Genomic DNA, 56,189 nt, shown 5'->3' on the forward strand with positions numbered 1-56,189 from the left:
CGGCGAGTCCGACGCTGTGCCGGGTGGCCGCGACGATCACCTCCGGGGCCGCACCGAGGCGGCCCCGGGCGTAGGACACCAACCTGCTCGCCTGCTCGCCGGTGGCGAACAGCGGCAGGTAGGTGCCCCCGACAAAGCAGTCGGGGCGTTCCCTACGCAGCCACAGCGCGTACGCGACGATCCACATCTTCGCTGCGCCGGTGGTGTCCAAAGCGGGTGTGCCGGTGAGTGATTGCAGCATGCCCGCGCGCACCGCGAAGTCCACCGGGCGGCGGTTGTCGGGATCGACAAGGGTGTCTTCCCACAGCTCGCAGCCCTGGTAGATGTCCGGGATGCCGGGTCCGCAGAGCTGGAGCAGCTTCTGCGACAACGCGTCCGACCACGCGTGCGGGGCCAGCTCGTGCACCAGGTCGCCGAGTTCGGAGCCGACCGGGCCGTCGATCACCGCGTCGATCCAGCTGTGCACGGCGGACTCGAAGTCGGCATCCGGTTCCTCCCAAGAGGTTTTGGTGCCTGCCTCGCGAATCGACTTCTCGGCGAACAGATGCAGCCGTTCCCGCAAGCCGGGGACCGAGGCGGCGGGGCGGCCGTCGGCGGGCCACACCCCGAACATGTTCTGCAACAAGAACAATGTGGTGGCGCCGTCCGGTCCCGGGGTGGTCTCCTCCCACGATTCGACATTCTGCGCCCAGGTGTCGGCCGCCTGGGAGAGCACGCCGATCCGGGCGCGCACGTCCTCGCCGCGCTTGGTGTCGTGGGTGGACAGCGTGGTCATGGTCGCGGGCCAGCGCTGCGCGCGTTCGCTGTTGGACAGGTGGAACTCGTTGAGCGAGTGGCCGAACCGGGCCGGGTTGCCGCCGACCTCCTGCAAGGAGACCAGCCGGGCGGCCTGATAGAACATGGTGTCCTCGACCGCCTTCGCGGTGACCGCGCCGCAGACCTGGCTGAACCGGACCGCGGCCTCGCCGTCCGAGGCGAGCGCGGTGACCAGCACCGCGAGCGGGGCGGTGAGTTCGCTGTTGCGCTTCTCCACCTCGGCGATGACGGCGCCGATCATGCCGGCCAGCGGCGCGTAGTCGGCCCGGTACACCGGCATGAAGGCGAGCACCTCGATGGTGGCGTTGGTCATCGCCATGGTGTCGAAGCTCTCCGCGGCGGCGTCCCGCTTGATCGCCGCGACCAGGCGGCGGACCTCGGGCGCCAGAATGCTTTCCGCGACCGCCCGCTTGATCCGGTGCTCGGTCTCGCCGATCCAGGCGCGGTCGCTGCCGTGCCCGGCCACCTTCTTCGACAGCTCGGTCAGCGCTTGCTCGCCGTCCGGGTCGATGAGGACGCCGCCGAAGTCGGCGAGCGCGTCGTAGCCGGTGGTGCCGTCGACCGGCAGCGTCGCGTCGAGCGGCTCCCGGTTGGCCAGGATCTTCTCCACCAGCAGCAGCCGGTGCGGGCCGATCAGCCTGCGCACCCGCGCGAGATAGGCGGCGGGGTAGGACAATCCGTCCGGGTGGTCGATCCGCACGCCGTCGATGAGGTCGTGCTCGCACCAGGCGGCGAGTTCGCGGTGGGTGGCCTCGAAGACCTCCGGGTCCTCCTGGCGGATCGCGGCGAGGCTGCTGACCGCGAAGAACCGGCGGTAGGTGCACACGCCCGCCTTCCAGCTCACCAGGCGGTAGTGCTGCTTGTCGTGGATGCGCAGCGCGTTGTCACCGTCGGTGCCCGGCGCGATGGGGAAGCGCAGATCATGCAGTGCCAGCATGGGTTCCGGGCCGGACCGGTCGACGGTGAGTGCCGCCGGGTCGTTGTCGCTCTGCAGCACCGGAAGGGCCAGTCGTCCGCCCGCGCCGTTGCCCGGGCTCCAGTCGATGTCGAAGTAGTGCGCGAACGCCGATTCGCGGCCGTTGCGCAGCACATCCCACCACCACGGGTTCTGCCGCGGATCGGCCACCCCGACGTGGTTGGGCACCAGGTCGACGAGCAAACCCATGCCGCGACTGCGCACTTCGTCGGACAGGGCCTTGAGGCCGATGGGGCCGCCGAGCGCGGCCGACACCGTAGTGGGGTCGGTGACGTCGTAGCCGTGCGTCGAACCGTGCGTCGCGGTGAGGATGGGTGACAGGTACAGGTGCGAAATACCCAGCTGCTGTAGGTATTCGGCGATCGCGCGGGCGTCGCCAAAGGTCAGCGCGTCAGGGCGCAGCTGGAGTCGATAGGTGCTGCGGATCGTCGTCGGCCTGGCCGGTGTGCGGCGCAGCGAGAGCGGATCGGTCACGTGCGTCTCGGGGGGTTCGGGTGTCGTCATGGGCGTTCGGGTCATCCGGCGTGACGGAGGACGAGCAGGCAGCGGGATTCGACCGGAATCGTGGCCGCCGCGGGGTAGCTCGCGTCGGCCGAACCGGTCGGGGTCGAGCAGTCCAGCGCGACAGTCCATTCCAGGCCGTAGTCGGTGCCGGGCAAGGTGAAGTCCATCGCCTCGTCGTGGGCGTTGAAGCACAGCAGGAACGAGTCGTCGGTAATCCGCTCGCCGCGCGGGCCGGGTTCGTGGATGCCTTTACCGTTGAGGAACACGGTCAGCGACTTGCCGAAGCCGCTGTCCCAGTCCGCGGTGGTCATCTCCGCGCCCTCCGGGGTGAGCCAGGCGATGTCGCGCGCGCGGTCCTTCGACCGCACCGGCCTGCCGTCGAGGAAGCGGCGACGCCGGAAGATGGGATGCTCGGTACGCAGCGCGATCACGGTGCGGGTGAATTCGAGCAGGTCCGAATTCTCTTCCATCAGTGACCAATCCATCCAGGCCAGCGGGGAGTCCTGACAGTACACATTGTTGTTTCCGTGCTGGGTGCGGCCCATTTCGTCGCCGTGCGCGAGCATCGGCACGCCCTGGCTGAGCACCAGCGTGGCCAGCAGGTTGCGGCTCTGCCTGGCCCGCAGGGCGAGGATGTCCGGGTCGTCGGTGGGGCCTTCGACGCCGCAGTTCCACGATCGGTTCCAGCTCTCCCCGTCGCGGTTGTCCTCGCCGTTCGCCTCGTTGTGTTTCTCGTTGTAGGACACCAGGTCGCGCAGTGTGAAGCCGTCGTGCGCGGTGATGAAGTTGATGCTCGCGCTCGGCCTGCGCCCGGTGGCCTCGTACAGATCCGAGGAGCCGGTGAGCCGAGAGGCGAACTCGCCCAGGGTCGCCGGCACGCCGCGCCAATAGTCGCGCACGGTGTCGCGGTATTTGCCGTTCCACTCGGTCCATAGTCCGGGGAAGTTGCCGACCTGGTATCCGCCCTCGCCGACGTCCCACGGCTCCGCGATCAGCTTCACCTGGCTGACCACCGGATCCTGTTGCACCAGATCGAAGAACGTGGACAGCCGGTCGACGTCGTGCAGCTCGCGGGCCAGCGTCGCGGCCAGATCGAAGCGGAAACCGTCGACGTGCATGTCCAGCACCCAGTAGCGCAACGAGTCCATGATCAGCTGCAACGTGTGCGGGTGGCGCACGTTCAAGCTGTTGCCGGTGCCGGTGTAATCCATGTAGTGCGACGGATCATCGTCGAGCAGGCGGTAGTAGGCGGCGTTGTCGATGCCGCGGAAGCTGAGGGTCGGACCGCGGTGGTTGCCCTCGGCGGTGTGGTTGTAGACCACGTCGAGGATCACCTCGATGCCCTCGGCGTGCAGTGCGCGCACCATCGCCTTGAACTCGGTCACCGCGGAGTCGGCGCGTTTGATGGCGGCGTACTCGTTGTGCGGGGCCAGGTAGCCGAAACTGTTGTAGCCCCAGTAGTTTCGCAGCCCCTGGTCCAGCAGCACGCTGTCGTGCAGGAACTGGTGCACCGGCATCAGCTCGATCGCGGTGACGCCCAAGCCTTTCAGGTGTTCGATGATGGCGGGGTGCGCGATGCCGGAGTAGGTGCCGCGCAACTCTTCCGGGACGTCGGGATGGGTGGCGGTCATGCCCTTGACGTGCGCCTCGTAGATCACCGTCTCGTGGTACGGCCGGTTCGGCGCGCGGTCGGTGCCCCAATCGAAGTACGGGTTGATCACCACGCCCGCCATGGTGTGGCCGAGTGAATCCAGGCCGTGCGTGTACAGCGACGGATGGTTGTCGAATTCGCCGTCGAACGCCTTGCCGTACGGGTCGAGCAATAGTTTGCTCGAGTCGCAACGCAATCCGTGCTCCGGATCGTACGGACCGTGCACGCGGAATCCGTAGCGCTGACCGGGTCCGACCGCTGGCAGATAGGCATGCCAGACATACCCGTCCACCTCGTCGAGCTGAATCCGGGATTCGGTGCCGTCCCGGGCGATCAGGCACAACTCGACGGCGTCGGCAACCTCGGAGAACACCGAGAAGTTGGTGCCCGCCCCGTCGTAGGTCGCACCCAGCGGATAGGCGGTGCCGGGCCACACACCGAGTGGTGTCGCGTCACCGGACGCTGCGTCGGGCTGAGCCATAGCAATGACATTAGCGGCAGCGGCGTTTTGCTCGGCGCGGACGGTTGCGACCGGGAGGTCAGCGGGGTCGGGTGGTATCCAGCCAGCGCTGCCGGTAGCCGAGCCGGACGGCCGAGCGGGCCAGCCCGCCCAACACAGCGCGCTGCGCCCAGCGTGGGATCCCGGCGAGGTAGCCGTCCTGGTAATCCCACAGCAATGCCAGGGCGAGTGGGCCGCGGGGCGCACGTGCCCGCGGCTGCTCCCCCTTACGCGGGTGTCCCGAGCGACCGTCGCCAGGTCTGACCGATCACATCGGCCCCCCAGCTGTGCTGCGGGCTTTCTTCGACGAGCTCGAAACCGGCCCGCTGGTAAATTTTCCGGGCCGCGGTGAGGACGTCGACGGTCCACAGCACCATTTCGCGGTACCCTGCCGCGGTTGCGAAGCGCAAGCATTCCTCGACCAGCGCGGACCCGACGCCGAGACCGCGGGCGGTGGGCTCGACCAGCAGCAGCCGCAATCGCGCCGTGGTCTCGCTCTCGGCGACGCAGCAGATGCTGCCCACCGGTTCGCCGCCGGATTCGGCGATCCAGGCATGCTCGCGCTGCTCGTCGTGCGCGTTGAGATAGTCGGCGACGATGCGCACGATCAGTTCCTCATACGTTCCGTCCCAACTGTATTCGTCGGCGTACAGCCTGCCGTGCCGTTCGATGATCCAGCCGTAGTCGCCGGGCTTCGGCGTCCTGATGACGAACGGTGGCGCCGCCGCCGCATTAGCGGGATGGTCCAGGACCTGCTGGATGGTCCGCATGGCGGTGACCAGGCGGGCCCGCGCGGCGGGTGGTTTGGCGTTGAGCAGGTAGCCGATTTCGTCGCTGGAGCGCTGGTCGAGCACGGCGAATATTTCCTTGCCTCGGGTGGTGAGCCGAACCTCTTGGCGGCGGGCGTCGCTGTCGGAGCGGTTGCGCCGCACCAGGCCCGCATTCTCGAAGCGGGTCAGGATGCGGCTGAGGTATCCGGCGTCGAGATCCAATGTCTGCCGCAGTGTTACCACTTCGGCGGTGCCGGAGTTGGCCAGCTCGAACAGGATTCGGACCTCGGTCAGCGAGTATTCGCTGTCCAGCAGCCCTTCTCGGAGTGCGCCGATGACCTTGGTGTAGCGGCGGTTGAATTCCCGGACTGCGGCGACATCCGTGGCGGTGACAGTGGTCACGAGGGCTCCGTTCGGCATTGATCGTTGACTTAGTCAAAGAATAGCCTCGCAGGCTGCCGAGCAACAGGAATTCCCGCAGCTGACTTTCGCACCCAGCTCCAGTGGTAACTTGAACGCCGTTCAAGCCCGTCGGCTACGCCGGGGCCGTCGCTCGACCGCAAGGATTCCTGTGGCACTGACCCTTGACGAGATCACCGCCCTCGATGCCGAGCATGTGTGGCACCCCTACGGCGGGTTCCCCGCGACCACCGAGCCGCTGGTGGTCGCCGAAGCCGCCGGCACCCGGCTCACCCTCGCCGACGGCCGGGAAGTGATCGACGGAATGAGCTCCTGGTGGGCCGCCATCCACGGTTACCGGCACCCGGTGCTGGATGCCGCGCTGGTGGCGCAATCGCAGCGGATGAGCCATGTGATGTTCGGCGGCCTCACCCATGAACCCGCCGCGCGCCTGGCCGAGCTGCTGGTCGCGCTCACACCCGCCGGTCTGGACAAGGTGTTCCTGTGCGACTCGGGCTCGGTGTCGATCGAGGTCGCCGTGAAAATGTGCCTGCAGTACTGGCGCTGCCACGACAAGCCCGCGAAGCGGCGGCTGCTCACCTGGCGCGGCGGCTATCACGGCGACACGTTCACCCCGATGAGCGTGTGCGACCCGACGGGCGGCATGCACTCGCTGTGGACCGACGTGCTGGTCGACCAACTCTTCGCGCCGATGCCGCCGCGCGACTATCGGCCCGAGTATGTCGCGGAGTTGGCGCGCATGATCAGCGCCAACGCCGACGAACTCGCGGCGGTCATCGTGGAGCCCGTGGTGCAAGGCGCGGGCGGGATGCGATGGCATCACCCGCGCTATCTGACCGATCTGCGCAGGCTGTGCGACGAGCACGGTGTGTTGCTCGTCTTCGATGAGATCGCCACCGGATTCGGCCGCACCGGAACGTTTTTCGCGGCCGATCAGGTCGGCGTGAGTCCGGACGTGATGTGCGTCGGCAAGGCATTGACCGGCGGCTACCTCACGCTGGCCGCCGCGCTGTGCACCACGCTGATCGCCGAGACGATCAGCGCGGGACATGGCGGGTTGATGCACGGGCCCACCTTCATGGGCAACCCACTGGCCTGCGCGGTCGCGGTGGCCTCGATCGAACTGCTGCGGTCGGGCGACTGGCGCGGCGACGTGGCGCGGATCGAATCCGCGCTGGAAGCGGGGCTCGCTCCGCTGCGTGACCTGCCCGGTGTCGTCGAAGCGCGGGTACTCGGCGCGATCGGGGTGATCGAGCTCGACCGGCCGGTGGATATGCGGACCGCGACGGCTGCCGCCATCGGCGCGGGCGTGTGGCTGCGGCCATTCCGGAATCTCGTGTACACCATGCCGCCGTTCATCAGCACCGCCGAGGAGGTCGCGGCGATCACCGCCGGGATGCGCGCGGCGGTCGCGGCGCAGTCGGTCTGAGGCCGGGCGCGGCGGGCTTGTATGTACTTCTTGAACGGCGTTCAAGTATGCTGCGGAGCTGTGACTACCGATCCATTGAGTTGGTTGGACGAGCGCGCGTCCGCGCGGGTGGCCGCCGGGCTGCGCCGTGAACTACGCCCCCGTCCCGCGCGGTCGCCATCGATCGACCTCGCTTCCAACGACTACCTCGGGCTGGTCCGCCATCCCGAGGTGATCGAGGGCGCGATCGAAGCGGTGCGGCGATGGGGCGCCGGGTCGACCGGTTCACGACTGGTCACGGGCACCACTGTCGAACACGAGTTGCTGGAAGCCGAACTGGCCGAGTTCGTCGGCGCCGAGGCGGGACTCGTCTTCGCGTCCGGGTACGCCGCCAACCTCGGTGCGGTCACCGCGCTCGCCGGGCGTGGGGCCCTGGTGGTCTCCGACGCGGGCAGCCACGCGTCGCTGGTCGACGCGTGCAGGCTGTCGCGGGCCAGGGTGGAGATCGCCCCGCACGCCGATGTCGACGCCGTCGACCGCCTGCTGGCCTCGCGTACCGAGGAACGGGCGCTGGTGCTCACCGACTCGGTGTTCAGTGCCGACGGGGATCTCGCGCCGCTCGCCGAGCTGCACCGGGTCACCCGGGCGCGTGGTGCGGTGCTGATCGTGGACGAGGCGCACGGGCTGGGTGTGCGTGGCGCGGGCGGGCGCGGGCTGGTGCACGAGGTCGGGCTGGCCGGTGAGCCGGACCTGGTGATCACCGCGACCCTGTCGAAATCCTTTGCCGCGCAGGGCGGAGTCGTGCTCGCCGATGGACGGGTGCGGGCGCACCTGATCGACGCCGCGCGCACCTTCATCTTCGACACCGGCCTCGCGCCCGCCGCCGTCGGTGCGGCACGGGCGGCGCTGCGGGTGCTGCGGCGCGAACCCCACCTGGCGGGCCGAGTACTGGAGCGTGCTGCCGACATCGCGCGCATTGCCGCTGTGCCCCCACCGGATTCGGCGGTGGTCTCGGTCGTGCTCGGCAAGGCGCAGGTCGCCTACGACGCGGCCCAGGCATGCCGCGCCCGCGGACTCGACGTCGGCTGCTTCCGGCCGCCGTCGGTGCCGGAGGGCGCCTCCCGTTTGCGACTCACCGCCCGCGCGGACCTCAGCCCCGATGAACTCGACACGATAGCAACGGTTCTCGGCGACGTGCTGGCCGAGGCACGCGGATTGGATGTGGTGCGGGCGTGAGTACCGAGAGACCAATGATCGTAGGAACGTGTGCGCCGCAGGTGGTGTCGGCATGAGCATCCTGTTGGTCACCGGAACATCCACGGATGTCGGCAAGACCGTCGTGACCGCGGCCGTTGCCGCCATCGCGCTGGCCGAAGGTAGGTCGGTCGCGGTATGCAAGCCGGGACAAACCGGTGTCGCGCCCGGTGAACCTGGTGATCTCGCCGCTGTCGAACGGCTCAGCGGCGTGACTCGCACCGTCGAGCTCGCGCGCTACCCCGACCCGCTGGCACCCGACACCGCCGCGCGCCGCGCCGGTCTGCCGGAGCTGACGCTGGCCGAAACCGCCGCTGCTATAGACGCACTCGCCGACGCCGACCTCACCCTGGTGGAGGGGGCGGGTGGACTACTGGTCCGGCTCGGTGATTTCACGCTGCTCGACCTCGCCCAAAAGCTCGGTGCCCCGGTCCTTCTAGTGACCGCCCCCGGCCTCGGCACCCTCAACCACACCGAATTGACCACCCGCGCATTGCAATCGGCGGGCGTCCACTGCGCCGGTCTGGTGATCGGCTCCTGGCCGACGGCCCCCGACCTGGCCGCCGAATGCAACCGCATCGACCTACCCCGCGTCACCGGTGTCGACATCGTGGGGACCATCCCCGAAGGCGCCGGTTCCTGGCACCGCACCCACTTCACCGCCGCAGCTCCGAACTGGTTCGCCCCCAGCTGGTCCCCGTTCACCTGACCGCACGCCGCGCCCCGTTTCGCCCCACGCGCATGAATTCGCCAGCAATTCAGTGCGCGGCTGGAGAATCGGTACGCGGCATCGCGTCAGCGGATGGCGTCGTCGGTGCGCGGCTGGATGGTGGAGGCGGGCACGAGGTTCCAGGTTTCGAGTTGTTTACGGATCTGTTCGGCGGCGTCGATGTTGAGGGGGCCGCTGGTCCACATGGCGTAGGGGAGATTGAGGAAGCGGCCCTCGGTGACGGCGCGGAGTTGGTTGATGCCGGGCTTGGCGCGCAGCAGTTCGACCTTCTGGGCGAAGGTTTGCGGCGGGTAGTCGACGAACATGATGGCGTCGGGGTCGGCGGCGGCCAGCCGCTCCCAGGACACCCTGGTCCAGGTGTCGGCCACGTCGTCGAGTGCGTTGCGGCCGCCGGCGGCCGCCAGGATCGCTTGGGGCGCACCGAAACTGCCGCTGGACATGAGGGAGTCGGTGGCGCTGTCGAACAGGAAGATGGTCGGCTTGCGCTCCGCCTGCGGTGCCGCGGTCAGCGCGGCCAGCCGACGGTCGAGGTCGGCGGTGAGTTCGGTGGCGCGGTCGGCGTGGCCGGTGATGGCGCCGAGGTTGGTGAGGTCGGTGCGTAGTGCCGTCCACGGTTCGACGATGCCGCGAGGACGTTCGCCATTGCGCTGGCGGCAGCTCTCGGTGAGCGTGTAGGCCGCGATACCGGCCTTGCTCAACGAGTCCGGGGTCAGATTCTTGGCCTCGTCATAACCGTAACTCCACCCGGCGACCATGACGTCGGGTCCCTGCGCCAGCACCGTCTCCCGCGAAGGGTATTCGGGCGCAACGGTCTTCAGCTCATCGACGGCGGGCCCGTAGTGCCTGCGCAACGTGTCCGCGTCCCGCTGCACACTCGACACCGCGACCACCTGCTCCTGCGCCCCGAGGGCAAGGATCATCGAGATCAGATTGCCGTCGTTGACGAACAAGCGCTTCGCGGGCGCCGGAAACCGCACATCCACTTCGCAATTCCGGATCGTGAGATCCCCGCCGCCCGCCTTCTCCGCACTACACCCAGCCGCCGCGGCAGCCAGCGCCACCGCCAGCAGAACTCGCAAAGTGTGCCTCATATTTCGCCTCTCATGGTGTTCAACAGTTCGAGTAGTGCCACGCCGCCGGGTCATCGGGTCGGGTCGCGTTGGGTTATCAGGAGGTGGGGGATGCCGGTTTCGGGGTGGGGGACGCGTAGGGCATGGACGCCGAATACCGGATCGACCACGGCGGGGGCGAGGGCAGTCGAAGGTTCGGCCAAGGGGTGCGCGATGCCGTTGTGTAGTACCAGAATTCGGTCGCAATACCGATCGGCCAGCGCCAGGTCGTGCAGCGCCATGACCACCGTGCGGTTCAGCGTGCGGGTCAGCGCCAGGAGCTCGAGACGGTGGGTGATGTCCAAATGGTTGGTGGGCTCGTCCAGCAGCAATACCGGCGTGTTCTGTACGAGCGCGCGTGCCAGCAGGACTCGTTGGCGCTCGCCCCCGGAGAGGCGATGCACCGGTCGCTCGGCGAAACCGGTCAGGTCCACTGTCGCCAATGCTTCTTCGACCGCCTGTTGTTCGCGTGGCGATCCGCCACCCCACGGCGGCAGATATGGCGTAAGCCCAAGGGCCACCACCTCACCCGCACGGAGATCAGCGGGCGGCCGCTCGTCCTGCGCGACCATGGCCACGGTCCGAGCCCGCTGCCGCGCCGACAAGGTGTGCAGCACTCGACCATCCACGGTCACCTGCCCCCGCACCGGTCGCCGTACTCCCGCAAGGACCTGCAATAACGTCGTCTTCCCGGTACCGTTCGGCCCGACGATCCCGATCGTCTCCCCGGCGCGGATCGCAAAGTTGACGTCGGCGACCACCGTCCGCCGACCAGCGGCACACGCGAGCCCGTTGACCGCCAACGCCCCGGCATCGCTTGTTGGTTCGGCCACTTCGCTGCTGACCACATCGAGCCCTGGCTCGTGCTGACTGGGTCCGTTCATGCTTCACCGAACCGATAGCGTCGTCGCCCCATCAAGACCAGGAACGCGGGTGCGCCGATCAGCCCGGTCAGGACACCGACCGGGATTTCGGTGGGCCGGACCAGAATTCGGGTGGCGGCGTCGGCGACGACGAGGAACAGGGCGCCGCACAGCGCGCAGGCGGGCAGCAGGCTGCGGTGACGCGGACCGACCAGCAGGCGGGCGGCGTGCGGAATGACCAGGCCGACGAAGCCGATGCCACCGGACACCGCGACCAGCACCCCGACCAGCACCGCCAGCAGGAGGAACAGGGCGATGCGCAGTTCCTTGACCGGAACGCCGAGGGAGGCGGCGGTATCGGCGCCGACGGTCAGCGCGTCCAGCCAGCCGCTGGCGAGCAACAGCGCCAGACCGGCCAGCACAACCACGCTCAGCGGCAACGCGATTCGCGTCCAGTCCGCACCCGCGAGGCTGCCGAGGAGCCAGAACAGCACCGATTGGGCAGCGGCGGGATCCGGTCGGCGGAAGATGAGATAGCTGCTCAACGCGGCGAACGCGGAGCCCAGGACGGTGCCGGTGAGCACCAGCCGCAGCGGTGTCAGCCCACCCTGGCCGACGGTGATCAGGAAGACCAGCCCCGCCGCGACGAACGCACCGACCAGCGCCCCACCCGACAACGCCCACACCCCCGCACCGGCGAAGAGTCCGGAGGTGATCACCGCGGCCGCGCCGACACCGGCACCCGAGGACACCCCGAGCAGGTACGGATCGGCGAGCGGATTACGCACCAGCGTCTGCATCGCGGCGCCCGCCAACGCCAGTCCGGCGCCGACGATCGCGGCCAGCACCGTGCGTGGCACCCGCAACTGCCACACGATCGTGTCCACACCGAAGTCGGTGGGCGGCTGGCCCAGGATGCGGTGCCGCAGCACCTCCAGCACCGACGAGACCGGCAGCGTTTCCGCGCCGAAGCCGGTGGCGAGGATCATCGCGCAGATCAGTAGCGCCCCGAGGACGGGGAAGATGATCGCCGTGCGGACACGGATCATCGGTGGTGCTCCACAGGCAAGTCGCGGCCTCTCCAGAGTGTGTCGCGCAGGGGAGGTCTGACTTTCGCCGAGTAGGCGATCACAGTGGCGCGACCGTTCCGGAATTGCACCGGATTCCCGCACCTGCAGGGATGACGGCCGAACTCTACCGTTCGGTCGGATTCGCCGGTATCGCCGGGTCGTTCTGGAATGGCAGCCGTCCACACCCTTACCTACAGTGGGGAAGATGTCGCCGTTCGAAGATCGGCACCCGTCCACTGTCGCGGACTGGGACGACGCGCGACGCAGAGCCCGGCTACGGGACACCAGCCTGTGGCACGAGTGGAAGACGTTGCGCCGCACCCGGTCGGCGGTGCTGCGGGTGGTCGCACTGCTCGCCGCCGTACTGATCGTGTTCGCGCAGTACCTGACCTACGACGTCGAACCGCAACAGGTGCGACTGGCCCGCACCGAGCCCGCGATCCTGCCCGTCGCCGCCCCGGTCGATCCCGAGAACTGGGACACCGTCGTGGTGGACATGGTCGGCCTCGGTGGCCTGGATGCCAGGCCGACCGCCGCCGCGTTGCCCGCGCTGCGCGGAATGGGCGTCGTGTGGGCCATCCGCTACGACAACGAAGGCATCGACACCGAGGTGATCGCCGACCTGATCATCCGCGCCACCGAGCTGTCCGGATTGAAGAACATCGTGCTGGTCGGGCACAGCATGGGCGGTGTGATCGCGCTGGAGGTCGCCAAACACATCCACCTCGGCAGCGACCGCCGCCTGGTCGGGGTGATCCTGGACTGCACGCCGGTGGATCTGAACGCGGTCCGCCCGGAGAGCCGCGGCCGCGGTGAGGACATGGTGCGCTGGATGCGCTGGCTGCCCGGCGCGCGGGAAAGCCGCCTGTTACGGCTGGCGGTGGAAACCTATGCGCGCCGGGACCGTTTCGTCTTCCGCGGTGGCGGGGGCGTGCCGCCCGGCATCCGCTTCGCCCGGCTCGGCGAGGTGCTGGGCGAGGTCTGGCGGGAGAAGATCTTCTCCCGCAACGCGGCGAGCAACGGGCTGATCGAGGCACAGTTCACCGCGATCGTGGCCGGCGGCGCGGCCAACGATCTGCGGGCGCTGGCCGCTCCGGCGGACGGAAAGCCGCGGCCCGCCATCGTTTTCATCCGGCCGCGTGATCCGAGCCAGGATCGGGTGGTCGATGTCGAGTACTCGCACCGGGTGTTGATCGAACAGTCCGGTGGGGTGGACGGCACGCTCTCGGTGGTGCGGGCGCGAAATATCGGGCACGCCAACCCGATGCAGCGGCCGATCGAATACAACGCGGCGATCGAGCAGCAGATCCTGCCGTTCATCCAGCGCTACCAGCAGGAGGTCCGGGCGACGAGGACCGCCGCGGCGCCACGTTGACAGGCCACGTGGGGCCCTCGGTCAGCGGACGCGGGTGCCGAGGAGGTGGCGCACGCCCGCGATGAACAGTTGCAGGCCGAAGTCGAAACGGGCGGTGGGGTCGGGGGTTTCGTCGAGGGGGGTTTCGTCGTCGGGGAGTGCGCCCGCGGAATCCATTTGCATCCTGGACTGTTCGTCGACGGTTTGGCCGAGGACGTAGTACAGCAGCGTGAACGAGGTGAGCTCGGCTTCGTGGCGGGGCATGCCCGCGCGAATGGCCGCGCCGGCCATGCGTTCCCGGCCCTTGCTGGTGGTGAGTCTGGATGCGTAGGTGGCGGAGACCAATTCGGCGCCGTCGCGGTAGGCGAGCAGGCAGTCGCGCAGCCGGTGCGCCAATTCGCTGAGCTGGCCGGACCATTCGGTGGCGACGATCGGATCGTCCATCGGTGCGAGGATCTTGTCCGCGACCGCGCCGAGCAGCGCCTGTTTGTTGGGAAAATGCCAGTACAGCGCACCCGGTTGCACCTGAAGCGAGCCGGCCAGCCGGCGCATGGTCAGGTCGGCGAGGCCGTACTGGTCGAGAATCGCGATGGCGCCGTCGACCACGTCCGCTCTGTGCAGTTGCACCCGAATTCCTTCCGTGTCGATGGTGGCGCTCCGGGCCCCCTCGGTGGTTAGGGAGGCTACCTTCTCCGGGTCTTCGGCTCGCGCCGCAGTGCTCGGCGGCGGTGCTCGCAGTGTTTTGACTCACTGTCCGCTCTACCCTAGCCTGAACACCGTTCAAGTTGCACGGCCACCTCGGCCGAACGAAGGGATTCGTGCAGTGACCCAGGCTCCTGTTGACACCTCCATATTGGCGATCGCCCGCGGGCAAGTGCTCGAACGCGGCGAAGGGCTGACCCAGGAGCAGACCCTGGAGGTGCTCCGCCTAGGCGACGACCACCTCGAAGAACTGCTGGCCTTGGCCCACGACGTGCGGATGAAGTGGTGCGGCCCCGAGGTCGAGGTCGAGGGCATCATCAGCCTCAAGACCGGCGGTTGCCCCGAGGACTGCCACTTCTGCTCCCAGTCCGGCCTGTTCCAGTCGCCGGTCCGGGCGGCCTGGCTCGACATCCCCAGCCTCGTCGAGGCCGCCAAGCAGACCGCCAAGACCGGCGCCACCGAGTTCTGCATCGTCGCCGCCGTGCGTGGTCCGGACGAGCGCCTGATGGCGCAGGTCGCCGCCGGTGTCGAAGCCATCCGCAACGAGGTCGACATCCAGGTCGCGTGCTCGCTCGGCATGCTCACCCAGGAACAGGTCGATCAGCTCGCCGCCATGGGGGTGCACCGCTACAACCACAATCTGGAGACCTCGCGCTCGCACTTCCCGAACGTGGTCACCACGCACACCTGGGAAGAACGCTGGGACACCCTGCGCATGGTCCGCGAGGCGGGCATGGAAGTCTGCTGCGGCGGCATCCTCGGCATGGGCGAAACCCTGGAGCAGCGCGCGGAATTCGCGGCGAACCTGGCCGAGCTCGAACCGGACGAGGTGCCGCTCAACTTCCTCAACCCGCGCCCCGGCACCCCGTTCGGCGACCTCGAGGTGCTGCCCGCCGCCGACGCGCTGCGCGCCGTCGCCGCGTTCCGGCTCGCGTTGCCGCGCACCATCCTTCGCTTCGCCGGCGGCCGCGAGATCACCCTCGGTGACCTCGGCGCCAAGCAGGGCATCCTCGGCGGCATCAACGCCGTTATCGTCGGCAACTACTTGACCACCCTGGGCCGGCCCGCCGAAGCCGATCTCGATCTGCTCGGCGAGTTGAAGATGCCGATCAAGGCGCTCAACGAAACCCTCTGAAGCATCCCATGAGTAATGTCATGGACATGGACGAGCGCTACAACCCGTTCACCGGCAAACGGATAGTGCCCGGGCTCGATGACGCGATGCCCGCGGCCGCCGCGCTGGGATTGGAGCCGCCGCGCTTCTGTGAGCAGTGCGGCCGCCGGATGGTGGTGCAGGTGAGCCCGGACGGCTGGTGGGCCAAGTGTTCCCGGCATGGCGTGATCGATGCGACCAGTCTGGAACGCCGCTAGTGACGACGCCTCGGAGTGGGGTGCGGCGCGAGGCGCGCGCCGCCGCGGTGATCGCGCTGGCCGTCACGCTGGTCAGTGCGCTCGGCGGTGTCGTGTGGGGCCTGGTGGCGCCGAGTGAGCAGCTGCTGGTGGTCGAGCCCGGCCGCGGTGGCCTGCTCACCGGGGAGAGCATGCACCAGTTCGACGGCGTGGCGATGTTCGTGTGCTTCGGGGCGGTGCTCGGCCTGTTGAGCGCGGTCGCCGCCTGGCGGTGGCGCGCGGTACGCGGGCCGCTGTCGCAGATCGGCTTGTTCGCCGGGTCCGTCGTCGGCGCCGTGCTGATGGCGCGGGTCGGCGAGCAGGTGGCCGAGTGGCGGCACCCGCGGCCGCACGATCCGCCGGTCGGGCAGATCGTCGAGTTGCCGATCGGGGTGGGCAGCTGGCTCGCGCTGATCATCCAGCCGCTGATCGCGTCGCTGCTCGTGTTGTTCCTCGCCGCGCTGAGTTCGTCGGAGGATCTGGGCACCGGCAGTCGGGCCACCCCCGAGACCGGATCGTTCGATCCGGCAGGCGCATTCGGGCCGTACGGCACCGCGTCCCAGCCTGCGGGTGGCGGCCCGATGCCTTACCGTAGCTACGAACCAGCTTCGGAAGCCGGTTCCGGTTCGTTGCCGGAGACTCGTCCCAGCCGCTGATCGTTGTCCGAACCGTTGCCCGCGGGACGGCACACGCGTACCAAAAAAGCCTAAAATTGTAGGACACGCTGTGCGTTCAGAGAGGAACGAGTCGTGGCGTTCGTCGGTAGCGGGCCGGTCGTCGAGGAAATCGACGCCCAATTCTGGCGGGTGGTCGAACCACTCGTCTACCAAGGTGATTCCCAAGAATTCGTGATCCCCGCCGGCTTCCGCACCGACTTCGCCTCGGTACCTCGGGCTTTGGTCTGGCTTATTCCCCGCTACGGCGCCTACACCCGCGCCGCCATCCTGCACGACTACCTGCGCAGCGCGAACGTGGTGAGTATCGCGGACGCGGACGGCATCTTCCGGCGCTGCCTACAGGAGCTGGGTGTCTCGGTGCCGCGGCGCTGGATGATGTGGGCGGGGGTGCGATTGGCCAGCGGGTTGCGCGGCGCGACGGTCGGCGCGCTCGCGACGTGGGTCCTGATCGCCGTGCCGTCGATGGTGTTCCTGGCGATTCCGGTGATCGTGGTCCAGGTGTTCCTTGTCCTGTTCTGGTTGGTGGAGTTGGCATTCTGGGGTGCCGCGCGCCTGTTCACCCGCACCGCCGCTCCACCACCCGAGCCGCAGATGAAGACGGCCTGAACCTGTCTGGGGTACCGTTTCCGGAGTGTTCGTGCGGTGTATCGAGGTGATCCGGTGGGTTGATGCGCTCGTCGTGCGCAGCGACCGCGGCACAGCGAATGTCCTCGGCCGACGGGGTCGCCCGTGAGGAGACGGCAACGACCCGACCCGATAATCGAACAGGTGCGACGGATGACGACGGCGTTGCGCATCCCGCGGCCGTGGGACCTTACGGTATTCCTGGCGCAGGTCACGGCCATGGTGGGCAAGGAGATTCGGCTGATGCCGTTACCCACGGGGCTGGCGGACGGGATGCCGTGCGGCGTGCTGCTGGAAAGCGCCGACCACATCGTGATCGCCTACGACGCGGACAGTTCCGGTTATCACGCCGAACATATTGTGCTGCACGAGATCGGGCATCTGCTGCTCGACCACGCGGGTGTCGACGCCGACCGCGCCAGACGCGCCACCATCGAAATGCTCTTTCCGAGTATGGATCCGGACAGCGTGCTGCGCGTGCTGCAACGCAGCGACTACGACGACGCCGCCGAACATCAAGCGGAACTCTTCGCCTCACTCGTGCTGTCCGAATCCCGTACGGCGCCGGTGGGTTCGCCGGTCCGCCGGACGATCTTCCGGGACTGAGCCGCCGTTGTGGTGACCTCGTCCTGGCCGACCTTGTGGTCGCTGCCGGTGGTCGGCTATGCCTGGATCTTGCTCGCGGTGCGGCTCACCAGGTTTCGCGCGACGCAGCTGGACCACCGTGGCAATCTCGCGCTCGCCGTGCTCGTCATCGCGTCCACCATGCGCGAACCCACCTTGCAGCGCGGGTTGGTCGCCCTGTCCGGGGGTTATCTGTCGGCTGCCTGGCTGTTTCAGCTCGCGATAATTCTGATGGGCGCGGTCGTCGGGTTCAATGTGCTGGTGCTGGCCGCCGCGCTCGGTCTGCGCTATCGACCCGCTGTCGTGCACGGGATCGCCGTCGGCAGCGCGTTGATCGCGCTGCTCTGTGGCACGGGTGCACGCGATCATGGTGTCGCGATCGCGGACGAAATCGGCTGGGCGCCCGTGGGTTTCTGGTTGGCACTGCTTCCGCCGATGGTCTGGCTCGACAGCCTGGTGATTCGGCTGGGCATCGCTCAATTGCGGCAGCGGCCCGAACGCCGGGAGGTCGTGGCGTATGCGGCGCTCGCGCTGTTTCCGACCGTGCACCTGCTCGGCTTCAGTTGCGCGCCGATCGCGGCGGTGTTCCTGGTTCGCGGTGAGCACAACATCTTCACCGCGCTGCTGGCCGCCGCGGATCGCGACATCCTGCTGTATCAGTTGGTGATCATCGTGGTCGGCATGACTGTGCCGCTGCTGCTCCGGCTGGCCCAACAATTGGGATTGGACGCCGCGTCGCGCAGCCGGAAACGGCTGTTGCCGCTGTGGTCCACCTGACCGCCGCCTGCCCGGAACTCGTTTACCGAGGCCCGGTGGGCGACCTCGGCAGCCGATTCCTCTTGCACCGCACCGTCATCGAGATCCGTGACTGCCTGCGCATCTTGTCCCGCTATGCGCCGGAGCCCGCCTCCCTTACCGGCGACGCCAACGCCGTCCAGGACTACGCCATCCAACTCGCCCACGCCTGCGCCGCCAAGGCCGCGGGTGCGCCCGCCTCGGGCGCCGTGCTGGCGCTGCCCTCCACCGCGGGCGACGTCGACGCCGAAATCGCCGAACTCACCACCCTCGCGGCACATTGGAGCAGAGCTCGCACCGTCGCGGCTTTGCCGAGCGCGACCCGCGCCTGATGTCCTGATCAGGAAATGCGCGCTCATCGGGGCGGATAATTGGGTAGAGGGGATGACGGGAGCGGGAGTACCGTGCGGCGGTCGGATTGGTTGCCTGAATACGGAAGGGAGGTCCGGTGTGCGCGAGAACAAGAAGACGGCCGCTGCTGCGGATCTGCCTGCCGAAGCACGCGAGCGCGCCGACCTGGTTGCTTGGCGGCGGCGAGACGCGTTGCGGCGCGGCAATGCCGCGCAACCGGTGCCGAACAAGCGGCGGTATCGGCGGGGCAGCAAGCATCGAAAGGCCAGTGTCGATTCGTGAGTCGGCGCCTCTACTGGCGGCTCAGGTCGGTGGCCGCAGCGCCGCGAATTCGTCGGTGACGCGGATGCCGGAATCGGTGTAGCGGTAGACGGCGGCGGGGCGGCCGCCCGCTCGGCCCGGGGCCCGGGTTTCGCCGGTGGGGGTGATCACCTTGCGGCGCGAGAGGACTCGTTGCAGATTCGTCGTGTCGACGTCGTAACCGAGGGCAGCGCAATAAATTTCACGCAGTGTGGACATGGTGAAGTCGGCGGGGGCGAGGGCGAACGCGATATTGGTGTAGGAGAGCTTGGCGGCCAGACGAGTGCGGGCGTGGTCGACGACGGTGCCGTGGTCGAAGGACATGGGGGGCAGCGCGGAGACCGGATGCCAGTCGGTGTCGGCGGGTAGCTGCGGGTCCGCGGTGAGCGGCACCAGACCGAGGTAGGCCGAGGCGATGCGGCGCGGCGGCGGGACCCGGTCCGGGGCGCTGAAGACCGACAGCTGCTCGAGGTGGGCCAATTCGCGCACATCGACCTTCTCGGCGAGCTGGCGGCGCGCGGAGGTGTCGAGGTCCTCGTCGTCGCGCAAACGGCCGCCAGGCAGCGACCAGGTGCCCTTTTGGGGGTCGAGCGCGCGCTCCCACAGCAGTACCGCCAATTCGGTCCGTTGCCAGGGTGGACAGCGGCCGATGATCTCGTTCCGGGCGTCGGCAGGGCTCGGACCTGCGGCGATGTTCGCGGGGAAGCGGCGAACCTGGAACACCGCGGTGAGCGTTTCATGGATGGTGCTACTATGGGCCACGTTTTCGATTGTAAGTCGAAAACCTGGTTTGGTGCGAATCGGCGGTGGAGCCGACCGCACGACGAAGGGAGCCATCATGGCGACGATGGGTGCGAAACTAGCGCCTCCGCTGATGGGGCAGGTGTTCGACGGGCCGACGGGGTTCACGGGTGTCGAGGCCACCCCGGAGTGGGCGCAGGAGATCAAGCGACTGGCCCGCGAACGAAACGCGACGATTCTCGCGCACAACTATCAGTTGCCGGAGATCCAGGACGTGGCCGATCACGTCGGTGACTCGCTGGCATTGTCGCGGATCGCCGCCGAGGCACCCGAGGACACCATCGTGTTCTGCGGCGTGCATTTCATGGCCGAGACCGCGAAGATCCTCAGCCCCGCCAAGACCGTCCTCATTCCGGACCAGCGGGCGGGCTGCTCGCTCGCGGACTCCATCACGGCGGCGGATCTGCGTGCCTGGAAGGCCGAATTCCCGAACGCGGTGGTGGTGTCCTACGTGAACACCACCGCGGAAGTGAAGGCGCTCACCGATATCTGCTGCACCTCGTCCAACGCGGTCGACGTGGTCGCCTCGATCGACCCGGACCGCGAGGTGCTGTTCCTGCCGGATCAGTTCCTCGGCGCGCACGTCAAGCGGGTCACCGGACGCGAGAACATGCACATCTGGGCCGGTGAGTGCCACGTGCACGCGGGCATCAACGGCGACGAGCTGACCGAACAGGCGCGCACCCACCCGGACGCGGACCTGTTCGTGCATCCCGAATGCGGTTGCGCCACTTCGGCGTTGTACCTGGCGGGCGAGGGCGCGTTCCCGGCCGACCGGGTGCACATCCTGTCCACCGGCGGCATGATCGACGCGGCCCGGGACGTGCAGCAGCGGCGGCTCGGCAACGGCGAGCAGGGGCAGTCGACCCAGGTGCTGGTCGCCACCGAGATCGGCATGCTGCACCAGTTGCGAAAGGCCGCCCCCGGCATCGACTTCCAGGCCGTGAACGACCGGGCCTCGTGCAAGTACATGAAGATGATCACCCCGGCGGCGCTGCTCCGCTGCCTGGTCGAGGGCCGCGATGAGGTCCATGTCGATCCGGAAACCGCCGCGCGCGGCCGTAATTCGGTGCAGCGAATGATCGAGATCGGCAATCCGGGCGGTGGTGAGTGAGGCCGACCCCTGCCCTAGCGGCGGCGGTCGGCAGGCTCTCACGCAACGCACAGAGAGGCGCGGGCGGATGACTCCGGTGTCGATCGACTGGGAGACCGATGCCGATCTGGTGGTGATCGGCGGCGGTGTCGCCGGGCTGACGGCGGCGCGCACCGCGTCGCTGCGTGGCCTGCGGGTGCTCACCCTCAGCAAAGGCGGCGCCACCGACACGTCGACGCAGTACGCCCAAGGTGGCATCGCGGTGGTGGCACCGCACGGTGATTCGGTGGAATCACATGTGCACGACACCGTCGAGGCCGGTGCCGGGCTGTGCGATGGCGACGCGGTGCGTTCCATCGTCGAAGGTGGACAGGCCGCGGTCGCGGCGCTGACCGACTTGGGGGCCGTGTTCGATCTGGGCCGGGACGGGCAGATCTCGCGGACCCGCGAGGGCGGGCACAGCACCCGGAGGATCATCCACGCGGGCGGCGATGCCACCGGCGCGGAGGTGCAGCGCGCGTTGAACGCGGCCGGGCTTCCGGTGCTGTTCGGCGCGGCTGCCTGCGAGATCCTCACCGGACCGGGCGGTGTGCAGGGTGTTCTCGCGGTGTCCGACAAGGGATTCGGCGTTGTGCACGCACCGGCGGTGCTGCTGGCGACCGGCGGGCTCGGCCAGCTGTACGCGTTGAGCACAAACCCACCCGGTGCGACCGCCGACGGTATCGCACTCGCGCTGTGGGCCGGGGCGAGCGTGGCCGATCTCGAATTCGTGCAGTTCCACCCGACCGTGCTGTACACGCCGGGCGGGGTGGGACGACGTCCGCTGATCAGCGAGGCGGTGCGCGGCGAAGGCGCGATTCTCGTGGATTCCGAAGGTGATTCGGTGACCGCGGGCGTGCATCCGCGCGGCGATCTGGCACCACGCGACGTGGTCTCCCGGGCGATCGCCGCCCGCATGCGGGCGCTCGGCACCGATCACGTCTACCTGGATGCCAGGGCGATAGCCGGTTTCGCGCAACGGTTCCCGACGATCACGGCGTCCTGTCTCGCCATCGGCATCGATCCGCGCAGCGACCTGATCCCGGTCGCCCCCGCCGCGCACTACCAATGCGGCGGCGTGGTGACCGACTCGCACGGCCGCACCGCCGTACCCGGCCTCTACGCGGCGGGTGAAGTCGCGCGGACCGGCCTGCACGGCGCGAATCGACTGGCGTCCAACAGCTTGCTCGAAGGTCTCGTCGTCGGCGAACGCGCCGGTGTGGCCGCCGCCGAACGCCTCGCCGAGCGACGGCAAGTCACCGAAATCGCCGTCCGCTCAACGGAGTACGCGGATCGCGAGGTGCTGCAAGAGCTGATGACCACGCACGCTTCGGTCGTGCGCGACGGCGCGGGCCTGGCGGAGGCGATGAAACGGCTGGACGACGCCGTGACACCGGCGGAAGCCGAATCGACCATCGCCCGGCGGCTCACCGGCATCGAAGACGCCGCCTTGACCGTGGCCGCTCGCACTCTGCTCCTGGCAGCGTCCGCCCGCACCGAAAGCCGCGGCTGCCACACCCGATCCGACCATCCCGCCACCGACGAGCGGCTCCGCCGCCCATTGTCGGTCGTGCTGGACGACGACGGCTGTCCCCGGCTGGACCGATGAACACCAGACCGGTGTCGGTGCGTGGCACATGGTCGCGGCGATCAGCGAGAACCCGCCGCCATGGCGTGCCACGCACGGCGGACGAACATGACGTGAGAGTAGGAGTGTGGGGTTGATGGGTTTGGCTGGTGGGCTGGATCTGGATGGAGTGCTTGCGCTTATTCGGACCGCGCTGGACGAGGACCTGCGGTACGGGCCGGACATCACGACGGAGGCTACGGTGCCTGCCGATGCGGTGGTGAAGGCGTCGGTGGTGCCGCGACAGGCGGGGACGGTGGCGGGGCTCGATGTCGGGCTGCTGGTGCTCGATGAGGTGATCGGCGCGGGGAATTACGAGGTCACCGGGCGCGTCGCCGACGGAACCCGGGTCACCCCGGGGCAATCCGTCCTCACCGTGGTCGCTCCCACGCGCGGCCTGCTCACCGCCGAACGCACCATGCTCAACCTGGTCTGTCATCTTTCCGGGATCGCCACCGCCACCGCCGCCTGGGTCGATGAGGTCGCGGGCACGGAGTGCAAGATCCGGGACAGCCGCAAGACCCTGCCCGGCCTGCGTGCCCTGCAGAAGTACGCGGTGCGGGTCGGCGGCGGGGTGAATCACCGGATGGGACTCGGCGATGCCGCGCTGATCAAGGACAACCACGTCGTCGCGGCGGGCTCGGTGGTCGACGCGTTGCGAGCCGTCCGCGCACTCGCCCCGGACATCGCCTGCGAGGTCGAGGTGGACAGCCTCGAACAGCTGGACGCCGTCCTCGCCGAAAACGTGGAACTCGTGCTGCTCGACAACTTTCCGCTGTGGCAGACCCAGGCGGCCGTGCAACGGCGCAACGCGACAGCACCGGACACGAAACTGGAATCCTCCGGTGGGCTCGGCATCGATGTCGCCGCCGACTACGCCAGGACCGGTGTCGACTATCTCGCCGTCGGCGCGCTCACCCACTCGGTCCGGGTACTGGATCTCGGCCTGGACATGTAGCGGAACGATCGCCGGTGCCGATCAAAGGACGTGTCGTCTCGCCCTGATCGGTTCCCCGTTGTCACGCAGCACAATCGGGGCAGCGTGTGTTCCGTTGCCCTGATGAACGGCGGGTGTCGCCTGCTTGCCTCGTTGCTGTCGATTACGACAATGCTCGCGCTGTCATGGCTCGGTGCGCCGTCGGCGTCGGCCGAACCCGAGTGCGCGGCCGGTGCGGTCGCGATGCGGCCGATCGCGGTTGCCGTGGACGGGGAGCAGTCGCACGGATGGGCTTATGAGCCGTATCAATGCAGCCCCGGTGATCTCGCGCCGCGCAGCCTGATCGTCGCGGTGCACGGATTCAACGAGAAGGCCGCCGACTATCCCGACGTCATGTCATCGATCGCGCGACGCACCGGCGCGACGCTGCTGACGCTCGACCAACGCGGCGGGAACAGTGTGTGGAAAACCGGCGAGTGGAATCCATGGGCCGGTTGGCATGACGTGGTGGCCACCACCGAGTGGTACAAGAACGAGCATCCGTCGGTCGGCCGGACGATGCTGTGGGGTTGGAGCCAGGGCGGCATGACGAGCGGACTTGCCTTGGCGCACGGGCCCGCCGGGCTGTTCGACTACTGGGTCAATACCGCCGGTCCGTCCAACGCCGTCGACTACTGGAATCTGGGCAACGCCCTCGGTCTGCCGCAGGTGGCGCAGATCGAGCGCGACGCCGGTGGTTGCGCCCCGGTGGCCTGCCCGCAGGCCTATGCCGACCGGTCCACGGCGGCGCTCGCGGCGAAGCTGACTGCCGAACGGATCTTCCTGGTCCACGGCACCGCCGATCCGATTGTGCCGTACCAGCATTCGGTCGACCTGAAGAGCGGACTCGCGGCGGCGGGCCAGCCGTACTCGATGTACACGATCGTCACCGGCCGAGGTCCCGACGGCGCCGTCCTACCCGGCACGCATTGGATCGGCCCGGTCTGGTTCCAAGGCGCCTGCGTGGTGGAGCGAGTCCTCACCGACCGCGAGCCGATGGACGGCCCCGCCCGCGAATACACCACCGACGTACTGGCGAACATCGACACCGCCCCCGCACCGCCCCCCGGTGCCACTTGCGCGGCGTGACCCACCCCGCGCGGGTCCACCGACCCTGCCCGCTGTTCACAGCGGTCACACGTACTGTGAACCGTCGCGAAAGTCTGTGATCGCGTGTGGTGAGCGGACTCAGGCGGTCAGTTCGCGTTCGAGGGGAGTGCGGAAGCGGGGGATGGCGCGGACGTCGCCGAACCAGTCGGCGGTCCGGGCGGCCTCGGTCTCGATCATGGCCGTAGCGTCCGCGCCGACGTCTTCCAGTAGGCGGTAGACGATTTCGCCGTCCTTGCGCTGGGCCCAGCCGCCGACGATGCGGCCGTCCCACCAAATGGTCGGGCCGACATTGCCGTTGCGGTCGAACAGGGCCGGTGCGTGCGGGCCGAGGTACCAGTCGCGAGACTGCCAGCCCATCGGGGTGGGATCGAGGGCGGGCAGCAGGGCCGCCCAAGGTTCCGGTGCCGCAACGGGTTCCGCGTCATCGGCGAGCAGCAGGCCGGTGCTGCCGTTCAGGTCGACCTCGACCAGGTCGAGGTCGGTGAGTGCCTTGCGGACTTCGCCGAGACCCCAGCCGGTCCACCACTTGATGTCGGTGACCGGCGCGGGGCCGAAGGCGTGCAGCCACTGCCGGATCAGTTCGGCGCGTGCTTGTTCGATCGGCATCGCCGGAACACCGTCGGGCAGCCAGGATTCGATCGGCGCCCAGGTGTACTGGCTGCTGGTCCAGCCGCCGTTCGGGCGGCCGCGGACGATGCGGCCTTCGCAGCCGAGCGTCACCAGCACCCAGGTGGTGATGTTGGTCGGCTTCGAATAGGCCTTGTCCGGCGTGGGATCCACCTGGGTGCGCAGCCGGGGCACATCCTTGCTCAGCTGTGCGCCGGTGGCCGCGCCCCTGGCGAGCAGCGCGTCGTGTGTCTCGGCTTCCACCTCGGCGAGCCAGGCCTGCACGTCGCCGTCGACGACGCCCGCCATCTCGATATACCTGCCGTAATTGCGACGTTGCTTGTGCGCCAACGCATCCGCACACGACGCCTGCAACACCGGAACCAACTCGATCGGAACGACGAACATGGTGCGCCGCATGGCCAGCATGCGCAGCAGCGTCCGATCGGTGTAGAGCGCCAGCTCGACATCGGCCGGGGTGGCGGTGTTGCTGCGCGCCCCGACGGACAGGAACACCGTCGCCGGATCGGTCGCGTGCAGGGCGACCAGTGACCGGGCGATCTCGGCGACGTCGTCGGACCTGGTCGCCGCCGCGAGCCGGTGGTGGGTGGCCAGCCGAGCGCGCCGCTCGGTCACCTCAATCGAACGCATAGGCGAATCCTAGCTTTCGACGGTTCGGAGCAGCGCCGGAAGCCCCCGGGCTGTGTCAGGGGGTCGGGTCCCAGGCGCGGACCAGGTCGAGCAAGCCGGGGAAGCGGGCCTCGAGGTCGTCGCTGCGGACCTTGCTGCGGCGCTCGAGTCCATAGCGCTGCTGTCTGGTCACGCCTGCTTCGCGCAGCACCCGGAAGTGGTGGGTGAGGGTGGATTTCGGCCGCTTGAGGTTGAACCAGCCGCAGGAGCGATCGGTGTCGGGGGATTCGGTCAGGAGTTTCTGCACCATGGTCAGCCGTAGCGGGTCGCTGAGTGCGGCGAAGATCTGATCGAGACGCAGGTCGGCGCGGTCCGGCTCGGGGAGTCGGGTATCGGGGGCTGCGGTGGCCGATGGCATCGGGTCTCCTGAGGTCGTCGGTGCCCTGTACGTATTTTATCGTACTAGATGCTAGGTTCGACTCCAGTCGTATTAGTACGAGAAAAGTCGAACTAGTGGAGGTCGGAATGGCGCTGCTTGTGGCGCACCGGGAGTCCGGGCGGACGGACCGGTCGAAGAACGGCATCGTGTGGTTGGCGGCGTGGCCGGTCATGGCGGTGTTCGTGCTGTCCAACGCGGCGACGCCGCTGTACGTGGTGTGGCAGCGCGAGCTCGGTTTCTCCGCCGGCACCCTGACGGCGATCTTCGCCGGTTATATCGTCGGATTGCTCGGCGCGCTGCTGGTCGCCGGGGTGGTATCGGACCGGGTAGGTCGTAAACCGGTGCTGCTGCCCGCGATAGCGCTGGCAATGGTGGCGTGTGTGCTGTTCGCCACCGCGAGTTCGATTGCGGTGCTTGCTGTTGCCCGCCTGCTCACCGGCATCGCGGTGGGCGCGGCCGTGTCCGCGGGGATGGCGGCGGTGACCGACGTCGCCGGCGTGACGCGCAAACGGCTTGCCGCACTGGCGGCTTCGTCGGCGATGGTATTGGGCGCCGGATCCGGGCCGCTGCTGTCCGGTGTGCTGTCGGAGACTGTGCCCGGCCCGACGGTGACTATTTTCGTTGTCGAGATCGTGCTGCTCGTCTCGGCTTTCGTGGTAGTTGCCCGGCTGGATATGCCGAAAGGTGCGGGCGGGCGCGGGCCGTGGATTCGAATTCCGGCGGTGCCGCCGGGTGGGCGGACGGCGGTGCTGCTCGGTATCGCGGTCTTCGCACCGGGCATCACGTCGACCTCGTTCGTGCTGTCGCTGGGTCCGTCTCTGCTCGCGCATCTGCTCGGTGCGACCAATCGGGTGATCGCGGGCGGGCTGGCATTCGTGATGTTCCTCGGCGCCACCGGGATTCAATTCGCGGTGCGGCGGTTGCGGGTGCGCGCGATTCTGCTCGGCGGCGCGGTCGCCACGACGACGAGCATGCTGACGTTGCTCCTGTCGCTCCAGTTGTCCTCGCTCGCGCTGTTCGGGGCGGCCGCGGTACTGGCCGGGATCGGGCAGGGCCTTGGTCAATTCGGTGGCCTCGCCGCGATCAGCGCCAGCGTCGGCGCCGACCGGCTCGCCGAGGCGAACGCCGCTCAGAACGTGGGCGGCTACCTGCCCGCCGCAGTACTCCCGGTGTCCGCCGGATTCCTCAGCGACGCAATCGGTTTGACGGGCGGGGCGACAGCCTTCGCCGTCGTGGTGAGCGTGGCGGCGGTCGGCGGCGGTGTCCTGGTCGGCCTCCGGTCCGCCGAGACGGTGTAAGCGGTCGGCGTGTGGCCGGTCCGGCCGGTACCGCAGGAGGTAAGGAAACAAGCGGGCGGGTGCGGCGGCTCACCACGGGTAGCGTGCCATCATTCGAGGATGAGGCGCGGATACGTTCTAGCTGCGGTGAGTGCACTGTGGGGTGCGTTCGTGGTGACCGGCGCTGTCGCACCTCCCGCGGTGGCCGAGCCGGAGTGTTCGACGCAGGTGGCGGTGCGGCCGGTGACGTTGACCGTCGACGGGGAGGACGCGACGGGCCGGGTGTACGAACCGTTCCGGTGCGGACCGGGTGATCTCCCGCCGACGGATCTGGTCGTCGCGGTGCACGGGCACGACGGCTCGTCCGCCGACTACGCGGGCTACCTGACATCGATCTCCCGCCGGACCGGCACGCCGGTGCTGTCGATGGATCTGCGCTCGGCTAGCAGTGTCTGGCGGACCGGTGAGTGGAACCTGTGGGCGGGCTGGCGCGACATCGTGGCCGCGACCCAGTGGTACAAGGACCAGCACCGTTCGATCGCGCGCACGGTGCTGTGGGGGTGGAGCCAGGGCGGCATCATGAGCGGGCTCGCGGTGGCGCACGGGCCGCGCGGACTGTTCGACTACTGGGTCGACAATTACGGTCCCGCAGACGATTTCACGATGTGGCTGGGCTCGTCCGCGGTCGACCCGGACCTGCCCGCGCAGATCGAACGCGACGCGGGCGGGTGCACGCCCGTCGGCTGCCCGCAGGCCTACGTCGAGCGTTCGCCCGTGCTGCTGGCCGGTCGGATGGACGTGCGGCGCGCGTTCCTGATCCACGGCACCGGCGACGACGTGGTGCCGTATGCGACGACGCTGGAGATGCGGGCCGGGCTGCTCGCCGTGGGCAAGCCGACCTCGATGTACACCATCGTCACCGGTCGCGACCTGACCGGCGCGGTGGTCCCCGGCGATCACAGCGTCGGCCCGGCCTTCTTCGAGGGCGGCTGCGTGGTCGAACGGCTGCTCCTCGGCACCGAACCCGCAGACGGCCCGGACCGCGATTACCTGGTCGACGTCGCGCACGGCATCGCCACCGCCCCCGCCGCCCCGCCCGACGCCAAGTGCGCCGCCTGATCCTCGCTGCGGTGGAGAATTGCCTGGCCATCGCCTCGGCGGTGCCGGAACGAAGTGACGGCCGCCACCCGAGCCGAACGACCTGGGCGGGAACACCATCGTGGTCACCCGCGGTTGACGTGCACGACACCGACGACGAAGTGAGGGTGAGATGAGCAAGCCGACGGACCCGGCCTACCACTGGAACAGCGCCGACCTGGACCTCGACGGGTACCTGGCGCGCATCGGGTTCGACGGCGAACGCGCACCGACGGTGCGGACGCTGCGCGAGCTGGTCTACGCGCACACCACCTCGATCCCGTTCGAGAACCTGGAGATCATGCTCGGGCGCCCCATCCTGCTCGAGGTGAAGGCGTTGCAGGACAAGTTGATTCAGCGGCGTCGCGGCGGCTACTGCTTCGAGCACGTCGGGTTGTTCGCGGCGGTACTGGAGCGGCTCGGGTTCGGTGTCACCGCGCTGACCGCTCGGGTGAGCATGGGCGCGACGACCGGCTTGCGCCCAGCGACCCACGCCCTGCTGCGCGTGACCACCAGCGATGACGACCGAGTGTGGTTGTGCGACGTCGGATTCGGCGCAGGCCCGCTCGAGCCGTTCGAATTGTCCACGGAGACCGGCCAATTCAGTGCGGGCGCGTGGCAGTTCCGGCTGGAGCTCACCCGCGGCGAGCTGGACAGCGACCTGTGGGTGGTGCACCAATTCGGCAAGGAAGGCTGGATCGAGCGCTACGCCTTCACGATGAACCCGCAGTACCGCATCGACTTCGCGGTCGGCAACCACTTCGTCTCGACATCCCCGCGCTCGCCGTTCACCACCCGCCCGTACGCCCAGCGGTTCCGGCCGGACGTCCACCTGACGATCGACGGCACCACACTGACCACCGAGCGGCCGGACGGAACGAGCGACGCGCGCCTGATCGAGGCGACCGAACTGCCGAAGATCCTGGCCGAACTGTTCGACATCGAGCTCGACGAGGCCGATGCCGCCGTCCTGGTCGAGGGTGCCCGGCGCACGGTCTGAGCCGGGCGTGCGATCGGTCGACCTCGGCGCAGCCTCTGCCGCCGGGCCGGGATCGACCGATACAGTCGGCGGGGTGCGTACCCACCGGAAGTCCCTCGGCCTGTTCGCCGCACCCGTGCTCGTGCTCGCCGCCTGCTCGTCCGGCCCGGACCAGCCCGACACCGTCGCAGGCCAGTTCGCCGACGCGCTGAACCGCGACGACGTCGCCGCGGCGGCGGCCCTCACCGACGACCCGGCCAAGGCGTCCGACGCCCTCGGCAAGCTCTACGACGGCCTCGGCAAGGAGGTGCGCTTCGATGTCCGGTCGATCGACAAGGACACCTTCACCCTGGCCGCCACTTGGAAACTCGGCAAGGACGGCAAGGCCGAGTGGGCCTACACCACCACCGGCACCGCGAACGACGGCGGCGACGGCTGGAAGGTCAAGTGGAACCCGGACACGGTCGCACCGGGATTGGCCGCGGGGCCGCTGAGCTACAGCCCGGTCTATCCGAAGCCCGCCCGCATCCTCGACGCCAGCGGCGGCGAGTTGATGACCCAGCAGGTGGTCACGCTGGTCAATGTGAGTCCGGGCGCCGACACCGCCGCACTCGCCGGGCTGCTCCAGCCGATCTCGCCCGGCGTCACGGCGCAGTCACTGCAATCCGAACTCGCTGCGGCACAGGGCAAACCGATCACCGCGATCAGCCTGCGCGACACCGACATCGCACCGATCCAGGCAGAGCTGGCCGCCATGCCCGGTGTGACGCTCGCACCCCAGACCCGCCTGCTCACCACCGACAAGGCACTCGCCGCGCCCACCCTGTCCGGGCTCGCCGAGCTGTGGCAGCAGACCGCCGACGACAACGCGGGCTGGGCGGTGCGTGCGCAGACCGCCGACGGCACCCAGCGGGTGGGCGGCCAGGATCCGAAGCCGACCCCCGACATCGCGAGCACCCTCGATATCGACCTGCAACACGCGGCCGAGGCGGCGCTGGCGCCGATCACCCAGCCCGCGGCGATCGTCGCGCTGCAACCGTCCACCGGCAATGTCGTCGCGGTCGCTCAGAACGCGGCCGCCGACGCGCAGGGGCCGATCGCGTTCACCGGCCTGTACCCGCCCGGTTCGACGTTCAAGACCGTCACCGTCTCCGCCGCGTTGCAGGCGGGCACGGTCACCCCGGACACGGTGCTGCCCTGCCCCGGCGTGGCGAATATCGAGGGCCGCAAGATCCCCAACGACAACAATTTCGACCTGGGACAAGTCCCGCTACATACCGCGTTCGCGCGTTCGTGCAACACCACGATGGGCGCGCTCGCGGTGAAACTGCCCGCCGACGCGCTGACCAACGCGGCCGCGCAGCTCGGTCTCGGCGTCGACTACGTCACACCCGGACTGACCACGGTCACCGGCAAAGTGCCGCCCGCGGACACCCCCGCGCTGCGCGTCGAGTCCGCGATCGGGCAGGGGCAGGTGACGGCGACACCGTTCGGCATGGCACTGGTCGCCGCGTCCATCGCGCACGGCTCGGTGCCCGCGCCCGCCATCGTCCAGGGCAGGCCCGGCACCCCGGACAAGGTCCCCGCACCGCTGCCCGCGGCCGTTGCCGACCAGGTGAAGACCATGATGCGGGAGACGGTCACCGCCGGAACCGCAACCCAGCTGCGCGACATTCCCGGTTTGCTCGGCAAGACCGGCACCGCGGAATTCATCGACGACAAGCACGCGCACGGCTGGTTCGTCGGCATCGCCGATGACCTGGCGTTTGCGGTATTCGTCAACGACGCGAACAGTTCCGGTCCGGCGGTCGACGCGGCCGGGCGGATGCTGCGCGCGGCGCGCTAGTTCCGCCGCGCCGATCTGGGCGGAGAATATGCCCGTGCTGGCGCGGACCGAAGTTCCGCGGCCCGCTACACTCGTCCCCGGACCGCGTCAGTAAGCAATATGCGGGATGTCACGATTTCGAGAAGGTTCGGAGTAGGCGCCATCGATACCGGTCAGTTGATCGCGGAGCATTACCGCCTGGTCGAGCGGATTGGTAGCGGCGGCACAGGTGTTGTTTGGCGTGCCATCGACGAGCGCTTGCAACGCTCGGTGGCCGTCAAGCAGATCCACATCAAGCCGAGCCTGCCCGAGGCCGAGCGTGATGTGGTGCGCCAACGAGCGATTCGAGAGGCCCGCAATGCCGCTCGATTCCAGCATCCGAACGCGATCGTCGTGTTCGACATCACCGAGCACCAGGGCGACCCGTGCCTGGTGATGGAGTACCTGAAATCCAACAGTCTGGCCGGGGTGCTTTCCGCGCAGGGGCCGCTGCCATTGACGCAGGTCGCGCGGATCGGTGAGCAGGTCGCCTCGGCGCTGATCGCCGCGCACGACGCGGGCATCGTGCACCGCGACGTGAAGCCGGGCAACATTTTGCTCGACGACCACGGCACCGTGAAAATCACCGACTTCGGCATCTCCCGCGCGGCCGGCGACGTCACGCTCACCGAGACCGGCCTGATCTGCGGCACCGCTGCCTATCTCGCACCCGAGATGGCCCGCGGCGCCGATCCCACCCCCGCGTCGGACGTCTTCGCTTTGGGCGCAACGCTTTTCCACGCGCTGGAGGGCGAGCCGCCGTACGGTGCGAACGCCAATCCGCTCGCGGTGCTGTACGCGGCGGCCAACGGTCAGGTGAGCGAACCGCGAAACGCCGGTCCCGCAACGGATTTCCTGCTCGACCTGCTCAGCCCGGAACCGCGCGACCGGCCGACCATGCGCGCCGCACTCGACCACCTCGCCGCGTTCGCCGACGCGGGGCCCGCGCCGGTGACCGCCGGATTCGTCCCCGCCAGTGAGGCTTTCGTGCGCCGCCGCAACGGCGCGCCGGAATCGGCGACGCGCGCGCTGCGCCCCTCGGCGGTGTCCGCGCCGGTGCACCAGCCGACCGAACGGCAGCCGCGCCCCAGGCCCGCGCCGCCCCGGCCCGCGCAGCCGAACACCGCGACCCACCCGCGCACCACGGCCCAGCCCAGGCCGGCGCCGCCGCGCAAGTCCGGCGGCAAGAGCAAGGCCATCATGGTCGGCGCGTTGATCGGCGCGGTCGTCGCGGTGGCGGCGATCGCCTTCGCCGCCATGACGAAACAGGACACCAATTCGCCTACGGTGCAGGCGAGTCCGCCGTCGACCAGTTCCCCGACCGGTGGGACGAGCTCGACCGCCCCGGCCGGGGCGGTCGGTAAGACCCCGAGCGACGGCAAGGTCACCGAGGGGCCCGCGGCGGCACTGGTGAAGCGGTTCTACGACGACGCGAGCGGGTCGTGGTCGACGCTGACGCCCGCGGCGCAGAAGCTCTACGGCTCCGAGGCGGCGTTCCGTCAGTACTGGAATACGCACACGGTCGAAAACTTCGCCAGCATCCGGGCGGCCGCAGGGGGCAACAACTCCGACGGCTCGCTCGACATCGAGCTGGCCAGCCTCATTGTCGACGGCCAGGACAGACCGATGACCCTCCGGGTGATCAACTCCGGTGGCAAGCTGCTGCTCGACAGCGATACCCGCTTTCCCTCCCTTTCCTGAAAGGCATTCGTGCCACTAACCTTTCGGCATGGATGTACGGGGGATGCTGGCCGAGGAACGCGCCGAACTGATTTCGTTGCTGCGCACGTTGAGCGACGACGAATGGGCGGCTCCGTCGCTGTGTCGCGGCTGGCGGGTGCGTGACGTCGTCGGGCACCTGCTCTACGACACCATCGCACTGCCGACCTATGGCGCGATCGCTGCCCGATCCGGATTCTCGGTCGATAAATTGAACGGGCGGCTGGTGGAAAAGGCCAAGGCGCTCCCGACCGCGGTGCTGGTGGACAAGCTCGAAGCCGAAGCGGGACGGATCGCCAAGTACGTGCCGAGACTGACCTTGGCGGACGTCATGGTCCATCAGCAGGACATCCGCAGGCCGCTCGGGCGGACGCGCACGATCCCGGCGGATCGCCTCACCACCGTCCTCGACCATCCCGACCCGTTCGCCCTACCCTGGCGTCGCACCAAGGGACTGCGGTTCGTGGCCACCGATGTCAGCTGGTCGAAGGGCAACGGGCCAGAGGTGCGCGGCCCCGGGGAGGCGATTGCGCTCGCGGTCGTCGGACGCGCAGTCGCGATCGATGAGCTGGCCGGTGACGGCGTCGCCGAGCTACGCCGCCGCTGCGCCTGAGCCGCGGGGCCTACCTGAGCAGACCGTCCGGATAACGGCTGGCGTCGGAACGTTAGGCTGGTAGCTGCAACTTTCCTGTTGCGGATTCGGCTGAAGACAAGGATCGACACCACATGACATCCCGCATCGAGCTCGCCCGCGTTGATCTGCGCGGTCGCACTCCCTCCGTTGCCGAGCTGCGCGCCGCGCTGCCGCGCGGGGGAGTCGACGTGGACTCGGTGCTGCATCAGGTGCGGCCGGTGGTGGAAGCGATCCGTGATCATGGCGTTGCGGCGGCGCAGGAGTACAGCAAACAGTTCGACGGGGTGAGCCCGGCGACGGTGCGGGTGCCCGCGGCCGAACTGGACAGGGCACTGACCGAGCTGGACCCCGCCGTGCGCGCGGCGCTGGAAGAATCCATCGCCCGCGCCAGGAAGGTGCACGCCGATCAGCGCCGCACCGACAAGACCACCGAGGTGGTGCCCGGCGGCACGGTGACCGAACGCTGGGTGCCGGTCGAGCGGGTCGGGCTCTACGTGCCCGGCGGCAACGCGGTCTACCCGTCGAGCGTGGTGATGAACGTGGTGCCCGCGCAGACCGCGGGGGTCGGCTCGCTGGTGGTGGCCTCGCCGCCGCAGGCGCAATTCGGCGGCCTGCCGCACCCGACGATCCTGGCGGCCGCGCGGCTGCTCGGCGTCGATGAGGTGTGGGCGGTCGGCGGCGCGCAGGGCGTCGCGCTGCTGTCCTACGGTGGCGTCGACACCGACGGCGCGCAGCTGGAGCCGGTCGACCTGATCACCGGACCCGGCAATATCTACGTGACCGCGGCCAAGCGGCTGTGCCGCGGCCTGGTCGGCATCGATGCCGAGGCCGGGCCGACCGAGATCGCGATCCTGGCCGACGCGACCGCCGACCCGGTGCACGTGGCGGCGGACCTGATCAGCCAGGCCGAGCACGACGTGCTCGCGGCCAGCGTGCTGGTCACCGACAGCGCGGAGCTGGCCGACGCGGTCGACGCGGCGCTGAGCAGGCAGCTGACCGTGGTGAAGCACGCCGACCGGGTGACCGAAGCGTTGCGCGGCAAGCAGTCCGGGACGGTGCTCGTCGACGACATCGAGCAGGGTTTGCGCGTGGTGAACGCCTACGCGGCCGAGCACCTGGAGATCCAGACCGCCGACGCCGCCGCGGTGGCGGCCCGGGTGCGCAGCGCCGGAGCGGTTTTCGTCGGCGCGTACGCACCGGTGAGTCTCGGCGACTACTGCGCGGGCTCCAACCACGTGCTGCCGACCGCCGGATGCGCCAGGCACTCTTCGGGTTTGAGCGTGCAGACGTTCCTGCGCGGCATCCACGTCGTCGACTACACCGAGGCGGCGCTGAAGGATGTCGCCGGTCACGTGGTCGCGCTGGCCAATGCCGAGGACCTGCCCGCACACGGCCAGGCGGTACAGGCGCGGTTCGAGGCGCTCACATGACGCGGCAGGCCACCGTGCCCGGCGCGGACATCAGCCTGGACGATCTACCGCTGCGGGAGAACCTGCGCGGCAAGAAGCCCTACGGCGCACCGCAATTGACGGTGCCCGTGCAACTGAACACCAACGAGAACCCGCACCCGCCGAGCCGGGCGCTGATCGACGATGTCGCCGAATCCATTCGCGCCGCCGCCGTCGACCTGCATCGCTACCCGGACCGGGACGCGGTGGCGCTGCGCAGCGACCTGGCCGAATACCTCACCCGGCAAACGGGCGTCGCGGTCGACACCGACAATGTCTGGGCGGCAAACGGTTCCAACGAGATCCTGCAACAGCTGCTGCAGGCGTTCGGCGGACCGGGCCGCAGCGCACTGGGTTTCGTGCCGTCGTACTCGATGCACCCGATCATCTCCGAGGGCATCGACACCGAGTGGATCGAAGCCGAGCGCAAGGCGGACTTCGCCCTCGACATCGACGTCGCCGTGGCCGCCATCGCGGAGCGCTCGCCGAACGTGGTATTCGTGACCAGCCCGAACAACCCGACCGGGCACAGCATCGCGCAGGACGACCTGGCCCGGATCCTCGAAGCCGCGCCGGGCATCGTGGTGGTGGACGAGGCGTACGGAGAGTTCTCGGCGCAGCCGAGCGCCATCGCGTTGATCGACCGATTCCCGGCGAAACTGGTGGTGACCAGGACCATGAGCAAGGCGTTCGCCTTCGCGGGCGGCCGGCTCGGGTACCTGGTCGCCGCGCCCGCGGTGATCGACGCGATGCTGCTGGTGCGGTTGCCGTACCACCTGTCGGTGGTCACCCAGGCAGCCGCGCGTGCGGCCCTGCGGCACGCCGACGAAACCCTCGGCAGCGTCGCGGAACTGGCCGCGCAGCGCGATCGGGTCGCGACGGTGCTGCGCGACATGGGTTTCGACGTGATCCCCAGCGACGCGAACTTCCTGCTGTTCGGCCGATTCACCGACTCGGCCCGCACCTGGCAGCGCTATCTGGACCACGGCGTGCTGATCCGCGACGTCGGCATCCCCGGCTACCTGCGCGCCACGATCGGTCTGGCCGCGGAGAACGACGAGTTGCTGAAGGTCAGCCGCGTCCTGGTCCGCACCGACCTCGCGCCCCGATGAATCCGCCTGTGGAGGAAACGATGATGAACAGAACCGCGCGGGTGGAGCGCGTCACCAAGGAATCCAGCATCGTGGTCGAGCTGGACCTGGACGGCACCGGCAAGACCGAGATCGCCACGGGCGTCCCGTTCTACGACCACATGCTGACCGCACTCGGTGCGCACGCCAGCTTCGACCTGACCGTGCGGGCCGAGGGCGATATCGAGATCGAGGCGCACCACACGGTGGAGGACACCGCGATCGTATTCGGTCAGGCGCTCGGAAAAGCGTTGGGTGACAAGGTGGGTATCCGCCGGTTCGGTGATGCCTACATTCCGATGGACGAGACATTGGCGCACGCCGCTGTCGACGTGTCGGGTCGGCCGTACTGCGTGCACACCGGTGAGCCGGAACACCTGCTGCACGCTGTGATCCCCGGCTCTCCTGTCGGAGGTCGCTCCGCAGGCTCCGCTCTCGGTGGCCCTGGCGCACCGTATTCCACGGTACTGAACCGCCACGTCTTCGAGTCGATCGCGTTGAACGCCCGCATCGCGCTGCACGTCCGGGTGCTGTACGGCCGCGATCAGCACCACGTCACCGAGGCCGAATTCAAGGCGGTAGCAAGGGCTTTGCGTGCCGCGGTCGAGTTGGATCCGCGGGTGCAGGGCGTCCCGTCGACGAAGGGGACGTTGTGAAGTCCGTGGCGCTGCTCGACTACGGCTCCGGCAATCTGCACTCGGCCGAGCGTGCGCTGGTGCGGGCGGGCGCCGAGGTCGAGGTGACCGCCGATCCGCAGGTCGCGCTGGCCGCCGACGGTCTCGTCGTGCCCGGTGTCGGCGCGTACGCCGCCTGCATGGCCGGCCTGCGCAAGGTGCGGGGCGAGCGGATGATCGGGCAGCGGCTCGCCGGTGGCCGCCCGGTGCTCGGCATCTGCGTCGGCATGCAGATCATGTTCGAGCGCGGCGTCGAATTCGGCGTGGAAACCGACGGTTGCGCGGAATGGCCGGGGACTGTGCAGCGCCTGGACGCGCCGGTGCTGCCGCACATGGGTTGGAACACCGTGTCGGCACCGGCGGACAGCGTGCTGTTCGCGGGGATGGATGCCGACACCCGCTTCTATTTCGTGCACACCTATGCCGCGCAGACCTGGGAACTTCCGCCCGGCGAGCACTTCGCCGCCCCGAAACTCACCTGGGCCGAGCACGGCGTGCCGTTCCTCGCCGCGGTGGAGAACGGGGCGCTGTCGGCGACCCAGTTCCACCCGGAGAAGTCGGGCGACGCCGGCGCTCAGCTGCTGCGCAACTGGGTGCGATCGCTGTAAACCCGGGCGCCTACTTGGTTTCGGCGCGGTTGACGAGCCAGCGTCCGTCCACGTTCTCGACGGTGACCAGCAGCGACATCTTGTTGGTCTTCGGCATGCCGTCGGTGGCGTCGCTGGTCGTCGTCCGCACCACGTCGACGGTCACGTCCGCGCCGACGGCGTCGCCGGACACGACCCGGCAATCCACCGAGTCGACCGCCGAGCGGGTGTGGCTCGCGGCCGCGTTCGCCTGAATGCGCGGCCGGGCTTCCTCGAACTCGGCCCGGAGCATCCCGGTGGTGATGTCGAGCATCTGGCCCGCGTGCTCATCGAAGCGCGCGTAGTCGTAGGTGCCCGCGACGGTGCCGAAATCGCACCCGGCCAGCCGCGCCTCCTCGGGCGGAGCGGCCGCGGCGGTCGGCGCGGCGGCGATACCCGCGATGCAGGTGGCTGCCGAGATCACGAGCACGGCAGCGAGTGTCGAGCGAGGCATACGATATCCCTTGGGAGAGTGGGGAGTAGACGATCGGAGTGATCGCTCGAGACACTACCGGGGGTTTCCGTGGCAGGCGGGCGGTCCGTCGGATGGCGAGTCGCGTCGCGGCTCGGACCGTGATCGACCGGCCTCCGGGTAGACCCTGAGCTGTGCGCGACGGATATGGGTGGTGACACCGGATTCGCTCGCGGCCGCCCGGTTCTACGGTCGAACCGAGGAGGCCATTATGCGCAGTGTCACAATCCCGCTGGTCCTGCTGACCGGGTACGCGGTGGTCGCGTGTTTCGCCTTCGCTACGACGGCGGCGGAGACAGTGCTGTTGTATCCCAACATTTTTCGGGACATCCCGGAGTCGCTGGAGTTGACCGAGCGGTTCATGAGCGTGGTGGCGGTCGGCGATATCATGCGCCCGCTCGGTGCCGTGCTGACACTGTGCGCGCTGATCGCGGCCGTGGCGGCGGTGCGTTATCGAGTCGGGCTGCGCTGGCTGGGACTGTCGCTGGCCTCGTTGGTGAGCGGGCAGTTTCTGCTGTCGATCCTGTACCAGTGGCCGCGGGCGTCGATCCTGTTCGATGACCGCGACAAGCACAACGTGGCCGAGATCGAGCGCGCGGCAACCGAATTCCTGATCGGGCAGGGTTTCCGGATCGCCGCGGCGGCGCTGACCGCGCTGTGCGCGGTGGCGGCCGCGCTGGTCTGCTACCGCCGTCGCGTGCTGGCCACGCAATCCCGAGGGCCGGAGCGACACATTGTGGGTGTGACCAACAAGCGTTAGATTGCAGGCATGGAGATCTCGCACGAGGGTGCTCCCGCCAGGCTGCGGGCCCTGCCCACCCGGCTGGTCAACCAAGTCGCCCTCGTTGCGAATCGGGCCACCGAACGGGCGCTGCACCCTACCGGCTCCCGGCGCTACCACTACGCACTGCTCGCCGCGCTCGCCGAGTTCGGCTCCATCAGCCAAGCCGACCTGGGTAGGCGCACCCGCATCGATCGCAGCGATATCGTCGCCACCGTCAACGAGCTGGCCGACCGCGGCTTCGTCCAGCGCAGCCCCGACCCCGGCGACCGCAGACGCAAGATCGTCACCATCACCGCCGCGGGCACGGCCCACCTCACCGAACTCGACGAGCGCCTGGCCGGTGCGCAAGACGAACTGCTGGTCGGTCTGAACGCCGCGGACCGCGCCGAGCTGGTCCGCCTTCTCACCTGCATTCTCGACGCCCAGTCGGGCAAGTAAACCTCGTTCGCTGTTTACCTGAACGTCCTATATCCGCAGGCCGGAGACGGGGCGTGCGGAGGGAACTACTAGGCTGCTCCCGTGAGTGAGCGTAGCGACCGAACCATCAACACAGCGTCGAAGACGTCGACGGAGCCGAGCGTCAGCGAGGCGCAGTCGTGAGTGAGCGCAGCGATCGAACCATCAACACAGCGTCAAAGACGTCGACGGAGCCGAGCGTCAGCGAGGCGCAGTCGTGAGTCTTGTGCTGCTGCCCGCCGTCGATGTTGCCAATGGCGAGGCTGTGCGCCTCGTGCAGGGGGAGGCCGGTAGCGAAACCAGCTACGGCTCGCCGCGCGAAGCGGCGCTGGCCTGGCAGCAAGCCGGCGCGGACTGGGTGCATCTGGTCGACCTCGACGCGGCGTTCGGCCGCGGCTCGAATCGCGAACTGCTGGCCGGGGTGGTCGGCGAACTCGACGTCAAAGTGGAGCTGTCCGGCGGCATTCGCGACGACGACACCCTGGAGGCCGCGCTGGCTACCGGGTGCGCCAGGGTGAACCTCGGCACCGCCGCGCTGGAGGACCCGGTGTGGTGCGCCAAGGCCATCGCCCGGCACGGCGAGCGGGTCGCGGTCGGCCTGGACGTGCGCATCATCGACGGTGACTACCGGCTGCGCGGCCGCGGCTGGGTCAGCGACGGCGGCGACCTGTGGGAGGTGCTGGAGCGGCTGGAGCGTGACGGTTGCTCCCGCTACGTGGTCACCGACGTCACCAAGGACGGCACGTTGACCGGCCCCAACCTGGACCTGCTCCGCGAGGTGTGCGCCGCCACCGACGCGCCGGTCATCGCCTCCGGTGGCGTGTCCACCATCGAGGACCTGGTCGCGATCGCCGAACTGGTGCCGGAGGGTGTCGAAGGCTCGATCGTCGGCAAGGCGCTCTACGCGGGCCGGTTCACCCTGCCCGAGGCGCTGGCCGCGGTGAGATGACCCCGGACCTATCGGCACTGCTCGCGGTCGCCCGCGAGATCTTGGACTCGGTCACCTCGCGGTTCATCGAGGGGGTCGGCGCGCCGAGCGCGGTCACCAAGGGCCGCAACGATTTCGCCACCGAACTCGACCTGGAGCTGGAACGCACCATCTCCGCTCAGTTGGAGCAGCGCACCGGAATCAGGGTGCACGGTGAGGAATTCGGCGGGCCGCAACTCGTCTCCGGTACCGCGTGGGTGCTCGACCCGATCGACGGCACCTTCAATTACTCGTCCGGTCATCCGCTTTCGGGCATGCTGCTCGCACTGGTGCACGAGGGCGAGCCGGTGCTCGGGCTGACCTGGCTGCCGCTGCTCGGGCAGCGCTATGCCGCGATGGCGGGCGGACCGGTGCTGCTGAACGGTCAACCGTTGCCGCCGCTGCCGCACGGGAAGCTGGCCGAGGCGATGATCGGGTTCGGCGCGTTCAATGTGGATGCGCGCGGGCGGATCCCAGGACAGTTCCGGTTCGATCTGCTGGGCCCGCTCAGCAGGCTTTCCTCTCGGGTGCGCATGCACGGTTCGACCGGCATCGATCTGGCGTTCACCGCGTCCGGTGTGCTCGGTGGGGCGATCGTGTTCGGCCACCATCCCTGGGACAACGCCGCGGGTGTCGCGCTGATCCGCGCCGCGGGCGGCGTGGTCACCGATCTCGAAGGCGCGCCGTGGACCATCACCTCGGGTTCGGTGCTGGCCGCCGCGCCCGGCGTGCACGAAGAGCTGCTCGAAATGATCTGCACGGTCGCCGATCCGGTGGCCGCGGAGGAAGGGTGAGGCAATGACGTTGGCGGTACGCGTGATTCCGTGTCTGGATGTCGACGCGGGCCGGGTGGTCAAGGGCGTGAACTTCGAAAACCTGCGGGACGCGGGCGATCCCGTCGAACTGGCCGCCACCTACGACGCGCAGGGCGCCGACGAGTTGACCTTTCTTGATGTCACCGCCTCCACCGGCGACCGCGGCACCATGATCGACGTGGTCACCCGCACGGCCGAGCAGATCTTCATTCCACTCACCGTCGGTGGCGGGGTGCGCACCGTCGAGGACGTCGACCGGCTGCTGCGCGCCGGAGCGGACAAGGTTTCGGTCAACACCGCCGCGATCGCCCGGCCCGAGGTGCTGCGCGAGATGTCGGAGCGGTTCGGTTCGCAGTGCATCGTGCTGTCCGTCGACGCGCGAACGGTTCCCGAAGGACAGCCCGCGACGCCGTCCGGCTGGGAGGTCACCACGCACGGCGGTAAGCGCGGCACCGGCCTCGACGCGATCGAATGGGCCACTCGGGGAGCCGAATTGGGTGTCGGCGAGATCCTGCTCAACTCGATGGACGCCGACGGCACCAAGGCCGGCTTCGATCTCCCGATGATCCGCGCCGTCCGCGCCGCGGTCTCCGTCCCGGTCATCGCCAGCGGCGGCGCGGGCGCCGTCGAACACTTCGCCCCCGCCGTCCGAGCGGGCGCGGACGCGGTCCTGGCCGCCAGCGTCTTCCACTTCGGCGACCTGACCATCGGCCAGGTCAAGGACTCGATGCGCGCCGAGCACATCGTCGTCCGTTAACCAGGCACTCCGCGCGCGAATTCACCTGCTGCGCAAGGAATTGCCAGCGATTTCGGGCGCGGGCCGAGGAAGAGTGCGCGCGAGACGGCGCGACCCGCTCGGCGGGGGCCGAGCGGGTCGTTGCGGAGGGGGTCAGGCTCCTGCGGCTACTTTCAGTAGTACTGCGCCCGCGATTATGGCGGCGAAGGAGGCGACCTTGGGGAGGGTGATCTTCTCGTGGTAGATGAGGGCGCCGAGGATTACCGTGCCGATGGCGCCGACGCCGGTCCAGATGGTGTATCCGACACCGACATCCAGGGTGCGCAGGGCCAGGCTCAGGGTGAAGATGCCGCCTGCCGCGGCGAGCAGGGTGAAGACGGACGGCCAGAGCTTGGTGAAGCCGTTGGTCGCGTTGGTGCCGAGTGCGAACGCGATCTCGAAGACGATGGCGATGCCGAGGAAGATCCAGGCCATGACGAAAACTCCTGTTGCGGTGGGGGTGTGGGGATCAGGCGGTGACCGCGGCGGGTGCCGCGGTGCGGTTGGCCAGGGTGTCGGCGAGTTTGAGGCCGAGCACGCCGCCGATGATCAGCACGAAGGCGAGCACCTTCCAGACGTTGAGCGTCTCGTGGAAGATCACCGTGCCGAGGGTGACGGTGCCGACCGAGCCGATGCCGGTCCACACCGTGTAACCCACCCCGACGTCGAGGGTGCGCAGCGCCAGGCTGAGGAAGAAGATGCCTGCCCCCGCGGCGGCCGCGGTGAGCAGCGACGGGGCGAGCACGGTGAATCCTTCGGTGGCATTGGTCGCGAGGGCGAACACCACTTCGAAAACCGCCGCGATCATCAGGTAGATCCAGGCCATGAGAACAGCTCCTTTAGTTGTATGTATATGCAACTACCTTGCGTGAGGAGAAGTATGCATGTACAAATAATCTGTGTCAAATACTGAGCACGACGACCAGATGTGGAACCGGTTGATCGCCCTGCACGCCCAGGTGGAGGGCCGATTGGCGGCGGCGGTACAGCGCGGGCACGGTCTCGGGCTGTCGGAATACCGCGCGCTCGGCTTCCTGGCCGAGGCGTCCGACGGCGAACTGCGCATGCAGGACCTGTCCGCCCGCCTCGGCCTGAACCAGAGTTCGGTGACCAGACTGGTCGGCAGGCTCGACGCTGCCGGATTGGCCTACCGCGATCTGTGCCCCGACGATCGCCGCGGCGTCTACACGGTGATCACCGACAAGGGCCGGGAACGGCACCGGGCCGCGGGCGAGACCTACCGCGGCACCCTCACCGCCGCGCTCGACGAAGCCGACGACGACACCGTCGCCGCCCTGCGCCGGGCTCATGTCTGATCCCATACCGGGCACGGCCGCAGCGAAGGCCGAGGTACGCCCCTGTTATAACGGTCGTATGACTCTCGACCCCGCCATCGCCGCCCGGCTCAAGCGCAACGACGCGGGCCTGGTGTCGGCCGTCGCGCAGGAACGCGGCACCGGTGATGTGCTGATGGTGGCGTGGATGGATGACGAAGCGCTGGCCCGCACGCTGGAAACGCGCAAGGCGACGTACTTTTCGCGTTCGCGTCAGCAGTACTGGGTCAAGGGGGAGACCTCCGGTCACACCCAGTACGTGCACGAGGTCCGCCTGGATTGTGACGGCGACACCATTCTCTTGGTCGTCGATCAAGAGGGTGCCGCCTGCCATACCGGGACGCACACGTGTTTCGATTCGGACGTCCTGCTCGCTGAGCAGTCCTGACGTCGAAGGGCGCCGACTACGTGTCCGACGGCCGATCGTCCTCGCTGGCATTACCGGGTCGGCTCAACGCATCGGTGAGATGATCGGCGAGCAGCTCGCTCAGTTCGGCCAGCTGAGCCGTCTGCTCGGGCTCCAAGCCGTCGAACACCAGGTGGCGCACCGCGTCCAGATATCCGGGGGCGGCCTCGATGACCTTGTGGTAGCCGTCGTCTGTCAGTACGGCCTGGACCCCACGCCGCCCGGCGGTAGCGGAGCGCTCCGCCCAACCCATCCGCTCCAGCTTGGATACCACGTGCGAAAGCCGTGATAGCGATGCATTTGCCTTGTGGGCAAGGTCACTCATCTGCAAACGATGGCCCGGTTCCTCGGACAACAGAGTCAATACCCAATACTCGAAATGGGTGACCCCGGATTCGCGCTGCAGCTGCGTATCCAAAGCGCCTGGTAGGCGCGTCATCAGCGCAACAATCGCGCGCCAAGCTCGTTGTTCGACGGGGTCGAGCCACTTCGTCACTGTGTGCCTTCTTTCAAGCCAAGTGACGTGTTTTTGTTAGTAAGCCTATCGATTATTGAAAAGCATGTTCACAGTCACCCGCGACACCGAGTTTGCCACGACTTCGCTCGCCCGTCATGAAGTTGCTATGGGACGTGAGCTCACTCACAAACTATCCGGACGCGTCATGGTCGGATCAGCGGTGGTCGGCGGTGCGGTGCGGGTGGCCTGCTTCTTGGGGTGCCTGCGCCGCCACCAGCGCATGATGACCAGGAACAACGCCGCCAGGAAGACAGCGGCGGCGGCGAGCGCCCCGGCCAGGGTGGCGCCGCGGAAGGCGGGTGCGTCGACGTCCAGAATGCGCTCTCCGGCATGGGCGGCGTTGCTACTGCCCAGCACGATGGTCAGCGTCATCAGGTTGGGGATCGCGACGAGCGCGGCGACGACAACGGCCGCACCCGCCATGAACCGGCCCGCCCGGCGTCCCCACACCCGCACCGCGAACAGCAACAGGAACAGCGGCACGACCGTGCACACGCCGCCGAAGACCAGGCCCCAGCCGATGCCCTTGGCGAAGCTGCCGTTGACCATCTCCGCGACCCGCTGCGCCCACCAGCGCGGGATGAACGCGGACAAGATGAAATAGGCGATGAACAGGAGGGCGAGCAGCGCCAGCCCGCCGATCAGCCAGCTCCGCCAGGCGGGTCCGGTCGATTTCTGCTCCAGCTGTCCGTCGGTCGCAGTCATGCAGCCAGCGTAAGCCGGGTGAACGGCGGAAACGTGATGATCGCCCCGGCGTTTCCGGTACGTCGGCCCGAGTGTTGCCCGGGTTCAGCGTTCCCGGAGTTACTTCGCGCGCTCCCGGAGGAACGCCAGCGCCTCGTCGGCATGCACGTTGGCGCGCAACTCGCCGGTGATGATCTTGCGGACGGTGCGGTCCTGATCGATCACGAAGGTCTGCCGCTTGACCGGCAGCAGTTTCCCGAGCAGCCCCCGCTTCACGCCGAACTTCGCGGCGACCTTGCCGTCGGAGTCGGAGAGCAACGGATAGCCGAGATTCTGCTTGTCGGCGAAACCGGCTTGGGCGTCGACGCCGTCGGCGCTGATGCCCGCGCACGACGCGCCGAGGGCCGCGAAGTCCGCGGCCACATCACGGAAGTGGCAGGCCTCGGCCGTGCACACCGGGCTGTTCGCCGCGGGATAGAAGAACAGGACCAGCGGACCGTCCGCGAGCAACGCGTCGAGCGAACGGGGGGTGCCTGATTGATCGGGGAGCTCGAACCGCGGGGCGAGCTGACCTGTCTGCATGGAAAGGGACAGTACCGGGCACATGTCGCACCCGGTACCTGTCCGGACCCGTCAGGCGCCGATCAACGCCGCAACTTCGGGATTCTTGATCTGCATGACGTCGAGAATGCCGTGCGCGCGCAGGAACGGCTTGAGCTCCTTGATCCGGTCGGCGTGCGTGGCGTACTCGTCCGGGAAATGGTTCTTGTCCAGGGCTTCCAGTGCCTTCGCATAGGTGACGAAGGTGGCTAGCGCGTTCGGGGCACCCTGGGCGCCGGCCTTCGACTGCAGTCCGACCATCCGTGGGGGCTGGCTCGGCGCACCGCCCGGGGCGGCGTGCCTGCCCTCCGGTTGCGAGGGGTACATCGGTTGTCTCCTCTCGATCATGGATACCGCGTGCGAGATGGAACGGAGCGAGTCTAAAGACGCCCGTCACACCCCTAACGCTGGCATGGGAACCGGGCGGTCGTGTTTGTGGCTGGTGTTGTTGGCCCTGTGTTTTTGGCCGCGTGGCCGCGGCGTGTTCGCGGCCCCGGGAAGTCTCGCTTCCGAGCGGCCGAGACTCGCGCCTGCGGCGCATGCGCTTCGGCCACTCGGAAGCGAGACGGGCCGCGAACGCGCTCGTAAGACTCGCGCTGTGGTGGGTGGGTGGGGGCGGTGATCTTGCTGTGGGTGTGCTTCGGCCGGTCGGACGCGAGACGGGCCGCGAACGGCGCTCGTAAGACTCGCGCGTGGCTGGTTGGGGTGCGCTGCGGTTGGGGTTGGTGCGGCCTGGGATGATGTTGCGCATGCAAGGCGCGTCGACTCCTACCACTACGACCCGCGAACAGTTTCATCAGCTGGCCGCGGAGCATCGGGTGGTGCCGGTTACCCGAAAGGTGTTGGCGGACTCCGAGACTCCGCTTTCCGCCTACCGTAAGTTGGCCGGGGATCGGGCGGGAACGTTCCTGTTCGAGTCGGCGGAGAACGGGCGATCGTGGTCGCGGTGGTCGTTCATCGGCGCGGGGAGCCCGTCGGCATTGACCGTGGTCGACGGGGAGGCGGCCTGGTTGGGGAACATTCCGGTGGACGCGCCCTCGGGCGGCGATCCGCTGCTTGCCCTGCGGGAAACGCTGGAGCTGCTGAAGACCGAGCGCTTGCCGGGGCTGCCGCCGCTGACGGGCGGCATGGTCGGCTACCTCGGATACGACGCGGTGCGCCGGATCGAGCGACTGCCGAACCTGGCCCTCGACGATCTGCAGCTGCCGGAGATGGTGTTGCTGCTGGCCACCGACCTCGCCGCGTTCGACCACCACGAAGGCGCGATCACGCTGATCGCCAATGCGGTCAACTGGAACGGCACCGCCGAACGGGTCGACGAAGCCTACGACGACGCGCTCGCCCGACTGGATCGGATGACCGAGGCGCTCGCCGCCCCGGCGCCGTCCACGGTGTCGGTCTTCGACCGGCCCGAACCCGAGTTCCGGCGCCGCCGCACCACCGAGGAGTTCGGTGCGGGGGTGCGTCGCCTGGTCAAGGAGATCGAGGCGGGCGAGGCGTTCCAGGTGGTGCTGTCGCAGCGCTTCGAAATGGACTACGACGGCGCGCCGCTGGACCTGTACCGAATGCTGCGCGCCTCGAACCCGAGCCCGTACATGTACCTGCTGCACGTCCCGGACGGCGACGGCGGCACCGCGTTCTCCATCGTCGGCTCCAGCCCGGAATCCCTGGTCACCGTGAAAGAGGGTGTGGCGACCACCCATCCGATCGCGGGCACCCGCTGGCGCGGCGTCACCGAAGAGGACGACCTGCTGCTGGAAAAGGGCCTGCTCGCCGACGAGAAGGAGAACGCCGAGCACCTGATGCTCGTCGACCTCGGCCGCAACGACCTCGGCCGGGTCTGTCAGCCCGGCACGGTGCGGGTCACCGAGTACCGGCACATCGAGCGCTACAGCCACGTGATGCACCTGGTCTCGACGGTGTCCGGCCGGCTGGCCGCGGGCAAGATCGCGCTCGACGCGGTACGCGCCTGCTTCCCCGCGGGCACGCTGTCCGGCGCGCCGAAGGTGCGCGCGATGGAGCTGATCGAAGAGCTGGAGCCGACCCGCCGCGGCGTCTACGGCGGCGTCGTCGGCTACCTCGACTTCGCCGGTGACGCGGACACCGCGATCGCCATCCGCACGGCACTGCTGAAGGACGGCACCGCCTACGTCCAGGCGGGCGCGGGCATCGTCGCCGATTCGGACGCCGAGTACGAAGACCTCGAAGCCCGCAACAAGGCGATGGCGGTGCTCAAGGCGGTCGCCGCGGCGAAAACAGTGCGCGCCTACAGCGCGGAACCGGGCGCGACGAACAGTGGCGACGCATGACGGCAGCCGAGTCCGGCGGGGGCGCCGATCCAGACCGCACGCCCGACCCCGATCTCGTCACCCCGGAGACCGCCGGGGCCGAGTCGGACACCACGTCCGACGAGCGCCGCAAGTACCCGACCGGCGCCCTCGTCCTGCTCGCCCTCGCGGCCGCGGCGCTGTGGGGCTCCTCGCGCATGACCTGGGTGACGGTCACGTCCGCCGACGGCCTCACCGAACCGCGCACCGATCACCTCAACGGCGGCGTCTGGTTCGGCGCGCTCACCCCGCTGGCCCTGGTGCTGCTGGCGTCCATCGCGGCCGTGCTGGCCACCCGAGGCTGGCTGCGTCGCGTGCTGGGCGTGCTCATCGCACTGGTCGGCGCGGTGGCGGCGGTGCCTGCCTTCGCCCTGCTCACCAATTCCGGCAAGATCGCCGAGCGGGCGGCGAAGCTGGCCGAACTTCCGGCGCGGGCGCAGGTGGGGGCGGCGACGACGTCGGCGCTTCCGGCCGTGCTCGCCCTGCTCGGCGCACTGGCCGCCTTCGCTGCTGGTGGCTTGCTCGCGCGGATGCCGCAGGAGACCGCCCGCCTGTCCGGCAAGTACGACAACCCGGTGTTCCGCCGCGCCGCCGCCACCGAGCAGGTGACCCAGCGGCGCACCGAGGCCGCGACACCCGGCGCGGAGCCGAACTCGGCCCAGCTGTCGGAACGCGTGCTCTGGGATGCCTTGGACGCGGGCACCGACCCGACCGAGGACCCGCTGAACTCCGGTGGGCGACCCGAGGATCCGGACTCCGGCGAGGCGGGCGGACGTGCCCGCTGAGGAATCCGCGCGCGGTGACTGTGGCGGTTCCCACCTTGTGCGCGGACTGGTTGCCTGGTCCACAACAAGCCCCGGCGCAAACGCGGCCGGTACGGCCATTTATTCTTTGTCAGCATCGGTGAGACAGCGCCTGGGGGGATTCTCAGGCAGCAAGTCCGTCTCCCCAGAAAGGATTCGAGCCAGATGACGGTACTCGACTCGATTCTCGACGGGGTCCGCGCGGATGTGGCCGCTCGGGAAGCCCTCCTCGATTTCCAGGCGATCAAAGCGGCCGCAGCGGCGAAGCCGAGCCCGCTCGACGCCCGCGCGGCGCTCCTCGAAGACGGCATCGGCGTCATCGCCGAGGTGAAGCGGGCCAGCCCCTCCAAGGGTGAGCTCGCCGACATCCCCGACCCGGCCAGCCTGGCCAAGGCGTACGAGGACGGCGGCGCCCGGATCATCAGCGTGCTCACCGAGGGCCGCCGCTTCCACGGGTCCCTGGACGACCTGGACGCGGTCCGGGCCACCGTGAGCATCCCGATCCTGCGCAAGGATTTCGTCGTCGGGCCGTACCAGATCCACGAGGCCCGCGCGCACGGCGCCGACGTGATCCTGCTGATCGTCGCGGCGCTGGAGCAGGACGTGCTGTCCTCGCTGATCGACCGCACCGAATCGCTCGGGATGACCGCACTGGTCGAGGTGCACACCGAGGAAGAGGCCGACCGCGCGCTCGAGGCCGGCGCCTCGGTGATCGGCGTGAATGCCCGCAATCTCAAGACGCTCGAAGTCGACCGGGATGTCTTCGCCCGGATCGCACCCGGCCTGCCCACCGAGGTCATCCGGATCGCCGAGTCCGGCATCCGCGGCACCGCCGACCTGCTGGCCTACGCCGGCGCGGGCGCGGACGCCGTCCTGGTCGGCGAGGGCTTGGTGACCAGCGGTGATCCGCGCGCGGCCGTATCCGAACTGGTGACCGCGGGTACCCACCCGTCCTGCCCGAAACCCGCGCGGCGGGGCCGGTGACCCGAGTGACCGAACTACCCAAGGCCAGCGACGGCATCGCGCACCGCAGCGCGCACGAGCCCGACAGCGGCGGCCACTTCGGCGTCTACGGCGGCAGGCACGTGCCGGAGGCGCTGATGGCGGTCATCGAGGACGTCACCGCGATGTACGAGAAGTCTCGGCTCGACCCGGACTTCCTCAACGAGCTGGACCGGCTGCAGCGCGACTACACCGGCCGTCCGTCGCCGGTGTTCGAATGCACCCGGCTCGCCGAGCACGCGGGTGGCGCACGCATCCTGCTCAAGCGAGAAGACCTGAACCACACCGGTTCACACAAGATCAACAACGTGCTCGGCCAGGCATTGCTGGCCAAGCGGATGGGCAAGACTCGGGTCATCGCGGAGACCGGCGCGGGCCAGCACGGCGTCGCCACCGCGACCGCGTGCGCGCTGCTCGGCCTGGACTGCGTCATCTACATGGGCGCCGTCGACACCGCCCGGCAGGCACTGAACGTGGCCAGGATGCGGTTGCTCGGCGCCGAGGTGATCTCGGTGACCACCGGCTCGCAGACGCTCAAGGACGCGATCAACGAGGCACTGCGCGACTGGGTGAGCAACGCCGACGACACCTACTACTGTTTCGGCACCGCCGCGGGCCCGCACCCGTTCCCCATGCTGGTGCGCGACTTCCAGCGCGTCATCGGCCTGGAGGCCCGCGTGCAGGTGCAGGAGGCCACCGGCCAGCTTCCCGACGCGGTCGTCGCCTGCGTCGGCGGCGGCTCCAACGCCATCGGCATCTTCCACGCCTTCCTCGACGATGCCGACGTCCGGCTGGTCGGCTACGAGGCGGCCGGTGACGGCGTCGAAACCGGCAGGCACGCGGCCACCTTCACCGGCGGAACACCGGGCGCGTTCCAGGGCGCCTACTCGTACCTGCTGCAGGACGAAGACGGTCAGACCATCGAATCGCACTCCATCTCGGCCGGGCTGGACTATCCGGGCGTCGGCCCCGAGCACGCGCTGCTCAAGGACATCGGCCGCGCCGAATACCGGCCGATCACCGACACCGAGGCGATGGACGCGCTGCTGCTGCTCAGCCGCAGCGAGGGCATCATCCCGGCGATCGAGTCCGCGCACGCGGTGGCGGGCGCGCTGCAACTGGGCAAGGAACTCGGTCCCGGCTCGATCATCCTGGTGAACCTGTCCGGCCGCGGTGACAAGGACATGGACACGGCGGCGCGCTGGTTCGGGCTGTTGGACGAGAAGGACAAAGAGAAGTGAGCCAACAGTCCCGTCTCGCGAATACCTTTGCCGCATGCCGTAGCGACAATCGTGCCGCGCTCATCGGTTACCTGCCCGCAGGTTACCCCGACCTGGCCGGTTCCATCGAGGTCTGCCGCACCATGGTCGAATCCGGTTGCGACATCGTCGAAGTCGGCGTCGCCTACTCCGATCCGGTGATGGACGGCCCGACCATCCAGGCCGCCGCCGACCAGGCGTTGCGCGGCGGTGTGCGGGTGCGCGACGTGTTCTCGGTGGTCGAGGCGATCACCTCGGCGGGCGGCCAGGCCGTGGTGATGAGCTACTGGAACCCGGTGCTGAAGTACGGCGTCGACACGTTCGCGCGGGACCTCGCCGCCGCGGGCGGTGCCGGGATCATCACCCCGAACCTCATTCCGGAGGAGGCCGACGACTGGTTCGTCGCCTCGTCCACGCACAATCTGGACCGCATCTTCCTGGTCGCGCCGTCCTCCACCGAGGAGCGGCTGGTCAAGACCCTCGAGGCGTCGCGCGGTTTCGTGTACGCCGCCTCGACCATGGGTGTCACCGGCGCGCGCGACGCGGTGTCCTCCGCCGCGCCCGCGCTGTGCGCGCGGATCCGGGCGCATTCCGACATCCCGATCGGCGTCGGCCTCGGCGTCCGCTCGGGTGCGCAAGCGGCCGAAATGGCTTCCTACGCAGACGGCGTCATCGTCGGCTCGGCGCTGGTGACGGCTGCGGGTGAGAGTCTGGACGCGGTCCGTGCGCTCACCGCCGAGTTGGCCGAGGGCGTCCGTTCGGCGACCGTCGCTTCCTAGGGTCGCTGCCGCCGCCGTGGCACCCGGTTTCCGTCGCCACTCGGCGGTGGTTCCAGCGTTGCGGGCGTTCTCCGCTACGGTGGCCCCGTGACCTTACGAGTCCTGGCAGACAACGTCTTGGCGAAGAGCGATGTGCTGGCCTACATTCCCAGCCCACCGCAGGGCGTGTGGCACATCGGTCCGTTCCCGCTGCGCGCCTACGCGCTGTGCATCATCATCGGCATCATCGTCGCCATCTGGTGGGGTGAGCGGCGCTGGCGCGCCCGTGGCGGGCAACCGGGCACGATCCTGGATGTCGCGATGTTCGCGGTGCCGTTCGGTTTGGTCGGCGGCCGGCTTTATCACGTGGCCACCGACTGGCAGAAGTACTTCGGCGCCGACGGCGACCCGATGGCGGCGCTGGAGATCTGGAACGGCGGCCTCGGCATCTGGGGAGCGGTGCTGCTCGGCGGCGTCGGCGCCTGGATCGGCTGCCGGGTATATCGAATCCCGTTGCCCGCGTTGGGTGACGCGATCGCGCCGCCGATCCTGCTCGCGCAGGCGATCGGCCGTCTCGGCAACTATTTCAACCAGGAACTGTACGGCCGCGAGACCGACCTCCCGTGGGGCCTGGAGATCTACTTCCGGTACAACGACAACCTGAAGCCGGACGCGATGAACGGCGTCTCCAACGGCGTCGTCGACAAGGTCGTGCACCCGACGTTCCTGTACGAGCTCATCTGGAACGTACTGATCGTGGTGCTGCTGGTCCGGCTGGACCGGCACTACCGAATCGGCCACGGACGCCTGTTCGCGCTGTACGTGGCGGGTTACAGCTTCGGCCGCTTCTTCGTGGAGCTGATGCGCGACGACGAGGCGACCAAGCTGGCCGGCATTCGGATCAACTCGTTCACCTCGGCGGTCGTATTCCTCGCGGCCATCGCCTATTTCGTGTTCGCGACCAAGGGCCGCGAGACCGCTGAGCAGTTGCAACCGGGCGCGGGTCCACGGCCGTGGCCGTGGCAGATCGGCGCGTTGCGTGCGGCAGGTGCCGCCTCCGAGGGTGCCGCGAGCTCGGCCGACCCGAGCACGGACAAGGTTGGGCTGGTCAAGGATTCGGCCCCGGCGACCGCCGGTGCGACGGCGGTGGCGGACACCGAGGAAGCCACGGACCCGGACAAGGCCGAAGCCAGCGGCTCCGTCGAGGCCGAGGACACCGTGGCCGACAAACCCGCTGGCTCGGCCGACAAGTCCGCTGACTCGGCGGACACCGACGCCGAGTCGGCGAAGGCCGATGCCGAGGAAACCGCCACCTCCGCGAAGGCCGCGCCGAAGAAGGCCGCGGACTCCGACAAGTCCTGAAAACGATGGTGCCGCCGCCGATTACGCGGCGGCACCACCGTTCGTCGCGCACGGTGTTCGCGCCGAATTCTCCGCCGCCGATAACGGCGGTCCGCAGCACGGGCGATAACCCGGGGGAATGCCGAGGGTTACCGGGGCGACAAGACAACACCCGTCCGACCACAATGTCTCGTGATCGTCGCGAGCGTCTCCCGCTCGGCAGATCGATCGATGCCGGGCCGAGCAGAGGGTGCCCGCACGAATGAGGAGGACATTTAGTGACCGACCCTTACCAGCAGAACCCAGGCGGCGGACCACAGTACGGTCCGCCCGGTACGGGTCCGGATCTGAACAAGCCGCAGGACACCGTGGCGTTCCCGCAGTTCGACGGCCAGCAGCCCGCGGACCCGTACGCGCAGCCCCAGTACGGCCAGCCCAACCCGTACGGCCAGCAGCCGGGCGGCTACCCACCGGGGCAGTACGGCCCGCAGGGCTACAACCCGAACGACCCCGAAGCACCGTACGGCCGTGACCAGTTCGGTGTGCCGCTCTCCGACAAGCAGAAGCTCGTCGCGGGCCTGCTCCAGATCTTCCTCGGCAGTTTCGGCGTCGGCCGCTTCTATCTCGGCCACAACGGACTCGGTATCGCCCAGTTGGTCGTCAGTGCCGTCACCTGTTTCACGCTCGGTTGGATCTGGGGTGTCGTCGACGGCATCCTGATGCTGACCGGCAAGGTGACCGACAGCGAAGGTCGCCCGCTGCGCGAGTGAGTCAACCCGAGAGCACGACGGGCATCGCCGATCCGGCGGTGCCCGTCCGGGCTTTCAGCGCGGCTGTTTCGCGAGTACAACCCTTTAACGCACCATGATCGGGATAATGTCCTTCGCAGAAGTACCGGCGTAGCATGAGCCGGATTTGCGTGTTGTGTGTGGAACTCCATGCACCGAAGAGAGGGAACCCGTGCGTCGCAAGCTGTTCGCCGCCGCCATGCTCGCCATCGTCGCCGCTACCGGGCTCACCGCCTGCGGTAGCAGCAGCGATCCGAACGTGTTGAAGGTCGGCACGGAAGGGACCTACTCGCCGTTCAGCTACCAGGGTTCCGACGGCAAGATCACCGGCTACGACATCGAGGTGATCCAGGCCGTCGGCGACAAGCTCGGCAAGCGGGTCGAATTCGTGCAGACCCCGTGGGACGCCATCTTCGCCGGCCTCGAGTCCAAGCGCTTCGATCTGGTCGCCAACCAGGTGACGATCAACGACGAGCGCAAGAACAAGTACGCGCTGTCCACCCCGTACACCACCTCCGACGGCGTGATCGTCACCCGCACCGACAACAACGCCATCACCACCCTCGCCGACCTGAACGGCAAGACCTGCGCCCAGTCCGCGACCAGCAACTGGGGCAAGGTCGCCGCGGCCGCCGGCGCGAAGGTCGAGGCGGTGGAAGGCTTCGTGCAGGCCATCCAGCTGCTGAAGAACGGCCGCGTCGACGCCACCGTCAACGACACCCTCGCCGTCGCCGAGTACACCAAGAAGACCGGCGACAACGGCGTGAAGGTCGCGGGCAAGACCGGTGAGACCAGCAAGCAGGCCTTCGCCGCCCGCAAGGACGACGCGCTGATCAAGGACGTGGACAAGGCGCTGAGCGAGCTGCGCGCCGAGGGCAAGCTGGCCGCGATTTCCGACAAGTACTTCGGCACCGACGTCAGCAAGTAGCCGACGCCGTCCATGGATGCCGATACCAGGGAACTGATCTGGCACAACCTGTGGCCGATGCTGCAGGCCACCGTCGAGAAAACGCTGCCGCTCACCGCGATCAGCTTCGCCATCGGCTTGGTGATCGCATTGTTCGTGGCATTGGCCAGGATGTCACCGGTGTGGCCGCTGTCCGCGGCCGCCCGGTTCTACATCTCGATCATTCGCGGCACGCCGCTGCTGGTGCAGCTGTTCATCGTGTTCTACGCGCTGCCGCAGTTCAATGTGGTGATCGATCCGTTCCCGGCCGCGGTGATCGCGTTCAGCCTCAATGTCGGTGGCTACGCGGCCGAGGTAGTGCGCGCGTCCATCCTCAGCGTCGCGCACGGGCAGTGGGAGGCGGCCAAGGCGCTCGGCATGTCCTATGCGCAGGAACTGCGGCTGATCATCCTGCCGCAGGCCTCGCGCATCGCCGTGCCGCCGCTGTCCAACACGCTGATCTCGTTGGTCAAGGACACCTCGCTGGCCTCCACCATCCTGGTGACCGAACTGCTCCGGGTCGCCCAGCTGGCGGCCGCCCCGACCTTCGACTTCTTCGCGCTCTACGGCGTCGCGGCGATCTACTACTGGATCATCTGTTTGATTCTCGGTTTCGCGCAGACCAGATTGGAGACCCGGCTCGCCCGGCACGTCGCGCGCTGACCGACCGTTGTTCTCCGGGACCGGCGGCCACCATTTCGCTCGATTCGGCACCGCGAATAACTACCAACGAGTAACATTTTCAGGTTCTGGCTTTCCGGAGACCGGCGCTAACCAGGCATGTTGCGCAATGCGTAACGGTTGTAGGTTTCACCAAGTCGGAGCCGATTTTTTCACGCAGCTTTCACCTGGGCCACAGCAGGCGCGGGTACCGGTCGGGACTAGGCTCTACCCGTGATGCGACGGACGAAGATTGTGTGCACGCTCGGCCCGGCCACTGCCACCGAGGACCGTATCCGCGAACTCGTCGAGAGCGGCATGGACGTGGCTCGGCTGAACTTCAGTCACGGCGAACACGCGGATCACGCCGAGAACTACAAGAAGGTACGGCAGGCCTCCGATCACCTCGGCAGAGCGGTCGGCATCCTTGCCGACCTGCAGGGACCGAAGATTCGGCTGGGCCGCTTCCTCGAGGGCAAGACCGTCTGGGCGACGGGTGAAGAGGTGCGGATCACCGTCGACGACGTCGACGGAACCCATGACCGCGTTTCGACCACGTACAAGGAACTCGCCGCCGACGCGAAGCCGGGCGACCGCCTGCTCGTCGACGACGGCAAGGTCGGTCTCACCGTCACCAAGGTGGACGGCAACGATGTCGTCTGTCGAGTGACCGAGGGGGGACCGGTCTCCAACAACAAGGGTGTTTCGCTGCCCGGCATGGACGTGTCGGTGCCCGCGCTGTCCGAAAAGGACATCGAGGACCTGGAATTCGCGCTGAAGCTCGGTGTCGACTTCATCGC

At 68.5% G+C, this 56,189-nt stretch carries 60 protein-coding genes and 1 riboswitch (2 of these 61 cut by a window edge); of the genes, 43 read left to right on the plus strand and 17 right to left on the minus strand.

Translation table 11 applies throughout. The annotated features are described in order from the left end of the window. From treY to ACFK0J_RS12215, 3 genes are all read right to left on the minus strand, one after another. On the minus strand, positions 1-2,296 hold the 5' portion of the coding sequence (gene treY / locus ACFK0J_RS12205; RefSeq protein WP_378739474.1) for a malto-oligosyltrehalose synthase. It extends 137 nt beyond the left edge of the window; the window shows 2,296 of its 2,433 coding nt (coding positions 1-2,296); it begins with the start codon at positions 2,294-2,296; its stop codon lies off the left edge, out of view. Positions 2,297-2,307: 11 nt separating this feature from the next. After that, entirely contained in the window at positions 2,308-4,428 is a 2,121-nt protein-coding gene (gene glgX, locus ACFK0J_RS12210) for a glycogen debranching protein GlgX (protein ID WP_378739476.1), read from the minus strand. Between the two features lie 245 nt (positions 4,429-4,673). Further along, the gene (locus tag ACFK0J_RS12215) at positions 4,674-5,618 is read right to left on the minus strand and encodes a GNAT family N-acetyltransferase (RefSeq protein WP_378739478.1); all 945 of its coding nucleotides are present in this window, start codon (positions 5,616-5,618) and stop codon (positions 4,674-4,676) included. A 169-nt stretch (positions 5,619-5,787) separates the two neighbouring features. Between ACFK0J_RS12215 and ACFK0J_RS12220 the strand changes: the two genes are divergently transcribed. From ACFK0J_RS12220 to bioD, 3 genes are read left to right on the plus strand one after another with little or no spacing between them, the layout of a single operon-like run. Further along, entirely contained in the window at positions 5,788-7,065 is a 1,278-nt protein-coding gene (locus ACFK0J_RS12220; RefSeq protein WP_378739481.1) for an adenosylmethionine--8-amino-7-oxononanoate transaminase, read from the plus strand. 60 nt (positions 7,066-7,125) lie between these two features. After that, positions 7,126-8,280 (plus strand): 8-amino-7-oxononanoate synthase, encoded by a 1,155-nt coding sequence (locus tag ACFK0J_RS12225; RefSeq protein WP_378739484.1) that lies wholly within the window; start codon positions 7,126-7,128, stop codon positions 8,278-8,280. A gap of 52 nt (positions 8,281-8,332) precedes the next feature. After that, positions 8,333-9,007: a dethiobiotin synthase gene (gene bioD / locus ACFK0J_RS12230; protein ID WP_378739487.1), complete on the plus strand. Its 675-nt coding sequence runs from the start codon at positions 8,333-8,335 to the stop codon at positions 9,005-9,007. Positions 9,008-9,093: 86 nt separating this feature from the next. Here bioD and ACFK0J_RS12235 read toward each other — a convergent pair whose 3' ends face one another. The 3 genes from ACFK0J_RS12235 to ACFK0J_RS12245 are packed head-to-tail and all read right to left on the minus strand — an operon-like array spanning position 9,094 to position 12,049. Further along, positions 9,094-10,119, minus strand: coding sequence for an ABC transporter substrate-binding protein (locus tag ACFK0J_RS12235; protein ID WP_378739490.1), 1,026 nt, complete (start codon positions 10,117-10,119; stop codon positions 9,094-9,096). A gap of 50 nt (positions 10,120-10,169) precedes the next feature. Then, positions 10,170-11,021: an ABC transporter ATP-binding protein gene (locus ACFK0J_RS12240; RefSeq protein WP_378739493.1), complete on the minus strand. Its 852-nt coding sequence runs from the start codon at positions 11,019-11,021 to the stop codon at positions 10,170-10,172. Beyond that, complete coding sequence (locus ACFK0J_RS12245; protein WP_378739496.1) at positions 11,018-12,049, minus strand: FecCD family ABC transporter permease; 1,032 nt, start codon at positions 12,047-12,049, stop codon at positions 11,018-11,020. Before ACFK0J_RS12245 ends, ACFK0J_RS12240 begins: the two co-directional genes overlap by 4 nt. A gap of 54 nt (positions 12,050-12,103) precedes the next feature. Beyond that, a riboswitch (cobalamin riboswitch) is annotated at positions 12,104-12,168 on the minus strand. Positions 12,169-12,275: 107 nt separating this feature from the next. Between ACFK0J_RS12245 and ACFK0J_RS12250 the strand changes: the two genes are divergently transcribed. After that, a complete protein-coding gene (locus tag ACFK0J_RS12250; RefSeq protein WP_378739498.1) occupies positions 12,276-13,445 on the plus strand; it encodes an alpha/beta fold hydrolase in 1,170 nt (389 codons plus the stop codon). 21 nt (positions 13,446-13,466) lie between these two features. Here ACFK0J_RS12250 and ACFK0J_RS12255 read toward each other — a convergent pair whose 3' ends face one another. Continuing rightward, positions 13,467-14,051, minus strand: coding sequence for a TetR/AcrR family transcriptional regulator C-terminal domain-containing protein (locus ACFK0J_RS12255; protein ID WP_378739501.1), 585 nt, complete (start codon positions 14,049-14,051; stop codon positions 13,467-13,469). Positions 14,052-14,247: 196 nt separating this feature from the next. Here ACFK0J_RS12255 and bioB point away from each other — a divergent pair, with 196 nt between their 5' ends. The 8 genes from bioB to ACFK0J_RS12295 all read left to right on the plus strand — a co-directional run bounded on the left by bioB (position 14,248) and on the right by ACFK0J_RS12295 (position 18,868). Next, complete coding sequence (bioB, locus tag ACFK0J_RS12260; RefSeq protein ID WP_378739503.1) at positions 14,248-15,261, plus strand: biotin synthase BioB; 1,014 nt, start codon at positions 14,248-14,250, stop codon at positions 15,259-15,261. A gap of 8 nt (positions 15,262-15,269) precedes the next feature. Then, positions 15,270-15,497 (plus strand): hypothetical protein, encoded by a 228-nt coding sequence (locus ACFK0J_RS12265; RefSeq protein WP_378739505.1) that lies wholly within the window; start codon positions 15,270-15,272, stop codon positions 15,495-15,497. Continuing rightward, positions 15,497-16,171, plus strand: a complete 675-nt coding sequence (locus tag ACFK0J_RS12270; RefSeq protein WP_378739507.1) for a DUF2567 domain-containing protein — start codon at positions 15,497-15,499, stop codon at positions 16,169-16,171. Before ACFK0J_RS12265 ends, ACFK0J_RS12270 begins: the two co-directional genes overlap by 1 nt. Positions 16,172-16,264: 93 nt before the next feature. Beyond that, on the plus strand, positions 16,265-16,798 hold the full coding sequence (locus ACFK0J_RS12275) for a DUF1353 domain-containing protein (protein ID WP_378739510.1): 534 nt from the start codon (positions 16,265-16,267) through the stop codon (positions 16,796-16,798). Between the two features lie 171 nt (positions 16,799-16,969). After that, on the plus strand, positions 16,970-17,422 hold the full coding sequence (locus ACFK0J_RS12280) for a hypothetical protein (protein WP_378739512.1): 453 nt from the start codon (positions 16,970-16,972) through the stop codon (positions 17,420-17,422). A 9-nt stretch (positions 17,423-17,431) separates the two neighbouring features. After that, complete coding sequence (locus ACFK0J_RS12285) at positions 17,432-18,217, plus strand: hypothetical protein (protein ID WP_378739514.1); 786 nt, start codon at positions 17,432-17,434, stop codon at positions 18,215-18,217. A 35-nt stretch (positions 18,218-18,252) separates the two neighbouring features. Then, positions 18,253-18,567, plus strand: a complete 315-nt coding sequence (locus ACFK0J_RS12290; RefSeq protein ID WP_378739516.1) for a DUF6545 domain-containing protein — start codon at positions 18,253-18,255, stop codon at positions 18,565-18,567. A gap of 118 nt (positions 18,568-18,685) precedes the next feature. Next, a complete protein-coding gene (locus tag ACFK0J_RS12295) occupies positions 18,686-18,868 on the plus strand; it encodes a hypothetical protein (RefSeq protein WP_378739518.1) in 183 nt (60 codons plus the stop codon). Positions 18,869-18,889: 21 nt separating this feature from the next. On the opposite strand, the gene ACFK0J_RS12300 is transcribed toward ACFK0J_RS12295, so the two are convergent. After that, entirely contained in the window at positions 18,890-19,648 is a 759-nt protein-coding gene (locus ACFK0J_RS12300; protein ID WP_378739520.1) for an NUDIX domain-containing protein, read from the minus strand. A gap of 76 nt (positions 19,649-19,724) precedes the next feature. On the opposite strand from ACFK0J_RS12300, the gene nadA reads away from it, so the two are divergent. From nadA to ACFK0J_RS12320, 4 genes are all read left to right on the plus strand, one after another. Beyond that, positions 19,725-20,801 (plus strand): quinolinate synthase NadA, encoded by a 1,077-nt coding sequence (gene nadA / locus ACFK0J_RS12305; RefSeq protein WP_378739522.1) that lies wholly within the window; start codon positions 19,725-19,727, stop codon positions 20,799-20,801. A 67-nt stretch (positions 20,802-20,868) separates the two neighbouring features. Then, entirely contained in the window at positions 20,869-22,428 is a 1,560-nt protein-coding gene (locus tag ACFK0J_RS12310) for an L-aspartate oxidase (protein WP_378739524.1), read from the plus strand. Positions 22,429-22,543: 115 nt separating this feature from the next. Beyond that, positions 22,544-23,404, plus strand: a complete 861-nt coding sequence (gene nadC / locus ACFK0J_RS12315; protein ID WP_378739526.1) for a carboxylating nicotinate-nucleotide diphosphorylase — start codon at positions 22,544-22,546, stop codon at positions 23,402-23,404. Positions 23,405-23,506: 102 nt separating this feature from the next. Then, positions 23,507-24,511 (plus strand): alpha/beta hydrolase family protein, encoded by a 1,005-nt coding sequence (locus ACFK0J_RS12320; protein ID WP_378739528.1) that lies wholly within the window; start codon positions 23,507-23,509, stop codon positions 24,509-24,511. 99 nt (positions 24,512-24,610) lie between these two features. Here ACFK0J_RS12320 and ACFK0J_RS12325 read toward each other — a convergent pair whose 3' ends face one another. Together ACFK0J_RS12325 and ACFK0J_RS12330 are read right to left on the minus strand one after the other, a co-directional pair. Further along, positions 24,611-25,789, minus strand: coding sequence for a winged helix DNA-binding domain-containing protein (locus ACFK0J_RS12325; RefSeq protein WP_378739530.1), 1,179 nt, complete (start codon positions 25,787-25,789; stop codon positions 24,611-24,613). 55 nt (positions 25,790-25,844) lie between these two features. Further along, complete coding sequence (locus tag ACFK0J_RS12330) at positions 25,845-26,186, minus strand: ArsR/SmtB family transcription factor (RefSeq protein WP_378739532.1); 342 nt, start codon at positions 26,184-26,186, stop codon at positions 25,845-25,847. Between the two features lie 107 nt (positions 26,187-26,293). Here ACFK0J_RS12330 and ACFK0J_RS12335 point away from each other — a divergent pair, with 107 nt between their 5' ends. From ACFK0J_RS12335 to hisH, 10 genes are all read left to right on the plus strand, one after another. Continuing rightward, entirely contained in the window at positions 26,294-27,505 is a 1,212-nt protein-coding gene (locus ACFK0J_RS12335; protein WP_378739534.1) for an MFS transporter, read from the plus strand. A 126-nt stretch (positions 27,506-27,631) separates the two neighbouring features. After that, entirely contained in the window at positions 27,632-28,603 is a 972-nt protein-coding gene (locus tag ACFK0J_RS12340; protein ID WP_378739536.1) for an alpha/beta hydrolase family protein, read from the plus strand. Positions 28,604-28,754: 151 nt separating this feature from the next. Further along, the gene (locus tag ACFK0J_RS12345) at positions 28,755-29,621 is read left to right on the plus strand and encodes an arylamine N-acetyltransferase (protein WP_378739538.1); all 867 of its coding nucleotides are present in this window, start codon (positions 28,755-28,757) and stop codon (positions 29,619-29,621) included. A gap of 73 nt (positions 29,622-29,694) precedes the next feature. Continuing rightward, the gene (locus ACFK0J_RS12350; RefSeq protein WP_378739540.1) at positions 29,695-31,446 is read left to right on the plus strand and encodes a penicillin-binding transpeptidase domain-containing protein; all 1,752 of its coding nucleotides are present in this window, start codon (positions 29,695-29,697) and stop codon (positions 31,444-31,446) included. A gap of 99 nt (positions 31,447-31,545) precedes the next feature. Continuing rightward, positions 31,546-33,165 carry a protein kinase gene (locus tag ACFK0J_RS12355; protein WP_378739542.1) on the plus strand — a complete coding sequence of 540 codons (1,620 nt, stop codon included), beginning with the start codon at positions 31,546-31,548 and terminating at the stop codon, positions 33,163-33,165. A 28-nt stretch (positions 33,166-33,193) separates the two neighbouring features. Next, a complete protein-coding gene (locus tag ACFK0J_RS12360; protein WP_378739544.1) occupies positions 33,194-33,796 on the plus strand; it encodes a maleylpyruvate isomerase family mycothiol-dependent enzyme in 603 nt (200 codons plus the stop codon). 113 nt (positions 33,797-33,909) lie between these two features. After that, a complete protein-coding gene (hisD, locus tag ACFK0J_RS12365; RefSeq protein ID WP_378739546.1) occupies positions 33,910-35,247 on the plus strand; it encodes a histidinol dehydrogenase in 1,338 nt (445 codons plus the stop codon). Continuing rightward, complete coding sequence (locus ACFK0J_RS12370; RefSeq protein WP_378739548.1) at positions 35,244-36,377, plus strand: histidinol-phosphate transaminase; 1,134 nt, start codon at positions 35,244-35,246, stop codon at positions 36,375-36,377. Before hisD ends, ACFK0J_RS12370 begins: the two co-directional genes overlap by 4 nt. Positions 36,378-36,397: 20 nt before the next feature. Then, positions 36,398-37,051, plus strand: a complete 654-nt coding sequence (gene hisB, locus ACFK0J_RS12375) for an imidazoleglycerol-phosphate dehydratase HisB (RefSeq protein ID WP_378739550.1) — start codon at positions 36,398-36,400, stop codon at positions 37,049-37,051. After that, positions 37,048-37,677 carry an imidazole glycerol phosphate synthase subunit HisH gene (gene hisH / locus ACFK0J_RS12380; protein WP_378739552.1) on the plus strand — a complete coding sequence of 210 codons (630 nt, stop codon included), beginning with the start codon at positions 37,048-37,050 and terminating at the stop codon, positions 37,675-37,677. Before hisB ends, hisH begins: the two co-directional genes overlap by 4 nt. A 10-nt stretch (positions 37,678-37,687) precedes the next feature. Here hisH and ACFK0J_RS12385 read toward each other — a convergent pair whose 3' ends face one another. Next, entirely contained in the window at positions 37,688-38,149 is a 462-nt protein-coding gene (locus ACFK0J_RS12385) for a hypothetical protein (protein WP_378739554.1), read from the minus strand. Between the two features lie 229 nt (positions 38,150-38,378). Here ACFK0J_RS12385 and ACFK0J_RS12390 point away from each other — a divergent pair, with 229 nt between their 5' ends. From ACFK0J_RS12390 to hisF, 5 genes are all read left to right on the plus strand, one after another. Next, entirely contained in the window at positions 38,379-38,927 is a 549-nt protein-coding gene (locus tag ACFK0J_RS12390) for a hypothetical protein (RefSeq protein WP_378739556.1), read from the plus strand. Positions 38,928-38,936: 9 nt separating this feature from the next. After that, positions 38,937-39,389 (plus strand): MarR family winged helix-turn-helix transcriptional regulator, encoded by a 453-nt coding sequence (locus ACFK0J_RS12395; protein ID WP_378739558.1) that lies wholly within the window; start codon positions 38,937-38,939, stop codon positions 39,387-39,389. A gap of 235 nt (positions 39,390-39,624) precedes the next feature. Then, on the plus strand, positions 39,625-40,356 hold the full coding sequence (gene priA / locus ACFK0J_RS12400; protein ID WP_218476025.1) for a bifunctional 1-(5-phosphoribosyl)-5-((5-phosphoribosylamino)methylideneamino)imidazole-4-carboxamide isomerase/phosphoribosylanthranilate isomerase PriA: 732 nt from the start codon (positions 39,625-39,627) through the stop codon (positions 40,354-40,356). Continuing rightward, complete coding sequence (locus ACFK0J_RS12405; RefSeq protein WP_378739560.1) at positions 40,353-41,168, plus strand: inositol monophosphatase family protein; 816 nt, start codon at positions 40,353-40,355, stop codon at positions 41,166-41,168. The genes priA and ACFK0J_RS12405 overlap by 4 nt, the downstream gene beginning before the upstream one ends. A 4-nt stretch (positions 41,169-41,172) precedes the next feature. Next, positions 41,173-41,946, plus strand: coding sequence for an imidazole glycerol phosphate synthase subunit HisF (gene hisF / locus ACFK0J_RS12410; protein WP_378739563.1), 774 nt, complete (start codon positions 41,173-41,175; stop codon positions 41,944-41,946). 132 nt (positions 41,947-42,078) lie between these two features. Here hisF and ACFK0J_RS12415 read toward each other — a convergent pair whose 3' ends face one another. After that, on the minus strand, positions 42,079-42,399 hold the full coding sequence (locus ACFK0J_RS12415) for a multidrug efflux SMR transporter (RefSeq protein ID WP_218476030.1): 321 nt from the start codon (positions 42,397-42,399) through the stop codon (positions 42,079-42,081). 34 nt (positions 42,400-42,433) lie between these two features. Beyond that, positions 42,434-42,790: a DMT family transporter gene (locus ACFK0J_RS12420; protein WP_378739566.1), complete on the minus strand. Its 357-nt coding sequence runs from the start codon at positions 42,788-42,790 to the stop codon at positions 42,434-42,436. 73 nt (positions 42,791-42,863) lie between these two features. Between ACFK0J_RS12420 and ACFK0J_RS12425 the strand changes: the two genes are divergently transcribed. Both ACFK0J_RS12425 and hisI read left to right on the plus strand, forming a co-directional pair. Beyond that, positions 42,864-43,280: a MarR family winged helix-turn-helix transcriptional regulator gene (locus ACFK0J_RS12425; RefSeq protein ID WP_378739568.1), complete on the plus strand. Its 417-nt coding sequence runs from the start codon at positions 42,864-42,866 to the stop codon at positions 43,278-43,280. Positions 43,281-43,338: 58 nt separating this feature from the next. Beyond that, positions 43,339-43,686 carry a phosphoribosyl-AMP cyclohydrolase gene (gene hisI, locus ACFK0J_RS12430; RefSeq protein ID WP_218476036.1) on the plus strand — a complete coding sequence of 116 codons (348 nt, stop codon included), beginning with the start codon at positions 43,339-43,341 and terminating at the stop codon, positions 43,684-43,686. A 16-nt stretch (positions 43,687-43,702) separates the two neighbouring features. On the opposite strand, the gene ACFK0J_RS12435 is transcribed toward hisI, so the two are convergent. The 4 genes from ACFK0J_RS12435 to ACFK0J_RS12450 form a co-directional block, all read right to left on the minus strand. After that, positions 43,703-44,143 carry a MarR family winged helix-turn-helix transcriptional regulator gene (locus ACFK0J_RS12435; protein WP_378742783.1) on the minus strand — a complete coding sequence of 147 codons (441 nt, stop codon included), beginning with the start codon at positions 44,141-44,143 and terminating at the stop codon, positions 43,703-43,705. 201 nt (positions 44,144-44,344) lie between these two features. Then, complete coding sequence (locus tag ACFK0J_RS12440; protein ID WP_378739571.1) at positions 44,345-44,926, minus strand: permease; 582 nt, start codon at positions 44,924-44,926, stop codon at positions 44,345-44,347. A gap of 99 nt (positions 44,927-45,025) precedes the next feature. Next, positions 45,026-45,487, minus strand: a complete 462-nt coding sequence (locus tag ACFK0J_RS12445; protein ID WP_378739573.1) for a peroxiredoxin — start codon at positions 45,485-45,487, stop codon at positions 45,026-45,028. A 51-nt stretch (positions 45,488-45,538) separates the two neighbouring features. Then, positions 45,539-45,832 (minus strand): hypothetical protein, encoded by a 294-nt coding sequence (locus ACFK0J_RS12450; RefSeq protein ID WP_378739576.1) that lies wholly within the window; start codon positions 45,830-45,832, stop codon positions 45,539-45,541. Positions 45,833-46,254: 422 nt separating this feature from the next. On the opposite strand from ACFK0J_RS12450, the gene ACFK0J_RS12455 reads away from it, so the two are divergent. From ACFK0J_RS12455 to pyk, 10 genes are all read left to right on the plus strand, one after another. Then, positions 46,255-47,814: an anthranilate synthase component I gene (locus ACFK0J_RS12455; RefSeq protein WP_378739578.1), complete on the plus strand. Its 1,560-nt coding sequence runs from the start codon at positions 46,255-46,257 to the stop codon at positions 47,812-47,814. Beyond that, entirely contained in the window at positions 47,811-48,617 is an 807-nt protein-coding gene (locus ACFK0J_RS12460) for a TIGR02234 family membrane protein (protein ID WP_378739580.1), read from the plus strand. The genes ACFK0J_RS12455 and ACFK0J_RS12460 overlap by 4 nt, the downstream gene beginning before the upstream one ends. A gap of 183 nt (positions 48,618-48,800) precedes the next feature. Further along, complete coding sequence (trpC, locus tag ACFK0J_RS12465; protein ID WP_218476047.1) at positions 48,801-49,619, plus strand: indole-3-glycerol phosphate synthase TrpC; 819 nt, start codon at positions 48,801-48,803, stop codon at positions 49,617-49,619. After that, positions 49,616-50,878 carry a tryptophan synthase subunit beta gene (gene trpB, locus ACFK0J_RS12470; protein ID WP_378739584.1) on the plus strand — a complete coding sequence of 421 codons (1,263 nt, stop codon included), beginning with the start codon at positions 49,616-49,618 and terminating at the stop codon, positions 50,876-50,878. The genes trpC and trpB overlap by 4 nt, the downstream gene beginning before the upstream one ends. Beyond that, complete coding sequence (trpA, locus tag ACFK0J_RS12475; protein ID WP_378739587.1) at positions 50,875-51,675, plus strand: tryptophan synthase subunit alpha; 801 nt, start codon at positions 50,875-50,877, stop codon at positions 51,673-51,675. The genes trpB and trpA overlap by 4 nt, the downstream gene beginning before the upstream one ends. Before the next feature lie 87 nt (positions 51,676-51,762). Then, positions 51,763-53,016 (plus strand): prolipoprotein diacylglyceryl transferase, encoded by a 1,254-nt coding sequence (lgt, locus tag ACFK0J_RS12480; protein WP_378739590.1) that lies wholly within the window; start codon positions 51,763-51,765, stop codon positions 53,014-53,016. A gap of 257 nt (positions 53,017-53,273) precedes the next feature. Continuing rightward, on the plus strand, positions 53,274-53,765 hold the full coding sequence (locus ACFK0J_RS12485; protein WP_378739592.1) for an NINE protein: 492 nt from the start codon (positions 53,274-53,276) through the stop codon (positions 53,763-53,765). A gap of 217 nt (positions 53,766-53,982) precedes the next feature. After that, the gene (locus ACFK0J_RS12490) at positions 53,983-54,711 is read left to right on the plus strand and encodes a transporter substrate-binding domain-containing protein (RefSeq protein ID WP_378742785.1); all 729 of its coding nucleotides are present in this window, start codon (positions 53,983-53,985) and stop codon (positions 54,709-54,711) included. A gap of 12 nt (positions 54,712-54,723) precedes the next feature. Then, positions 54,724-55,392 (plus strand): amino acid ABC transporter permease, encoded by a 669-nt coding sequence (locus ACFK0J_RS12495; protein WP_218476058.1) that lies wholly within the window; start codon positions 54,724-54,726, stop codon positions 55,390-55,392. A gap of 231 nt (positions 55,393-55,623) precedes the next feature. Further along, positions 55,624-56,189 carry the 5' portion of a pyruvate kinase gene (gene pyk, locus ACFK0J_RS12500; protein ID WP_378739593.1) on the plus strand. It continues 853 nt past the right edge of the window, so the window shows 566 of its 1,419 coding nt (coding positions 1-566); the start codon lies at positions 55,624-55,626; its stop codon lies beyond the right edge, outside the window.

It is taken from the genome of Nocardia brasiliensis (assembly GCF_042691675.1).
Classification (GTDB): Bacteria; Actinomycetota; Actinomycetes; order Mycobacteriales; family Mycobacteriaceae; genus Nocardia; species Nocardia brasiliensis_D.

Coding starts and splice junctions, on each gene's coding strand:
- glgX (WP_378739476.1), bottom strand. CDS start 4,428: ATGGCTCAGCCCGACGCAGCGTCCGGTGACGCGACACCACTCGGTGTG.
- bioD (WP_378739487.1), top strand. CDS start 8,333: ATGAGCATCCTGTTGGTCACCGGAACATCCACGGATGTCGGCAAGACC.
- ACFK0J_RS12235 (WP_378739490.1), bottom strand. CDS start 10,119: ATGAGGCACACTTTGCGAGTTCTGCTGGCGGTGGCGCTGGCTGCCGCG.
- ACFK0J_RS12240 (WP_378739493.1), bottom strand. CDS start 11,021: ATGAACGGACCCAGTCAGCACGAGCCAGGGCTCGATGTGGTCAGCAGC.
- ACFK0J_RS12245 (WP_378739496.1), bottom strand. CDS start 12,049: ATGATCCGTGTCCGCACGGCGATCATCTTCCCCGTCCTCGGGGCGCTA.
- ACFK0J_RS12250 (WP_378739498.1), top strand. CDS start 12,276: ATGTCGCCGTTCGAAGATCGGCACCCGTCCACTGTCGCGGACTGGGAC.
- ACFK0J_RS12265 (WP_378739505.1), top strand. CDS start 15,270: ATGAGTAATGTCATGGACATGGACGAGCGCTACAACCCGTTCACCGGC.
- ACFK0J_RS12280 (WP_378739512.1), top strand. CDS start 16,970: ATGACGACGGCGTTGCGCATCCCGCGGCCGTGGGACCTTACGGTATTC.
- nadA (WP_378739522.1), top strand. CDS start 19,725: ATGGCGACGATGGGTGCGAAACTAGCGCCTCCGCTGATGGGGCAGGTG.
- ACFK0J_RS12310 (WP_378739524.1), top strand. CDS start 20,869: ATGACTCCGGTGTCGATCGACTGGGAGACCGATGCCGATCTGGTGGTG.
- nadC (WP_378739526.1), top strand. CDS start 22,544: ATGGGTTTGGCTGGTGGGCTGGATCTGGATGGAGTGCTTGCGCTTATT.
- ACFK0J_RS12320 (WP_378739528.1), top strand. CDS start 23,507: ATGAACGGCGGGTGTCGCCTGCTTGCCTCGTTGCTGTCGATTACGACA.
- ACFK0J_RS12325 (WP_378739530.1), bottom strand. CDS start 25,789: ATGCGTTCGATTGAGGTGACCGAGCGGCGCGCTCGGCTGGCCACCCAC.
- ACFK0J_RS12330 (WP_378739532.1), bottom strand. CDS start 26,186: ATGCCATCGGCCACCGCAGCCCCCGATACCCGACTCCCCGAGCCGGAC.
- ACFK0J_RS12335 (WP_378739534.1), top strand. CDS start 26,294: ATGGCGCTGCTTGTGGCGCACCGGGAGTCCGGGCGGACGGACCGGTCG.
- ACFK0J_RS12345 (WP_378739538.1), top strand. CDS start 28,755: ATGAGCAAGCCGACGGACCCGGCCTACCACTGGAACAGCGCCGACCTG.
- ACFK0J_RS12355 (WP_378739542.1), top strand. CDS start 31,546: ATGCGGGATGTCACGATTTCGAGAAGGTTCGGAGTAGGCGCCATCGAT.
- ACFK0J_RS12360 (WP_378739544.1), top strand. CDS start 33,194: ATGGATGTACGGGGGATGCTGGCCGAGGAACGCGCCGAACTGATTTCG.
- hisD (WP_378739546.1), top strand. CDS start 33,910: ATGACATCCCGCATCGAGCTCGCCCGCGTTGATCTGCGCGGTCGCACT.
- ACFK0J_RS12370 (WP_378739548.1), top strand. CDS start 35,244: ATGACGCGGCAGGCCACCGTGCCCGGCGCGGACATCAGCCTGGACGAT.
- hisB (WP_378739550.1), top strand. CDS start 36,398: ATGATGAACAGAACCGCGCGGGTGGAGCGCGTCACCAAGGAATCCAGC.
- ACFK0J_RS12385 (WP_378739554.1), bottom strand. CDS start 38,149: ATGCCTCGCTCGACACTCGCTGCCGTGCTCGTGATCTCGGCAGCCACC.
- ACFK0J_RS12390 (WP_378739556.1), top strand. CDS start 38,379: ATGCGCAGTGTCACAATCCCGCTGGTCCTGCTGACCGGGTACGCGGTG.
- ACFK0J_RS12395 (WP_378739558.1), top strand. CDS start 38,937: ATGGAGATCTCGCACGAGGGTGCTCCCGCCAGGCTGCGGGCCCTGCCC.
- ACFK0J_RS12405 (WP_378739560.1), top strand. CDS start 40,353: ATGACCCCGGACCTATCGGCACTGCTCGCGGTCGCCCGCGAGATCTTG.
- hisF (WP_378739563.1), top strand. CDS start 41,173: ATGACGTTGGCGGTACGCGTGATTCCGTGTCTGGATGTCGACGCGGGC.
- ACFK0J_RS12415 (WP_218476030.1), bottom strand. CDS start 42,399: ATGGCCTGGATCTTCCTCGGCATCGCCATCGTCTTCGAGATCGCGTTC.
- ACFK0J_RS12420 (WP_378739566.1), bottom strand. CDS start 42,790: ATGGCCTGGATCTACCTGATGATCGCGGCGGTTTTCGAAGTGGTGTTC.
- hisI (WP_218476036.1), top strand. CDS start 43,339: ATGACTCTCGACCCCGCCATCGCCGCCCGGCTCAAGCGCAACGACGCG.
- ACFK0J_RS12435 (WP_378742783.1), bottom strand. CDS start 44,143: ATGACGCGCCTACCAGGCGCTTTGGATACGCAGCTGCAGCGCGAATCC.
- ACFK0J_RS12440 (WP_378739571.1), bottom strand. CDS start 44,926: ATGACTGCGACCGACGGACAGCTGGAGCAGAAATCGACCGGACCCGCC.
- ACFK0J_RS12445 (WP_378739573.1), bottom strand. CDS start 45,487: ATGCAGACAGGTCAGCTCGCCCCGCGGTTCGAGCTCCCCGATCAATCA.
- ACFK0J_RS12450 (WP_378739576.1), bottom strand. CDS start 45,832: ATGTACCCCTCGCAACCGGAGGGCAGGCACGCCGCCCCGGGCGGTGCG.
- ACFK0J_RS12455 (WP_378739578.1), top strand. CDS start 46,255: ATGCAAGGCGCGTCGACTCCTACCACTACGACCCGCGAACAGTTTCAT.
- ACFK0J_RS12460 (WP_378739580.1), top strand. CDS start 47,811: ATGACGGCAGCCGAGTCCGGCGGGGGCGCCGATCCAGACCGCACGCCC.
- trpC (WP_218476047.1), top strand. CDS start 48,801: ATGACGGTACTCGACTCGATTCTCGACGGGGTCCGCGCGGATGTGGCC.
- ACFK0J_RS12490 (WP_378742785.1), top strand. CDS start 53,983: ATGCTCGCCATCGTCGCCGCTACCGGGCTCACCGCCTGCGGTAGCAGC.
- ACFK0J_RS12495 (WP_218476058.1), top strand. CDS start 54,724: ATGGATGCCGATACCAGGGAACTGATCTGGCACAACCTGTGGCCGATG.